The organism is Pseudomonas sp. BN606, assembly GCF_029873115.1.
Classification (GTDB): Bacteria; Pseudomonadota; Gammaproteobacteria; order Pseudomonadales; family Pseudomonadaceae; genus Metapseudomonas.
Genome location: NZ_SSOF01000085.1, coordinates 86898 through 144568, shown reverse-complemented (window position 1 = coordinate 144568; position 57671 = coordinate 86898). Strand labels below are relative to the sequence as shown.

Genomic DNA, 57671 nt, shown 5'->3' with positions numbered 1-57671 from the left:
GGGAGCGCCCATGGATTTCCGACATCTCCGTTACTTCATCGCCGTGGCCGAGGAGCAGAACATTGGCCGTGCGGCAGCTCGACTGCACATTTCCCAGCCACCGCTGACCAGACAGATCCAGCAACTCGAAGCAGAAATCGGCGTGCAGCTGTTCAATCGCACCCCTAGAGGTATGGAATTGACTCCTGCCGGGGAACTCCTATTGGAAGAGGCACGCAACATTCGCGCGCTGGTCGAGCAAGCGACCGAACGGACTCAACGTGCCGGTCAAGGCAAGCTCGGTCGTTTAGATATAGGCATTTTCGGTTCGGGAATCCTGGATACCATCCCACGGCTGCTGGAGCGCTTTCGCGAAAGCAACCCAGACGTCAAGCTGGTACTGCACAGCATGAGTAAGCATGAGCAGGTCGAAGCATTGCGCCAGAAGCGGATCAGCATTGGCTTCAGTCGGATGCTATCGCCATTGCCAGATCTTTCCTGCGAGACCGTCTCATCTGAATCACTCCTGCTCGCAATCAATGAAGGTCACCCTCTGGCTCGAGAAACCACGGTGCCTTTCCGGAGCCTCGCCGAGCATCCGTTGATCCTCTTCCCCACGGGAAGTCGCCCCAGCTTCCTGGATAAGGTACTTAGCCTCTGCCACCAAGCAGGCTTCGAACCACAGATTGCTCAGGAGGTGGGTGACACCATAACCGCGGTTGCCTTGGCTGCCCGAGGCCTAGGGGCGAGTCTTGTATCGGAGTCTACGGAGGTGCTCAAACTGCCAGGTCTGACCTACAGACCTCTGAGTGGCCTGCCGGAAAATGCCCGGTTCGACCTGGGATGCATCTATCGGCAGGAAGACGACTCTCCGACGCTTGGCGAATTCCTGCGAATCATTCGGGAGTTTCGCAAAGAACAGGCCTAAGAAAACTTCGAAGGATGTATGCACCGGAAACTTCGAAGGATGTATGCACCGAGGCCGGATGCCCTCGCCGTCAAAAATGCGAGAGGGGGCGGAGAAGAACGCTATGCAGAGGAAAAGCTTAATGGTCCATTCACTAAGACCGGGACAGACCAATCGGTCAACTGCGGTGTGTAATTGCATCACGCTAAGGAGAACGCAATGAGCAAACTGGCTGAATTTAAACGCCTGGAAGCACAGCTGGCAGAACAACTCGCTGCGCTGGACAGCCTGAGGAACGATACGGAGCTCAAGCGCGAAATTGAGTTTGAATCCAAACTCAAAGCGCTGCTGGATGAATATGGCCTTGGGCTAAAGGCCGTAATGAATATCCTTGATCCAGGTCGCACGCGCACTCCGCTGCTTGCTCAAAAAGGCCAGCGGCGCGAGCGCACCGTCAAGGTTTACAAGAATCCGCACACCAATGAAGTCGTCGAGACGAAAGGCGGCAACAACAAAGTGCTGAACGCTTGGAAGGCCGAATATGGTGCCGCAGCAGTAAAATCTTGGGTCCAGTGAGACCACCCAGCTTAAGGTCGGCAATGTCCGGCCTTCAGCCAATGCCACTGATGACGTGAGCAAGCTGCTGCCGTAGCAAGTTTTCAGGCAGTCGGGCCAGCTAAACGCCCAGTGCTTTGGCATCGATGCTCTCCCTGGATAAAGCGTTTCATACGCCGCCCCCGCTGGTGTTGATCTAGCAATTCTAGGGGAAATGCCGGCTAGACTTGGGATGCTGTCCCAACAGGGAGATCAGCTGGCCGAGTTGCTGCCGCCATTGAACAGATCATCACGAGCAACGCGCCCAAAATTGCTGAGGTCTTGATCCTCCTCACTGAACATGAAGTTCACCATGCGGTCACGTCTGAGACCTGAAAGCGTCCTAAAAAAACAGGTTTCGCACAGATGGACTTCATAGCGTTCGCCTTCATGGGCCGAGCCACAGCCCCAACTGGCGCGAAGCGTGCCAAATTGCAATCCAGCCCCTTCAAGACGCGTGCTATCGCCACAAACGTCGCACAGGACATCACTGACCGATTCGGCCTGTTCCAGAGCGGCGATCTTCATCGAGAACCTCCTACCAAGGTACATGTACGCTTTCGTTTATCTGGCACACGATACTCCTGCAGGAGCGTTGCTCGGTGGGATGACGTGCTCCCCTGACGGTGCTCCGCACCCGCAGCAGAACTCAGCAGTGGTTTTTACATAGTCTAGGGAGACGGCCCTCTTCTAGGCTCGCCACACACCTATGCTCTGTTTGCGAGAACAACCTGCCACGGGCGCCTCACCAATTCCTGACAGGCTATTTCCCCACCGCCGAAGCAATACCCAACTGGCTGATTGAATGTCGCCGCTGTCGCGTAACCCAAGGCCTGTCCCCGTTCGTTCCAGAGGCCACCGCCACCTGCCCGCAGCAACGCGTGACCCGCCACCACATCGTGGGGCGACACCGCGTACAAGGAGACTGCAGCGATCCCATCCCCCACCGCCACCCGGGCAAGCCGATAGGCAATGCTTGGCATCGGATGGTAGGTGGCGGGCGCACACAGCTCGGCATTCTCGATGGGCCGGGCACGCGCGGTGAGGCTGACGAAGACTTGGGCACCTTCCGCCAGTCCGCCTTTCGCGACATTCGGCACGATCAACGCGCCATTACGGAGCAAGTGTGGCATCCCCTCAGCCCAAGCAATACAGTCCGCCCCGCGTTCCGTCATCGGCGCATAGACGACTCCCAGCACCGGTACACACTCTCGCAGCAATCCTACGGAAATCGCCGAGCCCAGATGCCCTTGCAGGAAGTCGCGGGTGCCATCATTGGGATCCACAACCCAGCAGTAGTGATGCCCCGTCAGCTGCACACCGGTTTCCTCACCGACAAAATCGCAGGGGAGCAGCTTCGTCAGTCCCTGGCGCAACATGACCTCGACCTCGCCATCAACTTCGGCCTTGTCCCCAGCGCCTCTCGGACCACCGGGTCGAACCAGCTCAGCAGCGATCAGGCACCCCGCCTCCCGTACCAGCGCAATCACCGCATCAAGCAGAGCGCGATCGATGTCCTGGCGAGTTAATGCCCTCGGTGACAACGGGACAGATCGTTCACGCATGCCGAAACCCTCGAAGTCGGTTAGCGAAGGGGCTGGCTGGCAGTCACGCCCGGTCGTTAACGGCGGCCCTAAAACATAGGGTCAGTGATAGACCCCATACTCGATGCGCCCGAGAAAAGTCTCGAGCACTTCCAGATCCTCTGCACTCGCGAGCATGTCGATCGGACGACGCCGCTCGAGCCCCTGCGCCGGCGTCACCATCCAGCGCTCAGCCTTCTCTCGACTGCCGAAGATCTGCGTGGCGCGTACCAGCGTCTCGGCATACCGCACAGCAAAAATCTCAGTCATGGTAGACGCTCCTCACCGAGCCATGCAGAGGCCCGGTCCCAGTTAGCCAAGCCTAAGCTCCCTGCCTCCTATGCCGATGCGCTGGTGAGGCCGTGCATGGGGGCCAGGTCCGGTCACTACGAGCGGCGCAGCTCGCCAAGCGGCCTCTCCGACTCAACATAGCGCAAGGCAGCCTTGGCATAGCGCCAGCCGACGTAACTCATCAGAGCCTTGGCGCTCCACTGGTTACGACTGGCTCAGGTGGCAAAGCCACGGCGCAATGAATGACGGCTGAAGCGCTCTCCCTCCAAGCCACTGTGCACCATCGCGCGACGGAGGATGCACGAGATGCAGTCCGTGCTCTGCCAGGTTGCCCCAACGGCCCACCGCACGAAACTCCGGGCCTTGGCGCAATCCCGAAACCGCGATCCAGTCAAGATAGGCCTTCACAGAACACAAACGTTTCCATGTGGGCGTCAGGTGATCGAGTAGGGCAAATGTCAATGCACATTAACCAGAACGCATTAGATCCAATCGCCAGTTCTGCGGAGATAAGACCTCGCATCCGGGCCCTACTCGCCGGCAGAAAACATTCCGTTTTCCAACGGGCGGTCGATGATGAGTATCTCGGGGTTACGGAGAAGCCCGGTTCTGAGGAAACCCAAGCCCGCCAGGTTCTGCAGGCTACTGAGTTAGACCGCTAGCAAGTCGCTGCCCTACCCGGCTCTCCTTGAACTTCTCCTAGCGCAGCGGGCTGCAGCGGGCGCAGGTCGGACAAGTAGCCCCTGTCTGCGGCTTAGCGACCACGCCCCCCGACTTCGCATCTCACCAGCAGACATAGTGCTGTGAGACTGAAAAAACCTACTCGACTTTCTGAGTCGCAAGGCTTAATGCCATCCGCATCCATTCCGGCATAATGCACGCTCGGAGTTTCGACAGTTCTTCACTGCTCAGCGCGTTGACGACTGTCGAAGCCACCTGGGTGGACAGCCCCTCCTTCCCGACATAGTGGAGAGCGGTAAGCGCCAGTCCCACGTTCGTTCCAGCATGCTGCAAGCGGTCCCTGGAGACATGCTGAAGGCGAACGACCGCATTGCCAATTTTGAGTTCTCGAGTCGAGCCACTGGTGTAGAACGTCGGCAGCATCTGCATCTGGGTGCTGAGACCGAGCCTACGGACTGCCTCAGCACCGTGAATCTGGATCGTTTCACCGTTCGACTTCGCGATGACGCGCATCACGGTAGTTGGGCTGGGGCGGACGTTCTTGCCGACGTACTGGTTGAACTTCGGACGCATGTAGACGCCGCGAACAACGCGTTCTAGCCGGCCTGACTGCACCAGCCTGGAGAGTGCCTTGTCAACCGATGCGCGAGAGCCAAGCTGCGCGAAAACCGTGCGGGAAAAGGGTTTACCCTTCCGCATGAACTTAATTCGCGCTGAGATGGCTTTCGCAACGGACATGACAGTCACTAAGAGTCACGCTTTTGACAGGCAAGGAGACTTTTAGCCTCGACGGACAATGCACCCACCCTGAGACGGGCCGTGGCCTCGTGAACAGAGTCGGGGTCAGGTAAGCGCTATGTCCGATCGGGCACGTTAGTCCGGGATCCTGCAAGCGCACACTACACCCAGCCCACGCAGAGTCAATTCGCCAGTTATGTTGCGGCCTACTGATCCTAGGACAGGCCCTCGAGACGCATCTCCCAGGCATTCCAACTCCTTAGCTGATAGACTGCGCGCCAAATTTACCTAGAGGATTTTTTCATGGCTACTAACCGTTCCCGCCGTCTGCGCAAGAAGCTCTGTGTTGACGAGTTTCAGGAATTGGGGTTTGAGCTCAATCTGGATTTCAAGCAAGACCTTTCGGATGAAGCCATCGATGCCTTCCTGAACGCCTTCCTGGACGATGCCATGGCCGCTAACGGCCTGGACTACGTAGGCGGCGAAGAGTTCGGCTTGGTCTGCCTGGCTAAGCGTGGCTCGGTGAGTGAGGAGCAACGCGCGGCTGTTGAAGCCTGGCTGAAAGGCCGTAGCGAACTGACCAAGATTGAGGTCAGCCCATTGCAGGACGCCTGGTACCCAGAGAAGCCGATTAATCCGGCTGTTTGAAACCAGAGCATCTGCGAGCATTAGGCCATCCGAAAGGGTGGCCTTTTCGTTTGTATCAGCCCCTCGTGTTACTCAGTGAGCGGCTACGCAATATGTCTGCCTTGGGGCGCACGTCAGCCCACAGGAGACCGCGAACGTAAGTAGCGAACTGCTGAAATGAAGCCTGGGACAGACTCGATCAAAGAATGACTGGCGACCCACACGTGGGGTTTGCCTTGCGTTTGAAAAGCGCGCGTCAGGCGTTCACGAGGGAATGGCTGAGACTGGACTTCCGTGACATACCCCGGGGGCGTCAGCGGCGAAAGGCGGGCGGATAATTGCGAGGGGAGCAGCAGGGATTCTGGGCGGAAGGGGTGAGACGTTTTTGACAAAATCCTGATTATTTTTTGCTAATTAGCAAAACCTGGAATTCATCGACGCAAAGCTTCTTGCGCAGGCGGCGGGAGCGATTGGTGGCCATAAGGCAGTTCCTCGGCATAAATGACGGGCGGCACTCTAGCAGCTTCCGTCGCAACTTGCCCGCCCGCTGCGCGTATGTGATTGCACTGGCTGACGAAATGAGTAGCGAACTCGCACAGTCGGGACAGGGTTACGGCATAATGCGCCGATTTCCCGCCCCCTCATGGGAACAGTTGCCATGTCATCCATTTTTGTTACCCGCCCTCGCCAGGAGGGCAATCTTTAATGTTCAAATCCATTCGTACCCTTGCATTTGCTGCCCTGATCCTGCCCTGTGCGCTACCTGCCTCCGCCGCACAGGTGAACACCAGCCTGCCTGCCAAGGTGCAGAAAGCGCTGACCGCCAACAAGATCTCCTCCAACTCGCTGTCCCTGGTGACCCTGCCGCTTACCGGCCCGGGCGCGCAGACTCTGGTCAACGCCGATGTGTCGGTGAATCCGGCCTCCACCATGAAGCTGATTACCACCTATGCCGCCCTGGAGCTGCTCGGCCCCACCTATCAGTGGAAGACCGAATTCTTCACCGACGGAACGCTGAAGGATGGCGTGCTGAACGGCAACCTCTACCTCAAGGGTGGCGGCGATCCCAAGCTGAACATGGAAAAGCTCTGGCTGATGATGCGCGACTTGCGCGCCAACGGCGTGCGCCAGGTCACCGGCGACCTGGTGCTGGATCGCGGCTACTTCATCCACCCGCAGCTACCCGCCTTCAATGATGATGGCGGTGACGACAACAAGCCCTTCCTGGTCGGCCCCGACTCGCTGCTGGTCAACCTCAAGGCGGTGCGCCTGATCGCCCGCGCCGAGGGCGGCAAGGTCAACCTGGCCATGGAGCCTCCGATCGAGAGCATCCGCATCGAGAACAAACTGCAGGTGACCAAGGCCGCCAAGTGCCCCTCCTGGCCCGATGTGCGTTACAACCCGGTGACCCAGTTCGATGGCACCACCCTGATCGCCAGCGGCAAGCTGCCGGAAGGCTGCAGCGCGCAGACGTACATGTCCCTGCTCGACCATCCGGGCTACGCGGCAGGCGCCGTACGTGCGTTCTGGAAGGAGCTGGGCGGCAGCATCAACGGCAAGGATCGCCAAGGCGACGTTCCCAAGGACGCCAAGCTGCTGGCACGCTCCTTCTCTCCGGACCTCGTTGAGATCATTCGTGACATCAACAAGTACAGCAACAACACCATGGCCCAGCAGCTGTTCCTCAGCATCGGCGCGCGCTATCGCACCGACGCCGATGGCGACGATGCCAAGGCCGCGCAGCGGGTGGTCCGCAACTGGCTGGCGAAAAAGGGCATCACCGCCCCCCACCTGGTAATGGAGAACGGCTCCGGCCTGTCCCGCCATGAGCGGGTCAGTGCGCGCGAAATGGCCACTATCCTCCAGGCCGCCTGGCAGAGCCCCTATGCCGCCGAGTTCATCTCGTCGCTGCCGCTGGTAGCGATGGACGGCACCATGCGCAAGCGCCTGCGCCGCACGGCCCTGGAAGGTGAAGCTCATATCAAGACGGGCACGCTGAACACCGTGCGTGCAATCGCCGGCTTCAGCCGAGACAGCAACGGCCATACCTGGGCAGTGGTCGCCATCCTCAACGATGCGCGCCCGTGGGGCGCCTCGGCGATCCTCGATCAGGTGCTGGTGGACCTCTATCGCCAGCCCAAGAGCGTCGCTGGCGCCAACTGAACTCCGAATGGCCGCCCACTCGGGCGGCCAACTCGTCAGTCGGCTATCTGGATCCGATTGCGCCCTGCCTCCTTGGCCGCGTACACCGCAGCATCAACCCGCCGCAGCAAGTCATCCGCAGTCTCCCCTTCACGCCAGCCGGCGCACCCGAAACTGGCCGTTACCGGCCCCACGCCCGCTACGTTCTCCCGTGACAGCGCCTGCCACAGTGCCTGGGCCACCTGGAAGGCCTGGTCGACATTCGTATCCGGGCAGAGCACGACGAACTCCTCGCCACCCAGCCGGCAGAGCACGTCGATGCGTCGCAGACGCTCGCCAACCCGCATGCACAGGGTCTTGAGTACCCGGTCACCGGCCTCGTGCCCATGGCAATCGTTGATCTGCTTGAAGTGGTCGACATCGAGCATCACAAGCGCCAGCGGACCTTCGCGGCGTTCGGCCCTGGCGATTTCCAGGTCCAGCCGCTCCTGGAAGTAACGCCGGTTATAGACACCCGTCAGGGCGTCGGTGACCGAGAGCGCGCGCAACTCCTGCTCCACCAGCTTGAGGCCAGTGATGTCGGTGATGTAGCCGTGCCACAGGAAAACACCATCCTCGCCACGCTCGGGTACCGATTCCCCCCGCAGCCAACGCAGGCCCTTGCGCGGCAACAACACCCGGAAGTCTTCGCGCCATGGTGCGAGGGCTGCCGCTGAACGCCGGATCGAACCCTGGACCCGTTCAAGGTCATCAGGATGAATGCGCTCCAACAGCCACATCGCATCGTCCCGTACCCTTTCCGATTCGACTTCGAAGACTTCGAGGATTCCAGCGCTGGTGTAGGGAAAGCTGAAATGCTCGCCCGGCTCCATGCGGAACTGATAGAGCACACCGGGTACGCGTGCGCTGAGTTTCTCCAGCAGACGATCGCGCGCCTCCAGCGCCTGCTGTACATGCTTGCGTTCGGTCACATCGATTGCCACGCCGAGGTAGCCCACCAGCACATCGCGTTCGTCACGTACGCCGGTCAGGATCAGGCTACAAGTCAGCCGGCTGCCATCGCGGCGCTGGAATGTCCACTCGTGCTCGTCGTAGCGGTCGCCAGCAGTCACCTCTTCCACATAGGCCTGGTAGTCGGGAACCGGCTTGCCGAGTTGTCGTCCCAGCTCGCGGCAGCGCGCTTCCACTTCGCTTTCGACATGCAGCACCACCGGATGCCGGCCAATCATCTCCAGCGCGCGATAACCGAACATGCGCTCGGCGCCGACGTTGAACTGGAGGATGGAACCGCGCATGTCGGTACTGATGATGGCCACCTGCGTCGCGGCATTGAGCAGGCTGCGCAACTGCCCGTGAGCCATGGCCAGCTGGAGTTCCACCGCCTTGCTGGAACTGATGTCGGTCTGGGTGCCGATCATCCGCAGGGGCATGCCGGCGGCGTCCCGATCGACCACCTTGCCCCGATCCAGTATCCAGAGCCAGCGACCGTCCTTGTGCAGCATGCGATGTTGGCTCTGGTAGACGGTGCTGGCACCTCGCAGGTGCCGTTCCAGCTCTGCCCGCGCCTGAGGCTGGTCCTGGGGGTGGATCAGGCGAGCTCGCGCCTCCAGGCTGTCGCCTACATCCTCCTCGGCATAACCGAGCATGCTCTTCCAGCCGCGAGAGAGAAATATTCGCCCACTCTGCGGCTCCCAATCCCAGACTCCGTGCCCGGCGCCATCCAGGGCGAAGCTCCAGCGTTCTTCGCTTAGCTGCAGCTCGATCTCCCGGTCGCGTAGCTCCATCGTGCGCTGTGCCACAAGGGCCAGGGCGTTCTGCCGCTGGTTGACCATCAGCAGGAGATAGCCCGCCAGCAGCAGGGTGAACGCCAGGCCGCTGATCGCTACCAGCTTGGCGGTAGAGAGCGGCGGCCCGGCCAGGAAGGCAGCACTCGGCACCACTTCCAACAGATACCGGCGGTCGCCAAACGGCACCACGCGGCGCAGGTACAAGTCGCTCTCGGGCACCTCGGCGCTCTGGTAGATCAGCTGTTCACGGCCATCCTCACTAACGTCGCTCACCCGCATCGCCAGGTTCGCCAGGTTGTCCGGCGCGATAGCCGCTTCCATCTCCAGGTTGAGGCTGACCACCGATGCCACGAAGCCGCGCAGGCCGGAGTCCTTTGGCAGATTGCCGTCATACACCGGCGCCAGCATGACCACGCCGCTGGCTTCGCGCTCCACGACACCCATCACCCGCAACCGCTCAGTGACGGTCACGCTGTGCGTCTTACGCGCCTTGGCGATGGCGGCTCGTCGCTGTGGACTGGAATTCAGGTCCATCCCCAGCGGCACCTGGTCGATGCGCGACGTCACGCTGTAATAAACCGGGAAGTATTCGTCGCGTGTCGGGCTGGGTACGAGGCCGTCGCCCTTCAGGTCACGTATGGCGAAACCGGTCATACCTTCCGCCCGCCCCTTGGATTCGAAGCTCTCGCGCTCGCCCCCGGCAATTCGAGGTACCCAGGAGTAGGCAAGCGTGTCGCCCAACAGCGGACCGACGAAGCCCTGGAATTCGCTGAGGGTGACTTCATCGGAATTGCCGAAGAAACGCTGGACAGCATCCAACTCCTTGAGTTGACCGTCCAGACGCTCTTGAATGCGGCTGATTCGCTCGGTGGCAGCGAGGCTGAAGCGCTCTCGCAGCTGTTCCTCTTCGGCGCTGCGCACTGCCTGACTGAGCAGGAGGGTGAGCGCAGCACCGCCGAATACGGCCAGCAGGCAAACCAGCCACACCAGGGGGCGGCCGGACAGCAAAGCCGACAGGTTCAGTTTTTCCGTCGCAAGCGACTGCATGCTCACTTCTCGAATCTGGGTGTGGAAATACCGTCCCTGTGAGGATGAACATAGCTAGGTAGTGGCACTTTGCCTAGGCGCAAGCGGGGGCAGGTCGACCGCCCACGACAAACGCCGGACAGCCGGAGCTGGCTGGAAGCAACGAAGGAGAGCGTTTCGGAGGACTGCCAGGAGGGCATTGTAGTGGGAGCGGCACGGCGGTAAAGAAATTTCCCGTTGCACCCGAGCCAGGTCCAACGGGATTTACCGGGCCGTCATGCACCATGCCGGATCGGTATAGGCCCCCTTGACCCGACAGGTACTGCCGCGCCGCGAGGGCCACTCAAGGTGAAAGTCCGATCCCGGAACTCAGTCCCTGGCGACCCGAGCTGAATCAACGGGTGGTCAGGCGCCAGGCGCGGTGGATCTTTGCATTGCGGGCGAAATCCGGGTCCAGGGTTTCGGCGCTGATCTCGCTGACCGCGTAGCGGGACACAAGGCCCTCATCCAGTTGGAACTTGCGGAAGTTATTGGAGAAATACAGAACGCCACCTGGCGCCAGCCGCGCCATGGCCAGGTCCAGCAACTGGACATGGTCACGTTGAACGTCGAACACCCCTTCCATGCGCTTGGAGTTGGAGAAGGTCGGCGGGTCAATGAAGATCATGTCGTACTCCCCGCGATCTTCTGCCAGCCAGGCCATCACGTCGCCCTGCTGCAACCGGTGCTTGTCGGAGAAACCATTCAACGACAGGTTGCGCCGCGCCCAGTCGAGGTAGGTCTTCGACAAGTCCACGCTGGTGGTGCTACGCGCGCCACCCTTGGCCGCATGAACGCTTGCCGTGGCGGTGTAGCAGAAGAGGTTGAGGAAACGTTTACCGTCGGCCTCGCGCTGGATGCGCATGCGCATCGGGCGATGGTCGAGGAACAGGCCGGTGTCCAGGTAGTCGGTGAGGTTCACAAGTAGCTTCACGCCACCTTCACTCACCTCCATGAAGCGCCCTTCGCTGCCCTGGCGCTCGTACTGGCGGGTTCCACTCTGGCGCTCGCGCCGCTTGACCACCACGCGGGAGGGGTCCACGTCCAGCGCTTGGGGAATCGCCGCCAGCGCATCGAGCAGGCGCGCCTGAGCCTTCTCAGGGTCGATGGAACGAGGCGGTGCGTACTCCTGCACGTGCACCCAATCACCATAGAGGTCGACCGCCAGGGCATACTCGGGCATATCCGCGTCATACAGGCGATAACACTGGATACCCTCCTTGCGCGCCCACTTGCCCAGTTGCTTGAGGTTCTTCTGCAATCGATTGGCGAACATCTGGCCGCCTTCGGAGAGGCGCGCGGGCTCCGCGCGCACGGAGGTACGCTCGCCCTCCGCGGCCGCCCGACGATCACCGGTCACGAACTGTTCCGGCAACACCTTGAGCAGCAGGAGCTTGCACGCCAGGGCGCCGTTCCAGAACGCGTACTGCTTGTGGCTACGGATGCCCATGCGCTTGCCCAGCTCCGGCGCACCGGTAAATACCGCCGCTTCCCACCCCAGGCACGACTGGCGCAGGCGCTCACCGAGGTTCTGATAGAGATAGAGCAGGCTGGCTTCGTCGCCAAGACGCTCGCCGTAGGGCGGATTGCTGACGACCAGGCCCTTCTGGTTCTGGTCCGGGCGCGGCTCGAAGGTGGCCAGTTCGCCTTGATAAATCTTCACCCAGTTGCTGAGGCCGGCGCGTTCGATGTTGTTGCGCCCAGGCTGGATCAGGCGGGGGTCCGCCTCGTACCCACGAATCCACAGCGGCGGTTTGGCCAGGCCGGCGTCTGCGCGGTCACGCGCCTCTTCGTGAAGCTTCTTCCACAGCGCCGGGACATGGCCCAACCAGTTGGTGAACCCCCAGCGCTCGCGCTTGAGGTTGGGCGCAATATCGGCCGCCATCATCGCCGCCTCGACCAGGAAGGTGCCAACACCACACATGGGGTCGGCCAGCGCCCCACCTTCAGCAGCGATCCTTGGCCAGCCTGAGCGGATCAGAATGGCAGCCGCCAGGTTTTCCTTGAGCGGTGCGGCCCCCTGCTGCAGGCGATAGCCACGCTGGTGCAGGCTATGGCCGGCCAGGTCGACGGACAGGATCGCCTCGCCCTTCTCCAGGCGCAGGTGGATGCGCAGGTCGGGGTTCACCTTGTCCACGGAAGGGCGCACTCCATCGGCATTGCGCAGCTTGTCCACCACCGCGTCCTTGACCTTGAGCGCACCGAAATGCGTGTTGTCGATGCCCGAACCGTGGCCACTGAACTCCACCGCCAGGCTACCGCTGGGCATCAGATGATCGTGCCAGTCCACCGCCAGCACGCCGTGATAGAGATCTTCAGCGTTCTGTACCGGGAAGCGCTTGAGCACCAGCAGCACTCGGTTGGCCAAGCGCGACCAGAGGCACAGGCGGTAGGCGGTTTCCAGGTCAGCCTTGCCGCGCACTGCAGCAACCTGCTCGCGTACCTCCTGCAAGCCGAGTTGTGTAGCCTCTTCGACCAGCAGGCCTTCCAGGCTCTTCGGGCAGGTGAGAAAAAGTTCGTAGCGATCCGACATTGTGGAATCCAGGGCCTTTGCAGGCCATCAGCGGCACAGAACCTGATCTGTGCGGTAAGAAAATGTGTGACCAAAGGTCGCGGAACGGCCCTTCGTCGGAATGAAAAATTGTCTGACTCGCGCGCCAAACCAAATGGCACTACGACATCACTGCTCTGGCCAGCCCCGAAGCCACGGGGCTTAGACCGAAAAGTGGCAAAAAACGTTTCCGTCAGCTTATGGCCATTGCCACCTTCAAGTTACGTGCTTATGACAAAACGATCATTCACAGGCCAGAGGGCATTGGTTAGAACTCAGCTTAACCCGCCGCCGCAATGGCGGCGGGATGAAGGCGCGTCACGCCGGCAACGCGTCGTCGAAGGCAGAGCATTTTCTGCCGCGGTTCCGCCATTGGAACCAATGGACATAACAGTCAACAAATGAGGGCTACACCCTATGAGAAGACTTAAGCGTGATCCGATGGAACGAGCATTTTTGCGCGGCTATCAGCACGGCATCAACGGCAAATCCCGCGATCTTTGTCCTTTCACCCATCCCACCACACGGCAAGCCTGGATCAATGGTTGGCGCGAAGGCCGTGGCGATAACTGGGATGGCCTCACCGGCGCAGCCGGCATTCATCGACTGAACGAACTCCACGCCGTCGGCTGACACAGGATCACACCGACTTCACCAAGCACGCCCCATCCGGGCGGCGGGCGCAAGCCCAGGGGCTCCCAAGCGGGAGCCCTTTTTATTTGTGCTCAGTTCCTTGGCAGACCAGCGATGGCATCCACCGCCTCGCGAATCAGTGCCGGCCCCTTGTAGATGAAGCCCGAGTAAATCTGTACCAGGCTTGCACCGGCAGCGATTTTCTCCGCCGCATGACGCCCCTCGGTGATACCGCCGACAGCAATGATCGGCAGGCGACCGCCCAGTTCACCGGCCAGCACTTTCACCGTCTGGGTACTCTTGTCACGCACAGGAGCACCGGACAGGCCACCCGCCTCGTCGCCGAACGGCAGCCCTTCGACGCCTTCGCGGCCGAGGGTGGTGTTGGTGGCGATCACTGCATCCATGCCGGACTCCAACAGCGCCTTGGCCACCATTGCGGTTTCCTCGTCGCTCATGTCCGGGGCGATCTTGATGGCCAGCGGCACGTGTTTGCCGTACTGGGCAGCCAGGGCCTCCTGGCGGTTGCGCAAGGCCTCCAGCAATTGCTTCAGCGAGTCACCGAACTGCAGGCTGCGCAGGCCGGGGGTGTTCGGCGAGCTGACGTTGACCGTCACATAACTCGCGTGGTCGTAAACCTTGTCCAGGCAGATCAGGTAGTCGTCCACCGCCCGCTCTACCGGGGTGTCGAAGTTCTTGCCGATATTGATGCCCAGTACGCCGTCGTACCGGGAGGCATGCACCCGCGCCAGCAGATGGTCGACGCCCAGGTTGTTGAAGCCCATGCGGTTGATGATGGCTTCGGCCTGGGGCAGACGGAATAACCGCGGTTTGGGATTGCCCGGCTGCGGGCGCGGCGTCACGGTACCGATCTCGACGAAGCCGAAGCCAAGCTGGGCGAAGCCGTCGATGGCGTCACCGTTCTTGTCCAGGCCGGCGGCCAGGCCAACCGGGTTGGGGAACTCCAGCCCCATCACCTTCACTGGCAGGCTTGCCGGTGCCTTGGTCAGCAGTCGGTTGAGGCCGAGTCGGCCACCGGCTCCGATCAGGTCGATGGAGAGTTCGTGGGAGGTTTCCGGGGACAGGGAAAAGAGCAGCTCGCGGGCCAGTTTGTACATGGTCGGTCGGGCATCGATCGGCGATATGGGCCGGCGATTATAGCTGCGCCGCCCCCTTCAGGCGAGGCGACGCAGGCTCATGAGCTTGCCATCTGCCGAAAATTCAAGCTCGAAGGTGCCACGAACCCCGGCGTGCCCCAGATGTGGGCGCAGATGATGGGCAGGCAGGCTGACCTTCCGGCCATCGCGACTACGTAGCAACACACGGTTGGCCCGACCTTGATAGACTGCGACGAATTCGTCCGCAGTCAGGGAAATATCCAGCACCACGCTGGGCATGGAGGCGTCCTCGACAATGAAGAGCAGAATTCTGCCACACCGTCCGTTCGCCCTGATTCCCCGCCAAGCGGAATTGTCCGACACCCGGTTCGCGCGGCCGGCAAGCCTCTGCCACACTGCCAGCCGTGACCGAGGAGTATTCAGGCCATGAGTCAGATGCAGCCACCACCACTGAGCGCCCGCCTGGCTGCAATCGCCCAGCGCTTTGGCCTTGGCAAAGCGTCGCGCCGAGTGTTCGAACGCGCCAGTCAATTGCATCTGCCATTCCAGCAACTGCCGCCCCCCCAGGAAACCATCTGGTGGCAGGCAAGCCCGCCCCTGCAACGCCTGGTGGAACTGCCGCGCAGCGCGCTGTCAGGCCCCGTCCAGGAAGACAAGGCCGAAGCCCATGCCGTGCTGGTGGGCGTGATCAAGCGCAGCGAGCAGCACCTCTCCAGCTTCGACCTGCGCCAGGTCGATGGTTTCTGCGGCCACGACAACGAACCGCTCCCCACTGCCAGCTTCGAGGACTACCTGAGCGGCCTGCACAGCCGCAAGGTGCGCATCATCAGCTACAAGGACTTCATCAAGGCCATCAGCCTGCCGTTGCCACGCTTCCTCGCTGGCTCACCCATCAGCCTCTTCCGGGCCAACTGGTGCGGCAAGCGAGTGTTCTGGAACGGCGACCAGCATTCCGAAGCGTTTGCCGCCTCCATCGCCTACGCACGCCTGCGCGAGCTGGAAGCCACGCTCCCCGCCGAGATCATCGACTACCGCATTGACGACGGCGGCCTTGATCTGCTGGACGACCGTTACCATGTCCTGGCCATGCCGGTGCAGGCCTGGAGCGACCCCTCGTTCATGGGTCTGCTGCTGGATGGCGGCATCCCCTATTCCCGCCTGACCATCCTGCGTCATGCCGGAGCCCCGGAATTCATCCTGCTACCCAAGAAACACGCCGATGCTACCGCCCTCGGCGAAGGCCTTCGCCTGGCCGGCGCGGCGGATGTCGTGAAATACCTGCGGGCATTGGCCTGAGGCTCGCCCGTCCTAGCAACCTCCTCCATCACCTAGGGGCCAGGGCAGGAGGAGAAAAGTTCAGACAAGACGAAACTGAAACGGAAAGAAGAACAGCCAGACGGTTGGCAAAAACCGAACATCCCCAAGATCCGGACTATGACCGACCACGCAGGCCGGACGAAAGCGACCCGCTCAACGCGTCGGAATGAATGATCCAACCTCACCTGAAACCTGGCTGAATATTGGGCTACCCAATACCCGAATGACCAGAAATGTTCTGGATCGCGGGGCAGGAACTGTGCCGCAGAGTATTGCCTCGTGGCAGATGAAAGGGACAGGAATTCAGCCTGCCCCCTTCTACTGCTCCCTCATTCCTTGATGATTGCGCCGCCAAGGTGAGCGAGGAAGAACAGTGAGTCCTCCAGGGCCTCAGCGTCATGCTCCTCGTCCGGGCCAATCCGCATGTAGTCACCCGCCGCGAGAACTAGGTCGCCAAAGCGGATGCGACCGGACAGCACGAGGATTTCCTCCGGGCCTTCGTGGTCATGGCACGGGAAGACGGCGCCAGCCTTGAATTCAATGAAGTCCGAACCGTTGCCATTTTCACCCCAGATGGAGGCAACACGGATTCCGGGGATGCCGGACTCGACGAACTGACGGGCTGCGTTGGGGAAATGGATCATGGCGATTTACTCGCTAGATATTTGCCTGAGACTTTAATCGTGCTCGATTAAATCGCGTGAGATTGCGAAATGTTGCTCCCGCCGATTGGGAGTGTCAACAGGTGAGTTCCGCCGTTTGTCAGCCACGAAAGCACACCGGCGTGGATGCCATGGGGGGAGCGCAGAACCGGCGTTAATCGCTAGGCCTCGCGATTCTCCGGGCGAAAAAAAGCCCCGCATGAGCGGGGCTGAGAGCACAAAGAGTCTACGGAGCCACGGTCATCACGGGATGCAGATGCCGTGCTGGCCGCTTTGGGCCAGGTCCATGAGCTCGCGGTTGGCCACTGCGTACATGGCGTAGTCGGTAGCTGTGGCGGCGCGCAGTTCGATCAGCATGGCCTTCCAACGCTCCACTAGGGCGCGGTGCTGATCCAGCCACAGAGCCACACGCTCCTCGATGTCCGCCGGACCTTCGTTCATCTGCAAGACGGAGATGGTGATGGCCCGCTGCTGCCAGTCCAGGTCGTCGCGGAAAGCTTCCCGCGCCAACGCTTGCCAGTTGTTTTCCACCGGCAGGCTGGTGATCTGCTGCAGGTACCAGGACAGATCCAGCGCGCCACCCACCGCGAAGTAGGCGGTAGCCACTTCGGCGGTGTCCTTGCCGGTGACATCCGATGCCTCGATGATCGGCAGCAGCGTGTAGAGGTGGCTGGTACCAGCCACGACACGGGCCAGGTCCTCGGGTGCGCCGGCTTCCACGTAGGACTGGAAGCGTGCGAGCCACTGCTCGCGGGACGGGCCTTCGAGAAGCTCGTCCAGGCGGCCGGCCAGGGCCTCCACGCGCGGAGCAAAGTGGTTCACGTCGCGCGCTGCGTTCTGGTCTTCACGACGGCTGCGCAGGAACCAACGGGTGGCACGGCGTCCCAGACGCATCAGCTCATCCATCAGGGTCAGCTGCAGCTCGGCCGGCACCTTGTAGTCCAGCGCCTCGATCTGCTGCCACCAATGCGGCAGGCGGAACACATCGCGCACCACGACATAGGCGCCAGCCACGTTGGCCGCGCTCATGCCAGTGGACTCCTTCAGACGCTGCACGAAGGTGATGCCCATGTGGTTGACCAGGTCGTTGGCGATCTGGGTGCTGATGATTTCGCGCTTCAGACGATGGCGGCGCATGGACTCGCCGAAGGTCTCGGCCAGGCGCGCCGGAAATGCAGTCTCCATCTCCTGAGCCAGGTAGTCATCATCCGGCACCAGCGATTTCAACAGCGATTCCTTGAGGTCGATCTTGCTGTAGGAGATCAGCACCGACAGCTCGGGACGGGTCAGCCCCTGGCCATTGGCGATACGCTCGTTCAGCTCGTCGTCCGAAGGCAGGAACTCCAGGCCGCGATCCAGCTTGCCGGCGGATTCCAGGGCGGCGACCAGGCGCTTGTACTCGCCAATCTTCTCGCGGGCACGGCGTTGTGCCAGGGACAGCGCCTGGGTCTGCTTGTAGTTGTTGCCCAGTACCAGGTTGCCCACGTCGTCGGTCATCTCGGCCAGCAGCTTGTTGCGCTGTTTGCCGGTCATGTCGCCGTTGGCCACGATCTCGTTGAGCAGGATCTTGATGTTGACCTCATGGTCCGAGCAGTCCACGCCGCCGGCATTGTCGATGAAGTCGGTGTTGCTGGCGCCGCCATTGAGGCCGTACTCGACGCGACCCAGTTGGGTCATGCCGAGGTTGCCGCCCTCGCCCACCACCTTGGCGCGCAGTTCGCGGCCGTCCACGCGCAGCGCGTCGTTGGCCTTGTCGCCCACATCGGCATGGCTCTCGCTGCTGGCCTTGACGTAGGTGCCGATGCCGCCGTTCCAGAGCAGGTCGACCGGAGCTTTGAGCAGAGCATTGAGCAGTTCGGTCGGGGTCAGTTTGTCGGCCTCGATCTCGAAGCGCTGCTGCATCTGCGGACTGATGGCGATGCTCTTGGCGCTGCGCAGGAAAATGCCACCTCCCTCGGAGATCAGCTTGGTGTCGTAGTCGGCCCAGGACGAGCGCGGCAGATCGAACATGCGCTTGCGCTCGATGAAACTGGACGCCGCGTCCGGGTTCGGGTCGATGAAGATGTGCATGTGGTTGAAGGCGGCCACCAGCTGCAGCTTGTCTGACAGCAGCAGGCCGTTGCCGAATACGTCACCGGCCATGTCACCGATGCCGATCACGGTGAAGTGATCCTTCTGAACATCGATGCCGCGTTCGCGGAAGTGACGCTGCACCGACACCCAGCCACCCTTGGCAGTGATGCCCATGCCCTTGTGGTCGTAGCCAGCCGAACCGCCGGAGGCGAAGGCGTCACCCAGCCAGAAGCCATAGTCCTGGGCAATGCCGTTGGCTATGTCGGAGAAGGTCGCGGTGCCCTTGTCGGCGGCGACTACCAGATAGGGGTCGTCGGCGTCGTGGCGCACCACGTTGGCCGGTGGCACCACCTTGCCTTCCTTCAGGTTGTCAGTGACGTCCAGCAGACCGGAGATGAAGATGCGGTAGCAGGCGATGGCTTCGTTCTGGATGTCGTCACGGGTGCCGCCAACCGGCAGGCGACGCGGGATGAAGCCGCCCTTGGCGCCCATGGGCACGATCACCGCGTTCTTAACCTGCTGTGCCTTCACCAGGCCCAGCACCTCGGTACGGAAGTCTTCCTCGCGATCGGACCAGCGCAGGCCGCCACGGGCCACATCGCCGAAGCGCAGGTGCACGCCCTCGACACGCGGGCAATAGACGAAGATTTCGAACTTGGGCACCGGACGCGGGATTTCCGGAATCAGGCGCGGGCTCAGCTTGAAGCTGAAGTAGGACTTGTTCTGGCCGGCCGCGTCGGGCTGGTAGAAGTTGGTGCGCAGGGTCGCCTTGATGAGGTCCAGGTAGCGACGCAGGATGCGGTCTTCGTTGAGCACCGCAACGTTGTCCAGCTCACTGAGGATGGCGTGCTCCAGTTTCTGCTGCTTGTCCTCCAGATCGTCTGCCGCCAGCTTGCGCGCCAGGTAGAAGCGGGTCTTGAACAGACGCACCAGCTCCTTGGCGATGTTGGCGTGGTTCAGCAGGGTGCTGGCGATGTAGGACAGGTCGAAGCCCAGGCGAATCTGCTTCAGGTAGCGCGCATAGGCACGCAGCAGGGCAACGTCGCGCCACGGCATGGCGGCAGTCAGCACCAGGCGGTTGAAGGCATCGTTCTCGGCGTGGCCGCCAACGATATGGACGAAGGCGTCCTGCAGGGTGTCGTTCAGCTCCTGGAGGTCCACCTCATCACCCAGGGCGCTGGTGAAGGCGAAATCGTGAATCCAGTACTGGCGGCCGTCCTGGCGCGCAAGGCGGTAGGGGAACTCACCCAGCACGCGCAGGCCGAGGTTCTCCAGGATCGGCAGCACATCGGACAGCGCCAGCGGCGTGTCGGCGTGGTAGAGCTTGCAGTGCAGCTGCTGCTCGCCCTGGACCAGCGGCTGGTAGAAGCTCATCACCAGCGGGCGCTCGTCGGACAGGCTATGCAGGTGCTGCATGTCCACCACCGCCGAGTGCGGGGCGAAGCGCTCGCGATAGCCGGCCGGGAAGCCTTTCGGGAAGTCGGCCAGGACACGGGTGCCCTGTCCTTCACCGAAGCTTTCGTTGACCAGGCTGGCGTAATCGTCCTTCCAGGAGCGACAAGCCTGGATGACTTCCTTCTCCAGTAGCGCGATATCGACGTTCAGCTTGATCTTCGGGTCCAGGCGCAGGATGAATTGCACGCGCGCCAGCACGGATTCGGAGAAGAAGGTCCAGAACTCGCAGTCGGTGGCCTGCAGGCGATCCATCAGGATCTGCTGGATCTTCAGGCGCGTCTCGGTGGAGTACACATCGCGCGGCACATAGGCCAGCGCATAGGCGAAGCGGCCATAGGGGTCACGGCGCAGGAACAGGCGGATCTTGTTGCGTTCCTGCATCTGCACGATGGACATGGCGGTGGTGAACAGATCGGCCACCGGGGTCTGGAACAGGTCGTCACGCGGCAGTACTTCCAGGACCTGGGCCAGTTCCTTGCCCAGGTGAGCCTTGGCATCGAAGCCGGAACGGCGCTGGATTTCCGCCACTTTGCGGCGGATGTAGGGAATATGCTCGACGCTTTCGGCGTACACCGAGGAGGTGTAGAGGCCCATGAAGCGGCACTCCTTTACCACCTTGCCCTTGGCATCCAGCTCACGGATGGAGACGAAGTCCGGATAAGCCGGGCGGTGCACGCGACTCGGTTCGGCTGCCTTGGCAAAGGACAGCAGATTGGGCTCGCGCAGGTACTCCAGCGCCTCGGCCTCGATGTGCACGTCGTCCTTTTTCAGGCCCGCACGGCGCAGCCTGGAAACCCCCAGCAGGGATTTCTCGTCATAAACCAGGTGACCGCCGTTCTTGTCGTCGGCCACGGTGAATTCTTCATAGCCGAGGAAGGTGAAATGGTCGTCCAGGATCCAGTCCATGAACACCTTCACTTCCTTCAGCTCTTCGCCATCGACCTTCAGCTTGGCCTTGTCCAGCCAGGCCAGCAGCTCCTGGGCCTTGGCCTTCATCGGCTTGAAGTCCGCCACGGCCACGCGAACCTCGCCAAGCACTTCCAACAGAGCCTTTTCCAGGGTCTTCATGGCACCGTTGTTGGCACAGCGGTCGATTTCCAGGTACATCAGCGCTTCCTGGCGCACATCCTTGCCCTGGGTACCCTTGGGCAGGACTTCCTGCAGTTCGCCCTTGGCATTGCGACGCACGCTGAGCACGTTGTTCTGCAGGGTATGGATGCTATAGCCGCGACGGTTAAGCTCCATGCGCACCGAGTCCACCAGGAAGGGGATGTCGGGGTGCAGCACTTCCACGGCGGTATGGGTGGACTGCCAGCCGTGTTTCTCGTAGTCGGGGTTGAATACCCGCACTTCAGGGCTGGCGGGGTCGAAGCGCTCCAGCAGGCGCCAGGACGACAGGGTGCAGCCGGCCAGGTCGGACATGCGGCGCTGGGTCAGCTCGTCGAGCGCGATGATGCCGAAGAATTGTTCGGCGAACAGGGAAACTTGTGGCAATGCCTGTTCGCTGACGTGCTGCGCCAGGGCCGCTTGCAGTTGGTGCTGGAAGTCGGCTTTGCTGGCCGCCGTGAAGAACGCCATGGTTGTGCTCCGCTAGGCTCGTTTTGTTGGGGTTAAGCGTAGAACGCTTAAGAGGCGGAGAAAGGGCCACAGGTCGATCCGGGCAGTGCGACCCTGCTCCGGGCAAGCGCCGGGAAACAACTGCGACCCGGCGGTCACCATTGCCGCGAAAGCTTAACGAGGGAGCAATGCAGCGCGCTTACGGTGCTGCGACATATTCGTTCAATCAGCGTCCGCCTATACCAATGTACAAGTGCCCATCCAGAGGCACTGGAGCGAACCAGCGAAGAGACCAAATATCCGGCCCTGTCACGGAACCAACGCCTGAATTCAGGCTCTTCTAGGCCGCCTCCCCTGGTCTGGATTAAAGTTATGCATCAACACCGGAGGGCTTACAGCTCTCTTTTCCCCAGCTCAACGAGTCCATCGATGGAACACCGTGAAGCGCTAGTCACCCTTCGAAACTTCCTTTCCACGCAAATCCTCGGTCAGGAAAAACTCATCGATCGCCTGCTGGTCGCTTTGCTTGCCGACGGCCACCTGCTGGTGGAAGGCGCGCCCGGCCTGGCCAAGACCAAGGCCATCAAGGATCTGGCCGACGGCGTGGAAGCAGAGTTCCATCGCATCCAGTTCACCCCGGACCTGTTGCCGGCTGACATCACCGGCACCGAGATCTACCGCCCTGAGAACGGAAGTTTCGTCTTCCAGCAGGGGCCGATCTTCCACAACCTGGTGCTGGCGGACGAGATCAACCGTGCACCGGCCAAGGTGCAGTCGGCCCTACTGGAAGCCATGGCCGAACGCCAGGTATCCATCGGCCGCTCCACCTACGCCCTGCCTCCGCTGTTCCTGGTTATGGCAACCCAGAACCCGATCGAGCAGGAAGGTACCTATCCCCTCCCTGAAGCCCAGCTTGACCGTTTCCTGATGCACGTACGGATCGGCTTCCCGGACGCGTCGGTGGAACGCAAGATTCTCCAGCAGGCCCGCGGCGAGGCGCTGCATGGCGAGACGCGTGCCGAACACCAGGTCAGCCAGCAGGCGATCTTCGCCGCGCGCAAGGAAATCCTCGGGCTCTACATGGCCGACGCGGTGGAGGAATACCTGGTGCACCTGGTCATGGCCACCCGCACCCCAGCCAAATTCGACAGCGAGCTTGCCGAGTGGCTGGCCTGGGGCGCGAGCCCACGAGGCTCCATCGCACTGGACCGCTGCGCCCGCGCCCATGCCTGGATGGCAGGCCGCGACTTCGTCAGCCCGGAGGACATCCAAGCGGTGCTCTTCGACGTGTTGAGGCATCGCCTGATTCTCTCTTTCGAAGCAGAAGCTGCCGGTATCGACCAGGACCGGGTGATCCAGCGCATCCTGGATGTGGTAGCGGTGGCCTGATGCGCCTGAAAGCGGCGGCCTGGAGATTCCGGATCAGGAAGCGCCGTCCGGCGACTGCTGGCTTCGCCCCACCGGCTGCCAGCGCGGAAGGCGTGCACGTAGACCTGGCCGAACTGATCGACATGCGCCATCGGGTCCGGGAAGTGCAGCTGTTCTCCAGCCCCGCCCGGCGCAGTCCACTGATCGGCCTGCACCACTCCAAGCTGCGTGGCCGTGGCGTAGACTTCGACCAGGTGCGCATCTACCAGGCAGGCGACGACGTTCGCACCATCGACTGGCGCGTCACCGCACGCACCCAGGAACCCCACACCAAGTTGTTCCACGAAGAGCGCGAACGGCCAGTGTTCATCATGGTCGAGCAAAGCCAGCGGCTGTTCTTCGGCACCGGGCTGGTGTTCAAGTCGGTGCTCGCCGCGCAGGCCGCCAGCCTCATCGGCTGGGCCGCCCTGGCCCACAACGACCGGGTCGGAGGCCTGGTGTTCAGTGACCAGGACCACCACGAAATCAAACCTCGGCGCAGCAAGCAGAGCCTCCTGCAATTGCTGAACCGCCTGGCCCGTGCCAACCAGGCCCTCGGCAGTCCGGGCGGTGCCCAGCGCGAAGGTTTCAGCCTGGCCCTGCGCCGCGCCCGCGAGGTACTGCGCCCGGGCAGCCTGGTGGTGATTCTCTGCGACGAGCGCACCCTTTCCGATACCGCCGAGCAGCAGATCAGTCTCCTCGCTCGTCACACCGACCTGATCCTGATGCCGGTTTCCGATCCGCTGGACCATGCGCTGCCGGCTGCCGGCCTGCTGCGTTTCGCCGAACACGGTGCACAGCTGGAACTGGACACCCACGCCAGCGACCTGCGCCAGGCCTATCGCGAGATGGGTGAGGCCCGAGTGGCACGCTGGGAGCGCCTCGCCCAGCGACTCGGCGTTCTGCTGCTGCCGCTGTCCACCCAGGAAGGCATGATCGATCAACTGCGCGACTACTTGCAGCACCGAGGCGGCAAGCAATGAACCCACTGGACGGACTGGAACCCCTTATCGAGCCAACGCCCATTCCCTGGTGGCCGCCGGCACCCGGCTGGTGGTGCCTGCCGCCCTTGCTCGCGCTGCTGGCATGGGCTATCTGGCGCTGGTGGCGACTCCGGACACGCCCAGCCGCGGAAGAAGCCGAACAACCCCTGGACCCTCTGCGCCAGGCCGCCCTGGATGAACTGGCGCGCCTGCCAAAACCCTACGACGGCGCACCTGCCGGCCCCTGGCTGCAGGAACTCAACGGTCTGCTCAAACGTCTGTGCCGCATGCACTACCCCGGAGACCAGAGCCACACCCTCAGCGGTCGCGCCTGGCTGGCCTATCTCGACAACCGCTGCCCGGCCGCTGGCCTGACACGCTGGATGCTGTTGGTCGAAGGCGCCTATCGCCCGCAGTGCAAACTGGACGACAAGGCCATCGCCGGCCTCTACCAGTCCGTCGAGACCTGGATCCGCAAGCATGTTTGAGTTCGCCTGGCCCTGGATCTTTCTCCTCGCCCCGCTGCCCTGGGTGCTGCGCCTGCTACTGCCGCCGGCAGACAGCGGTGAAGCGGCGCTCAAGGTGAGCTTCCTCGCCGACCTCGAAGGCCTGGTGGGCCGGCGCGCCCGCGCCAACCTGCCGGCCTGGCGTCAACAGGCGCCCTTCGCCCTGCTCTGGCTGTTGCTGCTCTGCGCCGCCGCTCGCCCGGAGTGGGTCGGCGAGCCGCAACCATTGCCCACCAGCGGACGCGACCTGCTACTGGCGGTGGATGTGTCCGGGTCCATGGATTACGCCGACATGCAATGGGAAGAGGAAGAAGTCAGCCGACTCACCCTGGTGAAACACCTGATGGGCGAGTTCATCGACGGCCGCCGCGGCGATCGCATCGGCCTAATCCTGTTCGGCAGCCAGGCGTACCTGCAGGCGCCCCTGACGTTCGACCGACAAACCGTGCACACCTGGCTGGACGAGGCCCTGATCGGCATCGCTGGCAAGAACACTGCCGTCGGCGACGCCATTGGCCTGGCGGTTAAACGCCTGCGCCAGCGGCCAGCTGACAGCCGCGTGCTGGTGCTGATCACCGATGGCGCCAACACCGGTGGCGAGATTGACCCGCTGACGGCCGCGCGCCTGGCTGCCGAAGAGAAGGTGAAGATCTACACCATCGGCATCGGCGCCGATCCGGAGCAAAGTGATGTACTGGGAATCCTCGGCCTCAATCCAAGCATGGATCTGGACGAGCCGACCCTGACCGCGATCGCCGAACAGACTGGCGGTCAGTATTTCCGCGCACGCAATAGCAAGGAACTGGAAGAAATCGAAGTAAGCCTGGATCGCCTGGAGCCGGTGACCCAGCGAGCCAGCCAGGCTCGTCCGGCATTTTCCCTGTATAGCTGGCCCCTGGCCGGGGCCTTGCTGCTGAGCGTCTTACTGGTCTGCCGAGTACTCTGGCCCCACGCCCTGCAGCAGCGACCCCAATGGCTACGGAGGCGCCCATGATGGAGCTCTGGCCCCACTGGCTGCGCCCTATATGGCTGCTTCTGCTACCGCTGCTGGGCTGGCTGCTCTGGCAGCTCTGGCACCGCGAGCGGCGCAGCGGCCGCTGGGAACAACTGCTGCCACGTGCCTTCCAGCCCTGGCTACTGAGCGGCGGCAGCCAACGCAATAACCGCCTGCCCTGGCTTGCCCTTGGTCTGGCCTGGCTGCTGTGCCTGCTGGCCCTTCTCGGTCCCACCTGGCAACAGATGGAGCAGAGCACGCAGAAGCGCGCCGACCCACTGGTGGTAATGCTGGAACTGACGCCGTCCATGCTCGCCAGCGACATCGCGCCGAGCCGTCTGGAGCAGGCGAAACGCAAGCTGCGTGACCTGCTGGACGCGCGCCGCGACGCGCAGACGGCGATCGTCGTCTATGCCGGCAGTGCCCACAGCCTGGTTCCGCTCTCCGACGACCTGATGACCAGCCTCAACCTGATCGACTCCCTGAAGCCCTCGATCATGCCGCAGCAGGGGCACCGTGCCGACCTTGCCGTCGCCAAGGCCCTGACGCTGCTGGAACAGGGCGCACAGGGCCAGGGACGCCTTCTGCTGATTACCAGCGGACTCGACGACGAGGAGCAGGCTGGTATCCGCAAGGCCCTCGGATCCCGCGCAGAGCGCCTGGTCATTCTGGGTATCGGCACGGCAGCCGGCGCCCCCATCGCTCAGGAGGGAGGCGGCTTCCTAAAGGATGATCAGGGCGCCATCCTTCTGCCCAAGCTCGACGGTTCCCAACTGCGCCGTTTCGCCGCAAACCTGGGCGGCCGCTACGCTGAGGTCCGACTTGATGAAGGTGATCTGCGTAGCCTGGAACTGCTCGATGGCCCCAGTAGCCTGCGCGAGAGCGGCGAGATCGCCCGCCTTGCGGCCTGGGCTGATCAGGGCCACTGGTTGCTGCTGCCGCTGCTGCTCATCGCTGCCTGCGCGGGCCGCCGTGGCTGGCTGTTCTGCCTTCCATTGCTGCTGGTGCTTCCCCGCCCAAGCCTCGCCATGGATTTCGAAGACCTCTGGCTGCGTCCGGACCAACAAGGCCAACGTCTGCTGGAAGCCCAGCAACCAGCCGAGGCGGCCAGGCGCTTCAGCGATCCACGCTGGCAGGGTATTGCCCTCTATCAGGCTGGCGACTACACCGAGGCCGCAACACGATTCGCCCAGGGCGATACGGCGGCCGACCACTACAACCGCGGCAATGCCCTGGCCCAAGCCGGCGAACTTGAAGCGGCGGTAGATGCCTACGATTCGGCCTTGCAACGCCAGCCGGACCTGGCGGCAGCAACAAAGAACAAGACGCTGGTGGAAGACCTGCTGCGTCAGCGCGAGGCCGAGAGCAGAGCTGGCGACCAGGAAGCGCAGAACAGTGAAAAGCAGCAGACTGGCCAGGGCCGCGAGGCAAATGCTGCGAAACAACAGGAGGGCGAACAAAGTGCCGAGCAGAACGCCCAGCAGCAGGCTGGCGGTGAAACCCAACCAGGTGGGTCGACGCGGCCGGGCCAGGGCGGCACCGCCGAACAGGCGCTCTCCCAGAACACCACACAAAGCCAATCCGCCAGCAACGAGCCTTTGGGCGACGAACGTCGCCAGGCCCTCGAACAATGGCTTCGGCAGATTCCGGACGACCCGGCCGAGCTGCTGCGCCGCAAGTTCTGGTACGAACAGCAACAGCGCCAGGAAGAACAGTGATGACGCGCCTGCTATGCACCCTACTTCTCAGCCTGATGGCGCTGACGGCCCTGGCCGCCGGCTTCACCGCCACCGTCGATCGCACGCGGTTGAGCGAAGGTGAAACCGTCGAGCTGACCCTTGAGTCTTCCGACCCGACCCTGTTCGGCAAACCGGACCTGACGCCCCTGAACGACACCTTCGAAGTTCTCGCCACCCGTCAGATCAACCAGCTCGGCACCTTCAACGGCAAGAACGACCGCGCCACCCGTTGGATCATCACCCTGCAGCCGAAGCAGACCGGCTTCGTCACCATCCCGGCTTTGAAGCTGGGCGATGTTCACAGTGCCCCGATCACCCTGCACGTGCAAAAAGCCGAGAAAAGCGAGAAATCCGGCAGCAGCAATCTGGCCCCGGTCTTCATCGACGCCAGCCTCGACCAGGAAAGTGTCTATGTACAGGCGCAGGCCATCCTCACCCTGCGCATCTACCATTCGGTGTCCCTCTACGATGACAGCAGCCTCAGCCCGCTGCAGATGAACGACGCCCGTGTCGAGCAGCTGGGTGATCCGCGCACATATGAGAAGGAGATCAACGGCGTTCGCCATGGTGTGATCGAAGTGCGCTACGCCGTCTTTCCGCAGAAGAGCGGTGTTCTGAACATTCCCCCGCAGGTGTTCAGCGCGACCTTGGTCGATCCGGGCAGCGATACCGGCTACCAACCCTTTGGCCCGCGCCCCGGCAAGCTGACGCGGGTGAACTCGCCGCGCATACCCCTCACCGTCATGCCCAAGCCCTCCGAGTATCCTGCCGACGCACCCTGGCTGCCGGCACGCAATCTGACCCTGACCGAATCCTGGAGCCCCGATCCGACCAGCGCGCAGACCGGTGATTCGCTGACTCGCAGCCTGCTACTCAATGTAGAGGGCCTCTCCAGCGCCCAGATCCCGCCATTGCCGGCGACACAGGCCCAAGGCTTGCGCCGCTATCCCGACCAGCCGCAGATGGGCAACAAGATCGACGACCGCGGAATCATCGGTAGCCGCGAAGAGCGCGAAGCGCTGGTGCCCACCACCAGCGGCCGCCTGGACCTGCCGGCAGTGACCGTGACCTGGTGGAATACCCGCGACAACCGCCTGGAGCGCAGCGAAATTCCTGCACGCACCCTGGAGGTCGCCAGCAATCCCGAACTCGAAACAGCGCCTGCGCTATCGGTTGGGACGCAGGTCGGCAATGCGATCGGCCAGGCGCTCGTCTGGCCCTGGCAGCTCGCCTGCGCGCTGCTCGCCTGCACTACCCTTCTGGGCTTTGGCCTGTGGTGGCGCGCGCGTCGCCAACCAGCAATCCTGCCCACGATCCAGGCCGGTCCCAGCCCACGCACCCTGCTGGACGAACTGCGCCGCGCCTGCCAATCCAACGATCCCCACGCGACACGCCAGGCCCTGGACAACTGGGCCCGCCAGCAGCCGGAAACCCTCGCTGACATGGCCGCCCGCTTCGTACCGTTGTCCGATGCCATGGACGGACTCAACGGCGCGCTCTACAGCGAAGCCGGCCTGCACTGGCAGGGCGAAGACCTCTGGAAAGCCATTCGCGCCCTGCCTGCCGCCCAGCTGGAACAACTGGCCACTGGCGAACCGAGCCAACTGCCGCCGCTGTATCCGCGCTGACGCCTGGAGCCTCGCGCTTACCTTGTTGGGACGAATTCGTTCCGTAGGTTGGTACGAGCCCGCGAGGCCCAACGTGGGGACTCGACCGCGATCGTTGGGCTTCGCCGCGCTCTGCCGCAACCTACGGATTGCCTAGACCCCCTCTGCAGCCTCGAACTTCCCTTGTAGGGGCGAACTCACTCGCCACCCAGGTAGGGTGCGCCGCGTGCACCAGCGATCAGACCGGCGCGAGAGCTGAATCCGCAATCGGTGCGCATGGTGCACCCTACGACGGCAGCTCTGCGCATACCCTGTGCGAGCGCACTCATTCGCCGACTCGTTACGTTCGAAAGCCCAATAAAAAACCGCGGCCAGGGCCGCGGTTTTTTATTCAACGATCAGGCTCAGTGGGCCAGCAGCGAACCACCGACCTTGCCCGCCAGCTTCTCGGGCTTGATCAGGAAGCGCGCCAGGGCCGGCAGCAGCCACAGGGCACCGAACATGTTCCAGAGGAGCATGAAGGTAAGCATCAGACCCATGTCAGCCTGGAACTTGATGGCCGAGAAGATCCAGGTGGCGACACCGATGGCCAGGCAAAGGCCCGTGAAGAGCACGGCCTTGCCGGTGGACTTCAGGGTCTCGTAGTAGGCCTCCTGCAGCGGCAGGCCAGCACGCAGGAAGCTTTCCAGGCGGCTGTAGATATAGATGCCGTAGTCGACGCCGATACCCACGCCCAGCGCGATCACCGGCAGGGTTGCCACTTTCACGCCAATACCCAGCCAGGCCATCAACGCGTTGCCCAGCACTGAGGTGAGGATCAGCGGCAGTACGATGCACAGGGTGGCAGCGATGGAGCGGAAGGTGATCAGGCACATCACGGCAACGCAGATGTACACCAGGATCAGGATGGTCAGTTCGGCCTGGGCGATCACCTCGTTGGTGGCTGCTTCGATACCGGCGTTACCGGCGGCGAGGAGGAACTGCAGACCATCCTTGTTGTGATCCTTGGCGAACTCTTCCACGGTCTTCACGGCACGGGAGAGCGTCTCGGCCTTGTGGTCGTTGAGGAACACCAGTACCGGGGCCAGCGAGCAATCGGAGTTGTACAGGCCTTCGGCGCGGCTGATGGAGTTGTTCAGCACGTCCTGGTTGCGGGAAAGGGTTTCCCACTTCAGGTTGCCTTCGTTCATCCCTTTGATCACCTGCTTGGAGACGGTGACCATGGAGATGGCGGACTGCACGCCCGGAGTGTTCTCCATCTTCCACATCAACTCGTCCACCGGCGCCAGGGTTTCATGGGTGGAGCAGCCTTCCGGGCCGGTCTTGACCATGACTACCAGTACGTCAGAGCTGGTGGAGTAGTTGTTGATGATGAAGTTGTTGTCCTGGTTGTAGCGCGAATCCGGACGCAGCTCCGGCGCACCCTGGTCGAGGTCGCCAATCTTCAGGTTCTGGCCGTACCACAGGCCGCCGCCGAAGGCGATCAAAGCGATGACCACGGAAATCGGAGCCACCACCGGATGGGCGAAGTTGGACAGCAGGCGCCAGAACGGATGGTCGCGCACCGCGTCCTTCTTGCTGCGCTCGATGGCCTTCTTGCTGATGCCGACGTAGGAGATCGCAACCGGCAACAGGATCAGGTTAGTGAAGACGATCACCGCAACACCGATGGAAGCGCCGATGGCCAACTCGCGGATCACGCCGATGTCGATGATCAGCAGGGTGATGAAGCCCACTGCGTCAGCGAGGATGGCGATCATGCCCGGCAGGAACAGCTGGCGGAACGTGCGCCGCGCGGCGGTCAGGGCGTTGTCGGCGTCACTGGATTGCAGGGCGATACCGTTGATCTTCTGCACGCCGTGGGAAATACCGATGGCGAAGATCAGGAAGGGCACAAGCATCGAGTACGGGTCGAGACCAAAGCCCACGGTGTGCATCAGACCCAGCTGCCAGATCACCGCCACCAGCGTGGTGGAAAGTACGGCGATGGTGCTGCGGATACACCAGGTGAACCAGTAGAGCAGCACCAGGGTGATGAAGAAGGCGATGCCGAAGAACATCACCACCATGATCAGGCCGTCGATCAGGTCACCCACCTTCTTGGCGAAGCCCACTACGTGGACCTTCACATTGGGGTTCTGGGCCTGGTACTTGTCACGGATCTTTTCTTCCAGCTCATGGGAGAACTGGCGGTAGTCGAGTTTCATCAGCTTGCCCTGGTCGTTCGGGTCCGGATAGGACTCGAGCAGCGGCACATCGACGATGCTGGACTTGAAGTTGTTGGCCACCAGACGGCCAATCTGGCCGGACTTGAGCACGTTGTTGCGCAGCTCTTCCAGGCTGGCCGGCGAGCCGTCGTAGGTCTGCGGAATGACTTCGCCACCGGCGAAGCCTTCTTCGGTCACTTCGGTCCAGCGAACGCTCGGGCTCCACAGGGACTTCAGACCGGAACGGTCCACGCCGGAGATGTAGAAGACCTCGTCATGGATCTGACGCAGGGTTTCCATGTACTCCTTGGTGAAGATGTCGCCGTCGACCGCTTCCACCGAGATACGCACGGTGTTACCCAGGTTGGCCAGGTCATTGCGGTGTTCCAGCATCTTCTGGATGTACGGATGATGCAGCGGGATCATCTTCTCGAAGCTGGTGGAGGGCCGTACGTGCATGGCCTGCCAGAAGAGGAAGATGCTGACCAGCAGGCAGATGATGATCACCGCCGGCCGGTTGTTGAAGATCAGGCGCTCCAGAAAGGTCGCCTTGTCCTGGTGATGGGTACTCATCGAAATTCTCCGCCTTTCTTATAGTTGGCCCAGCTCGGCGCCGGTCGGCGACGCTACGCGTACACCGCCCTGTCCCACCAGGATCAGGTTGCCTTTCTCGTCGGCGATGACACTGGCCAGCGACATGCGATCGCTGCGGTTCACCACGGCGAAGCTGCGGCCATTGTCGGTGCTCTTCAGCACGCTGCCGCCATGACCGACCACCACCAGGCTACCGTCAGGCAGCAGTGCGCCACCGGACAGACCGAACTCCAGTTCGCCGTTGCCGGCTTTCAGCGGCACGGTTTCCCAGGTGCTGCCGAAGTCCGCAGAACGGAACAGGTGGCCACGCAGGCCGTAGGCGATCACCACGCCCGGCTCGGAAGTGCCGAGTGCACCGAACAGCGAGCCCTCGTACGGGCCTTCGAGGCGTTCCCAGGTCTCACCCCAGTCGGCGGAGCGGAACATGCTGCCCGCCTCCCCTACCACGAACAGGCCGGAGTCTTTCACCGCGGTGATGGCGTTGAGGTGGTACTGGTCTTCGTTATCCAGGCGGTCGCTGACGTCTTCCCAGTTCTTGCCGCCGTCACGGGTGGTCAGCAGGGCGCCATAGGAGCCCACTGCAAAGCCGGTGCTGGCGTCCTTGAACCAGACATCCAGCAGAGGCGCTTCGCGTTGCAGGTCTTCGAACTGAAGGGTCCAGGTTGCGCCACCGTCCACACTGGCGAGGATCTGCGCGTCGTGGCCAACGGCCCAGCCTTGCTTGTCGTCGACGAAATAGACAGCGGTAAGCATCTGGCGGGTAGGCACCTTGGCCTGGGTCCAGGACTTGCCGTTGTCGTCGGAATAGAGAATGTGGCCGCGGTCGCCAACGGCAACCAGGCGCTTGCCGGCATGGGCGACGTCGAGCAGCAGGCTGCTCACGGCTTTGGGCGATTCGATGGAGAGGACCGGCGCATCAGCGGCCAGCGCGGATGCGGTGATGGGCGCAGCGGCTACAGCAAGGACGGAGAGCACACTGAACAGCGAGAGCGCTTTGGCCAGCGGCGAATGAAAGCGGAACGTCGGCTTGTGGAGATTTTCCACTGCAAGGCCTGACGGGGTGCGCCGCATGACGGGCTCACTCATACACCTTTCCCCTTTTTGTTATAGGTGGATGCTGCCCAGGGCAGGCAGCGCACTAATCCTAGCCAGCTTTGGAAAGCCTGCACAATCGGCGGGACGTTATGTTTTGTTAAGCGCAGGTGCCGCTGTGTAACCGAGGCGCGAACTGCTCTGGCGCGGCGATCATTGACGGAACATCGAATCGACGCAGCGCTGGCAGAACCGTCCGTTTGCAATTGGTTGGCAATGCCCAGGCGGACACCTCCCGGCGACCTGCGCCTGAGGCAATGGGCAATTCTGATGCAGGCTTATCGCCTGCAAAATCGCCGACGAGAATGAAAAAGGCCGCTACAAGTAGCGGCCTTCTTCCTGGAGCTCTAAGCGATCAACGAGTACCACGGCGACGCAGGGCGGATGGCTTGAAGTAGCCATCGTCCGGAGTGGCCTGGGTGAAGTCGATGGTGGTCGGCTCTTCGTTGTCCAGGTTCTGCACGTGGTAACGACGGGCCTGCAGGTCGTGGAACACGTCGAGTGCGGACCAGGTGGTCGGCAGATCGTAGTAGTTCTTCAGGTAGGCAACCGATACGCGCCACAGCTCGCCACGGCCGTCGTACTGGTCAACCACCGCGGCTTGCCAGCTGTCCTCGTCGAGGAACAGGGTGCGCTTGGAGTAGATGTGGCGGGCGCCCGCCTTCAGGGTGCCTTCCACGACCCACACGCGGTGCAGTTCGTTGCGGGTAAGGGCCGGATTCAGGTGGCCGGGCTGCAGCAGGTCCTTGTACTTAACCTCAGGGCTGGAAACCTTGTAGTTGTTGTACGGGATGTAGATTTCCTTCTTGCCTACCAGCTTCCAGTCGTATCGGTCCGGAGCCCCGTTGAACATGTCGGTGTCGTCGGCGGTGCGCAGGCCGTCGGCAGCAGCGATCGGGGTGTCGTAGGCAAGGTTCGGTGCGCGGCGCACGCGACGCTGGCCGGCGTTGTAGCCCCAGGCCTGACGCGGCTCCTTCACCTGGTCGAGGGTTTCGTGGACCAGCGTGGCACCACCAGCCAGGCGAGCCGGGCTCTTGGTGAAGGACAGGTAGTAGAACAGGATGTTGTTCAGGTCGGCGTAAGTACCTTGCGGGTTGTAGTACTTGAACCGGGCTTCCTGCTGCGAGGTCACCAGGGAGTAGTCGCCATTACGCTGCACGGCCACTTCCGAAGCGCGGCGCACGATGTAGGAGCCGCGATAACGGGTGATGTGGTTCCACAGGGCCTCGACGCCATTCTGCGGGATCGGGAACGGGATGCCGCCATAGGCATCGGAGAAGCCATTGCCGCCGTCCAGCAGCTTGGCGGTGGTGGCGTTCTTGACGGTGTTGTCATACACCCACTGTGGCGCAGAACCGGAGCGGCGGGTCTGGTACACCGGCATCTGGAAGCTGTTCGGGTAGGCATTGAACAGGGCGATCTGACCGGGTGTCAGGTTGGCCTTGTACTGGTCCAGGTTCGCCTTGGTGATGGTGAACAGCGGTTTGTCTTCCGGGAACGGATCCGGGTGGTGCTGGCCGGACTTGTAGCCAGCCGGAGCCTGGGTAATACCACCGGTCCAGGCCGGGATGGTGCCGGCAGCGTTGCCGGCCTTCTCGGCACCGAAGGGGGTCAGGCTGGCGCCGAGCTTGGTGGCGTCCTGGGCCGAAACCGAGGCCAGGGCGCTGCTGGCGGAGAGCGCCAGGGCAACCGCGGCGCTAATCAGCGAAAGCTTTTTCAGCATGTGGGTTCTCCGTGATGAGTCTGTATCGGGCGCCCCGGGGCGCCCGTATTGTTCTTGTTGGGATTAGAACGAGTACTTGACGTTGACGCCGATGTTGTCGCGGTCACGTACCGAGTTGTTCTGGCCGCCGCCGTAGAACTCGGTGTACTGGAGTTCGGCTTCCAGGCTGTTCAGGTAGGTCGCTTTGACGCCCAGGGTGTAGGCCTTGCGACCTTCGATGAAGCTGCCGGTCTGGTAGGAGTTGCCCTCGAAGTCGTCCTTGTAGACGACGTAGGGGGAGATGTTCACGCCGGCGTAGACGTCGTTCCAGGTACCGGATACCAGCAGGGTGTAGCCGTAGGCGTTCTTATTGACCTGATCGTCACGCTCGCCGCCGGACACGTAGGAGTTGTTGCCGCGGCCGGAGTAGTAACGCTTCTGGCCGTTGAACGCGGTGTATTGCAGGTCGCTGCCGCGCAGGTGCTCGGAAGCCAGCTCCGCCACGCCGATCAGGGAGTCGAAGGACAACGACGGGCCGAAGTTGTAGATGGTGCCCAGGGAGGTGTTGAAGGCCTCTACGCGCTCGGAGTTGTGGATCGAATCACCCAGCTGCACGTCCTGGCCGCCGATGTTGACGGTACGTCCGGACGCCAGTTGCGGCGCCTGGAGCAGCAGATCACCCAGCAGGTCGTTGGTGGTGGCGATACCAATCGGCAGGTTCGGGCGGTAGGCCAACTCACCGAAGACCGAAGCGTCGCCCACGGTGGTGTTGAAGCTGAAGCCGTACATGCGGATGTCTTCGGCGTATTCACGCTGTGCTTGCACGGCGTTCGCCACATCCATGGTCGCCAGGCCGCCGGCTGCGGTAGTAGCGGCGGTAGTCAGCGCGTTGGAGTAAGCACGCGCCAGGGCCGGGTTGAGGGCCGGGTTGGCCAGCACTGCGCGCAATTGAGCGACCGAGATACCCGCCTGGGCTGCAACTGCCTGCTGAACCTGCGGAGCGATCGCGGTAGAAGCAGCGCCAGCGATCTGGGCAAGGTTCAGGCCCGCGTAATCACCCAGGTTGGCCGCGATGGTCGGCTCTTTGGCGTGATAGTTGACAAAGTAGAAGCCGAACTCGGTGGAGTTCAGTTCTTCAGCGATATAGCGGAGAGCCACGCCGAATTGACCGTCGTTCTTGGCGTTGATGTCCGGGCCGATCGAGGCCACCTTGATCACGCCATTGGCGTCCACGTTACGGCCGCCTTGAAGACCACCGATACCCGCAGCGCTCAGGCCGCTGTAGAGGGGAGCGAGCGGTTGCAGGGCACGCTGGGTGGAGTACGCGGTATTGCCGCCATCAGCGAACAGGTCGGTCTCGGAGTAGAAGGTGCCTACCGGGTCAATGGCCGACTCTTTCCAGTTCCACTGGTAGAAGGTTTCCATCGACAGGTTTTCAGTCAGGCCGACGTTGAAGCTCAGGGCCTCCACCGGCACCAGCACTTCCTTCAGTTCGGAGCCCGGCAGACGGAACTTGGCCGCGTCCACCGGGTTGGTGGTGTTCACGCCGCCGCGGTAGAAGATGCCCTCACCCCAGTTGAATACCTGCTTGCCAACACGGCCGGTGACCGGCATGTCGGCCACGTCCCAGTTGCCATAGAGGTAGGCGTCGAGAATCTGCGCGTCACGGCCGGCCTTGTGACGGGTTTCGTAAGTGAAGCTGTCGTCCTTCGGGAAGTTCTGGCTCGGCTGGACCGGGTTGTTGTTGTCCAGGTAGTCGTTGCGCTTGTCCATGATCTGGGTGTCATAGAAAGCGGTGCCACGCACGAACATGCCGTAGTTCTTGTAGGTCGCTTCCAGGTCGGAAGTGATCTTGTAGACCTCGGAGACCAGGCCGGTATCGAAGTTGCGGTTACCGTCGTTGGTGTTGATGTCGTTGTTGGTCTTGTCCTGGCCCTGTACGCGCCACAGCTGGCCGTAGGAAACAGTGGTATCCAGGGAACCGGAAATTTCGTCGTTGGCGAAGCTGAACTCCACCGCCTGGGCCTGGGCGGCTACCAGGAGCGGCAGGATACCGGCGAAGGCGAAACCTGCCTTGGCCGGTGCGAAACGCAACGTGGGCTTGCGGGACTTGAGCTCCATCGAGTCTTACTCCGTGGACTGATCACTTTGTTATTGGCAGCCCGTCATGCGGGCTTGTTTGTCCAGCCGCTTGGCGGCTTTGTTTGGCTTCGGCAGGAAATCCCCAGCGCAGAGCGCACCCCGCTTCGATTGCACCGAAACGGGGCCAAATCGTCAGCGGCGTTGCAACCATGGTGCCAATTCGCAATTGAGCGTCAGAAAAGTTCCACGAGTCTCGCGACAAATTTCAGTCAAACAAGTGACTGATCATCCACTGATCAAATTTGAATTTTCTGTCCGATCTTGTCGGACGATCTGGCTCGATTTGTCACTCAAGATCACACTTGAAGGGCATGTACGTTCATACCAAAAGCTGTCTGGTCAAGCCATTTATGGGCTTTTAAGACTGCTTGCGCATAACAGCGGCCCGATTCATTTCCTTGAGTAACAAAAAAGTGTTACCGGAGCTAACCGGTAACACTTCTTGAGGAAGAGACTTCAGAGGGATGACAGCCCGCTTTCGCAGGCTGTCAGCGGAGCGTCAGGCGAGGCTCTTGCTAACCACTTCGAAGACATCGCTGGACAGTTCGCCAGAGGCGAGGATGCGCTCCAGCTCGGCCTTCATCAGCTGCTGGCGAGCGGCGTCGTACTTGCGCCAGCGGGTGAGCGGCGCCAGCTGGCGGGAAGCGATCTGCGGGTTGAGGGCGTTCAGCGTGATCACATGGTCAGCGAGGAAACGGTAGCCGGCACCATCGGCCCGGTGGAAGTTCACCAGGTTCTGGTTGGCGAAGGCGCCGATCAGGGCACGCACCTTGTTCGGGTTCTTCAGGGTGAAGGCCGGGTGCTCCATCAACGCCTTGACCCGTTCCAGGCCACCTGGAAGACCACAGCCGGCTTGCACACTGAACCACTGGTCCATCACCAGCGGATCATCCTTGAAGTATTCGGCGAAGCGTTCGAGCGCCTCTGCCTTCTCTTTTTCGAAGCCCGAGTTGACCAGCACGGCCAGGGCCGACAGGCGCTCGGTCATGTTGTCGCAATCGCTGAACTGCTCCTGGCAGGCCTCCAGCACTTCCGCCTTGCCGCTCTGCATCAAGTAGGAAAGCGCAATGTTCTGCAGGGTGCGACGGGCGATATGCGCCGCCTCGGCCACGTAGCCGGTTTCGCGGGACAGCGCGCGATTGGCCTGGAAGCGGGCCAGCAGCGGTTGGAACAAGGCTCCGCCGATGGACTGGCGCGCGAACTCTCGAGCGGCGTGAATGGCATCCACATCAGCCACTTCGCTGATCTCGGTGAGATAGGCCTCGCTCGGGAGGGAAAGCATTTCTGCAACCATCGCCTGATCGAGCGACTCATCCTCAAGCAGGGTGCGGAAGGCAGTTATCAGGCGCGGATCCAGTACCAGCTTGTCGCCGCGCTGATGCTGGCCGATCAGCTCCTGCAGCACCTGCACCGAGAGTTGCTGGCCGGCTTCCCAACGGTTGAATCCGTCGGAGTCGTGCTGCATGAGGAACATCAACTGGTCGCGGCTGTAGGGAAAGCTGAGCTTCACCGGCGCGGAGAAGCCTCGCAGCAGCGAAGGCAGTGGGCGCTCGGGAACGTCGACGAAGGTAAAGGTCTGCTCCGCCTCGCCCAGGGCCAGCACGCGGCTGCACCCTTGGGCCGCGTCTTCTCCCTGCAGGCGCAGAGGCAGCTCGCGGCCCTGGCCGTCCAGCAGCCCCAGCTCCACGGGAATGACGAAGGGTTGCTTATCCTTCTGCCCCGGGGTGGCCGGGCAGCTCTGACGGAAGGTCAGGCTGTAGGTCTTCGTGGCGGCATCGTAGCGGTCTTCCACCTGCAGGCGCGGCGTACCGGACTGGCTATACCAGCGCTTGAACTGGGAAAGGTCGACACCGTTGGCATCTTCCATCGCCTTGACGAAATCGTCGCAGGTCACTGCCTGGCCGTCATGGCGCTCGAAGTACAAGTCGGTGCCCTTGCGGAAGCCTTCGGCCCCCAGGAGGGTATGGATCATGCGTACCACTTCCGAACCCTTCTCGTAGACGGTCAGGGTGTAGAAGTTGGAGATTTCGATGAAGGAGTCCGGGCGCACCGGGTGGGCCATCGGGCCGGCATCTTCGGCGAACTGATTGGTACGCAGGAACGCAACGTCCTCGATGCGCTTGACGGTGCGCGAGTTCATATCGGCGGAGAACTCGGCGTCACGGAACACGGTGAAGCCTTCTTTCAGCGACAGCTGAAACCAGTCGCGGCAGGTCACGCGATTGCCCGACCAGTTGTGGAAGTACTCGTGGGCCACTACGGCCTCGACACGCTGGTGGGCTGCATCGGTGGCGGTTTCCGCCTTGGCCAGCACGCAGCTGGAGTTGAAGATGTTGAGCCCCTTGTTCTCCATGGCGCCCATGTTGAAGTCGTTAACCGCAACGATCATGAAGATGTCCAGATCGTATTCGCGGCCATACACCTCTTCGTCCCAGCGCATGGACTTCTTCAGGCTGTCCATGGCGTGCTGCACCTTGTCGATGTTCTCCGGCTCGACATAGATGCGCAGGGTCACGTCGCGCTTGCTCATGGTGTTGAAGACGTCTTCCACGCACCAGAGGTCGCCCGCCACCAGAGCGAACAGATAAGCCGGTTTCTTGAACGGGTCTTCCCAGGTCGACCAGTGACGACCGCCCTCCTCCGCCCCACTGGCCACCGGGTTACCGTTGGACAGCAGCACCGGATAGCGGTGCTGCTCGGCGCTCACGGTGGTGGTGAACTTGCTCATCACGTCCGGGCGGTCGAGGTAGTAGGTGATCTTGCGGAAGCCTTCGGCCTCGCACTGGGTGCAGAACATCTTGCCGGACTTGTACAGGCCTTCCAGCGCCGTATTGGTTTCCGGGTGAATGCGCACGGTGCTATCGAGGGTGAAGCTCGTTGTCACGGGCTGAAGGGTCAGATGGCTGTCATCCACCTGGTAATCGGCGGCGCCCAGCTCGCGGTCGTCCATGGAAAGCGACAGCAGCTCCAGTTGCTGGCCGTCCAGCACCAGCGGCGGCAGACCTGAGCCGGATTCGGGGTTGCGGCGCATCACCAGCTGGGCGTGAACCAGGGTGTGATCCTCGTACAGCTCGAAGGTCAGGTTGGTCTCGTCGATCAGGTAGTCGGGCGCCTGATAGTCCTTGAGGTAGATGACTTTCGGTTGCTCGGTGCGCATGGTCGTCTCTTCGCGTGCGGGGCGGCCCCGAAACCCTGGGCCGCGCATGATGAAAGGGTCAAGGTCGGAGTATGGACTATTCCCCCTCCGACCTCATGGCGGGAGCTATGCGGCGCTTATGGCCAATTGGTAGGCCGTGTACTTGCGCAGATTGATCACGCCGGTATCGAGGATCAGGTACTGGCCCTTGATGCCCCGCAGCGTACCTTCCACCACCGGCGTCTTGTCCAGATCGAAGCTGACGACCTTGGTCGGGTAGGCATCCACGGGATAGCTGATCTCGATGGGCAGGATATCCCTGACTGGCTGGATGGCCTGCAAGCCGAAGCGGTCCTGCAAGGCGCGAATACCATCGGCAAGCTGGTCGAGCAGCTCATCGCGAATAGCCGGCAAGTCCAGCGAAGGTGCCTCGCCCTTGAGCATCGCCCGCCAGTTGGTGCGGTCGGCCACCTTGCTGCGCAGCAGGTCCTCGACGAAGCCCGACTGCTGGCGGGTGGCCACGCGAACGATCGGTAGCGCCTGGCTGGCGCCCTGGTCGATCCAGCGGGTCGGCACCTGACCGGCGCGGGTGATGCCCACTTTGATGCCCGAGGAGTTGGCCAGATAGACCACGTGGTCGGTCATGCAGAAGCGTTCGCCCCACTCGGGCTCACGGCAGGTGCCCTCGTCGAAGTGGCACTTTTCCGGGCTGACGATGCAGCTGTCGCACTGCGCCAGCTTGGTGAAACAGGGGTAGCAGTAGCCCTGACTGAAGCTCTTCTTCGTCTTGCGTCCACAGTGGGTGCAGTGGATGGCGCCGAGGAACTCCAGGCGCAACTGCCTGCCGATCAGGGGATTCACCGCGATATCGGCTTCGCCAAGGCGGAAGCCGTATTGCACCGGGGCCTCAAGGCGCACCGACATCTTGCTGAGTGCGCCGCGTCCTAGTTCCAGCATCAGTGAACCGAATTCGACTTGAACAGGATGTTGGGGATGGGATCGGACTTGGAGCTGCACTCCTGCGGACCCATGTAGCCGGTACGTTCTTCTTCCGGCAGGTGCTTCAGCTCCCAGGCGATTACCGCCTGAAGCGACAGTTCTTTCTGTTCCTGGGTCAGCTTGCGGCCGTCCGGCCACTTGCCGATCTCCACGGCCAGCTTGAGGCTTTCGTAGACATCCTGGGTGATGTTGCTGATCAGATGGGCAAACGACGACATGGGCCACTCACGGGGAAATGGGACAGGCTGCGCATTCTACCGGCGCAGGCGAGCCAGGGCACCACCCATCAGTCCAGTGGCGCAACCGACGACGAGGCCGCCCACATGGGCGCCGTTGGCGATGGCTCCGAACCCCAGGGCAGTGATCAATCCGGACAAGCACACCAGCAGCCAGATCAGCATCATCGCCATCACGCCTGGCGGCAGCCGGTAAGCCGGACACGGCGCCAGGCGCTGGAACACCCAGCAATGCCCCAGCAGGCCGTAGAGCACACCGGACAGCCCACCGAACAGCGACGGGCCGCTGACGAGATATTGGGTGTAGTCCGACACCAGGCTGAAGCCCAATGTCAGCACCAGCAGCACCGGACCGCCCTGGCGCGCTTCGATGCGGCGCCCCAGCTCCCAGAACCACATGCCGTTCATGGCCAGGTGCAGAATGCCGAAGTGGATCAGCATCGGCGTCACCAGCCGCCACCACTGCCCTGCCGCCAGGCCCTCATCCAGGGACGAAAAATAGATGTAATCGCCCTGGACCTCGAAGTCCTGGAAGCTCAGCCAGCGAATGACCGAGAAGTTGTCACCCAGGTTGGTGAGCGCTGCGACCACCAGGGTGACCAGTAGCACCAGGCTGGTAATGGGGCTGGCCATGATCTGGGCGACGAAGCCCGCGCGGGGGGCATCCTGCGGCGTTTCATGCTGAAGCTGGAAGTGCGGGTCGCCGTCGGGAAAGCGCGCATAGAGCCCACGCACCTGTTCCGCCAGTTGCTGGCCCGGCACCCAGAGCACCTGCTCGCCGGATTCCTCGCTGACGCGATAAGGCACATTAAGGCGCTGCAACAAGGCAATGAAACCGGAAAGATCCACGGTCAGGGGCAATCGCAAGACTTCAATCGCGCTCATTGGGAGCCTCGGGGCGTTCCACTTCGACCCAGACGAACTTGTCCGGATCCAACCGGCTTTCCTGGTCGAGCCGATAGGCCACCAGCTTGCCGTACATCACCGCGCTGTAATCCAGACAGGCAAGGTTGCCGCGAATCGGCGCCGGCCGACCGCGCCGCCAGTAGTGGCCGACGAACAGCAAGGGCTCCTGGGGACCATAACTGAGCAGGCGCGACTTGTGCGCCTTGGACAGTGGTTGGCTGGCCACCTGTTCGGGCAGCGCGTCAGGCTGGAACACCACGTCACCATAGGTTTGCGGGTCTTCAGCCCAGAACTTGGTGCGGAACACCGAGCGGGTGAAGCCGTCGCTGCCGGTCAGGGTCATGCCACCGGGCAGCGGCAGGTCGGTGCCACGCAACAGGCGGTCGAATACGCGGCTGGCGAAACTGGCGGGGTCGGCCGCAGCCTTGATGAAGGCTTCGTTGACCCGCCCGTTCGGATGCATTTCGCGCAGGGCGGCGATCAGCTCGCTGTCCCAGCACGCATGGACCATGCGGAAGTGACCGCCGTCCAGGAACAGCGGCAGTTCGTAGAACCAGCCGAGGAAGTCCCGCCAGTCCGCCGGATGGCCTTCGAATTGCTCCAGGGTTTCCTTGATCAGCCGGGTATGACGCGGCGTGTGCTCACGGACAAAATGCCGACCGCTACCGGGCGACGCGGGGGTGCTCCAGCCGAGCGCGTTGTACTCATGGTTGCCCATGATGCACAGGGCCTGCCTGGCCTCCACCATGGCGTGGACGATGTGCAACGCTTCGCGGATGCGTGGGCCGCGGTCGATGATATCGCCGAGAAACAATGCCATTCGCTTCGGGTGCTGCCAGACATCGCCATGCTTGCGATAGCCCAGGCGGTCAAGCAGGCGCTCCAGGGTGTGGGCGCAACCATGGACGTCACCGATCAGATCGTAGCCACGGCCGGGATCGAGGCTCATCAGTCGCCTCCACCTAGTCGGCTGCCCCAGCCCAGCTTGGTCCGGCAGACCTCGTAGTAGTTGTGGTCCAGCGGGTGGATCAGGCGCAGTTTCTGCGGCTTCTTGGCGACGGTAATGGTGTCGCCGGGCGCGCAGGTGAAGTGGTTCTGGCCGTCGCAGGACACCAGCGGGTAGATCTGCAGGTTGGGCGAGACCACGATTTTAAGCTCGCTGGTGCTGTCCACCACGATGGGCCGGCTGGACAGGGTGTGCGGGTACATGGGCACCACGACTATGGCATCGAGTTTGGGATGCATGATTGGGCCGCCCGCGGATAGCGCATAGGCGGTGGAGCCGGTGGGCGTGGCGATGATCAGGCCGTCGGCCTTCTGGCTGCAGACGAACTGGCCGTCGATGTGAAGTTCGAACTCGATCATCCGCGTCGACTTGCCGGGGTGCAGCACGACATCGTTCAGCGCGTCGCCCTGGCCAATGGCCTCGCCGTGGCGGCGTACCTCGGCCTCAAGCAGGAAGCGCGTCTCGACGCTGTAGCGGCCGTCCAGCACCTCGGCCACCTTCACCTCGAGCTCGTCAGGGCGTATGTCGGTCAGGAAGCCCAGGCTGCCACGGTTGATCCCCAGTACCGGCACGTTGTGGCGCGCGAGGGCCCGTGCGGCGCCGAGCATGCTGCCGTCTCCGCCGACGACGATCACCAGGTCGCAGACCTCACCAAGGATTTTTCGTGAAGACGTCTGCAGGCCGTGGCCCGGCAGCACTTCGGCGATGGTGTCTTCGAGGATGACGTGGAGATGGCGGTCCAGCAGGAATTTTTTCAGCCGGCGAATGGTGTCGAGCACATGGGAACTGCCCAGGCGACCGATGATGCCGATATTGCGGAATTGCTCCATGGGGCTCCAGGGCGGCATTGGCGGGTGAGGAATGGCGAAATTATGGGGGATAGCAGCGGACAGCGGCAAACCGCCTTCGGCTATGCTCGCAGCATGCACGCCTTCGAATCGCTGACCGACCTGCCCCGTCAACTGCGCCACGCCGGTGTACGCGACCTGGCGTGGGTTCTGGTTTCCCCGCCGCTGCTGGCGCAAACGCCCTGGCGCCAGCGCCATCCCCTCAGCGCGAGCGGCTGGGCCAGTCGTCCTGAATGCCTCGCTGACTGGCTCCGTGCACTGGACCGCCAGCCCGAGTCCCTCGACCAATGGCTGGCACATGCCGCCAGCCGGCGCCTCGGCCTCTACTACGAACGCCTGTGGCAATTCGCCCTGACCCAGGCGCCGGATGTGGAGCTGCTGGCCGCCAACCTGCCAATCCGCATCGCTGGCCAGACCCTGGGCGAGCTCGACCTGCTGCTGCGGGACGACGAAGGCGTGCATCACCTCGAGCTGGCGATCAAGCTCTACCTGGGGCCGCGCCACGGCGATGGCGGCAAGCCATCCGAATGGCTGGGTCCAGGCAGCCACGACCGTCTCGACCTCAAACTGGAGCACCTCAGCCAGCACCAGCTGCCCCTGTCGTCGAGCCCAGAAAGCCGCCAGGTTCTCGATCAGTTGAACGCGCAGCCGGCCAGCGCTGAGCTCTGGCTGGGTGGTTATTTCTTCTACCCCTGGCCGGGCAACTGCACCGCACCGCAAGGCGCCAATCCGGGCCATTTGCGCGGGCACTGGCTGCGCCACAGCGACCTCGAGGACTTTCTCGGCCAGGCCGAGGGACCCTGGCAGCCCCTGCCTCGGCAATCCTGGCTGTCCCCGGCGATCAGCGAAGCCGACGAATGCTGGACGACAGAACGCTTCGGACAGTGGCGCGAAGAGCTCCAGTCGGATAGCCCGGCTCGCCTGCTGGTACGCCTGGCTGCGGATGGCGACGGTCGCTGGAAAGAAGCCGATCGCGCCTTCCTGGTCAGTGATCGCTGGCCGCTCGAACCGCTGTAATCCGGCAAGGCGCAACCTGTCCTGCAAGAACGCCAGCAAAGCACAACGCCCGCAGACCTGATGGCCTGCGGGCGCTTGCCAGCTCCTGGTTACTGCACGACCACCGGGCTGGTCCGCACGGTGCCCAAGGCCGATCGCGCAGTGGCGCTGGGGCTGTTGCCAGGGGCGATGCTGGAATTGCTCACCGTCACCCGCCAGGTGCCGTTGGCCGCCGGTACCGCGGTGCCCAGCAAGGTCACGCCGCCGCTGCTGGTCACTTCTACCCGGATGCTGTTGCCAGCAGGGCGGGAGGTGGTGCCACTGATATCCCAGTCATAGCGCCGTACCGACGGTACCAGGATGCCTAGGACTCCCGAGACCAGACCGCCCAGTCCTCCGGTGGCGCGCACCGTGGCCGAGGTTATGCCCAGGGTTTCCGCTGGCACCTGTACCGGTGCGACCAACACACTGACGGTCGCGACCCCAGAGAGGTTGCCCAGGCTGTCCCGTGCGCGATAGGTGAAGCTGGTGCTGAGCGGATTCGCCAGGGCCGACGGCGGCGTGTAGGTGACGCTGGTGCCATTGCTGGTGACGCTGCCCTGCCCGGACGGCGGCTGAGTCAGGTTGGCAATGGCCAGAGGCACATTGCCCTCCGGGTCACTATCGTTGGCCAGCACGTTGATGGTCACCGGGTTCGGCGCCGTTGTGCTCGCCGAGTCATTGCCCGCCACCGGCGGTTGGTTGCCGGCCAAGTTCACGGTCACGGTCGTCGGGACGGAAAGCGCGCCCAGGCTGTCCCGAGCCTGATAACTGAAGGTGGTGGTCAGCGGGCCGGCAAGGCCAGCCGGCGGCGTATAGGTCACCACGGCTCCGTTGGCGGTCACGCTACCTGTGCCGGATGCCGGCTGGGTCAGGTTGGCAATGGCCAGCGGCACGTTGCCCTCCGGATCGCTGTCATTGGCCAGAACGTTGATACTGACCGGCGTACCCAGCGCGGTGCCCGCGGAATCGGCAACCGCTACCGGCGGCTGGTTGGCCGGACCGCCCTGAGCACCGACCACAAGGACCGGTTCGGTATCGGCACCACCGGCGGCAGACTTCACCGTCACATAGGCTGGCGGTTGCGCTACCTCTCCAGCGATCAGGCGCTGCTGGCTGCCGGCAATCCGGGTCAGGGCACCGAAACCCTCCGCGGCCAGCACCGGCACCTGCACTTCGTCGCTGGATCGCGCTTCGATGGTCAGCGTGCGATCGACCGCCGAGTAACGCGCATTGCTGATTTCCACCTGGTCCGTCAGCGGCTGGCTCAGGGTAGTCGGTGCCGTGATGCCACTGCTGTCGGTTGCCGTCACCACCACCTGCGGAGGCAGGCTCGCAGGACTGGTGTCCTGGCCGAAGAACGTACCACTGCCACTGCCGGTCATCTGGAACTGGCAAGGTGACGGCGGATCGCCAACCAGGTCGATGGATTCACGGAAGCAAAGGCTGGCGCCCGTGGTGGAATTGCCGAACACCGAAATCCAGGTGCGACCGGCACTGCGGGTGTAGCTGGCACGGGAAACCTCCAGCGACGTGCCTGCACGGCTGCTCAGGACCTTGCCCGACAAACTGAACAGGTTGGTCTGCGCCACCCGCCCACCGGGCCCTTCGATGCGCACGAAGTTGGTGCCGAAGGGACTGCCGGTAACCTGCTCGGCGAGGTTGGGGTCGCCAATGAAGGTCTCCACCAGCCCGGTCTGAGGGTCGGTTTCCCGGTACGGACCATTACGGCTGACCAGATAGGGACCGACATTGCCAGCCAGGGCACCGCGGAAATCGCCCGGAGCGCCGATGCCGATATCGCGGGTCAGGTTGATGGCCCGGCGGCCGGGTGCAGTGACATTGAAGGTATCCACGCCATAAGGGTGGATGACCCGGTAGGTGCCGGCCACCGGCACGTTCACCCGGATGCGGATACGCGCGAAGCTCTGCTGGTCGCCCTGGCGTGGCACCTCGCTGGCAAAGGCTGCCTCGATGCCGGCAACGTAGGCCTCCATCTCGATGCCATTGCCTGGATCTTCGATTTCGGCTTCCGCGAGCATCCAGAAGCTTTCATCCGGGAAGTTGCCAGGGAAAGCGATCGGTTTGGTTTCGTCGAAGATGCCGGGATTGGGCAGCAGGGTACACATGAAATTGCCCGGCGCACGCGAACTTTGAACCTTGGACAGGCACAGCTCGAGCTTCAGTTTCGCCGCGTCCGAATCCGTGCGGTCCTGGTACCAGAGGGGAAAGCCGCCGGTCGCCGCGGTATAGGGACCGGGGTCGACAGCCGCGAGCTGGGCCTGGGCGCCAGCGGCGCCAACCCCCACAACCATCGCAAGAACTACTGGCCACTTATGCATGACAGTCTCCATAGCAATCTGGGATTGGCGCTCAGGGAAGGATTCGCACGTCTTCGGTGTCGCGGCCGCCGTTGGCGGACACCACCGTGACCCGCGCGGGGGGAATGGGCGTGACGACCTGCTGCAGACGCCCGCCCACCAGCCCGCCGACGCCCTCGACCGTCAGGCCCGGCTGGCCGGTGCGATCGCTGGAAACGGCTTCAACCGTCAGGGTGTTGTTGCCCAGGCTGTACTCGGCGCGGCTGATGCTCACCACATCAACCAGTGCACTGTTCTTGCTGGTAGGCAGACTGCCCGGCACCACGGCCGAGTTGTCGGCAGTGATGCTCACGCTGCTTGCGCCCCCCGGATCACGCGGCGACTGGCCATACCAGGCGCCCAGGGCGGTGCCCTGCATGGCCGCGGCAGTGCCGCCGGCGTCGGTGAAACTGGCACTGGCGCCGGGTGGCGGTGCCTGGACGAAGACGTCCTGCTGTGCCTGCCCCGCCCCGTTCTCACCGCGCGAATAGGTGCTGCGGGAAACCTGCAGGGGCGTCGGCAGCTGGACGCTGGAGAGCTTGCCGGAAACCGAGAACAGTCGTGATTCGAGCCTCAGGCCGTTTGGCCCTTCGATGCGTACGAAGTTGGTGCCGAAGGGGCTGCCTGTAACCGCCTCGGTCAGGTTGGGATCACCGATGAAGGTTTCCAGCAGGCCGGTATCCGGATTGGCCTCCTGATAGGGTCCATTGACGCTGCGCAGGAATGGGCCGACATCGCCCTTGAGCGCCCCCTTGAAATCGCCCGGTGCGCCGATGCCGATATCACGAGTCATGTTGATGGCGCGGGTGCCGGGCGCATCCACCTGGAATACCTCAACCCCGTAAGGGTGAGTCACGGTATAAGTGCCGGCGGTGGGTACCGTCACACGGATGCGGATACGGGCGAAACTGACCTGGTCGTCGTTCGCCGGCACTTCGCCGTTGAAGGCTGCCTCGACCGCTGAGACGTACAGCAGGTCAACCCCGCTGGCGGCGTCAGCAACACTGGTCTCCCCTGTGAACCAGAAGGCTTCATCGGGGAAGTTACTCGGAAAGTTGATCGGCCGGGTGTCATCGAACACTCCGGGGCTGGGCAGCAGCGTACACATGTAGTTGCCCGGCACCCTGGAGCTTTGCGCCCTGGACAGGCAGAGGTCCAGGGCGCGTCCGTGGGTGTCCTGGTACCACGCGGCGAAGAAGCCGTTGGCGTGGATGGGAGCGTTCTGATCGACCGCGTAAAGCGCTGCCCGGACCGGCTGCAGGCCAGCGCCCAGGATCAGCGAAACTGCGACTGTTGTGGCTGTTTTGCGCATGACATTGCCCTTCTATGCTGGTGAAGTTTCAGCCGTAGAAATGCCTGGGAGCTGGTCACGAGGAGGCACCCTCGGGAAGTTGCCCAAGTGCAAACGAGTAATGGGAAAGCGGCGGCAACAGTTCGGATTGCAGTGCCCGAACCGTGTCCGAAAAGCCCCCGGATGATTCAGGCGATGGCGCCGCACCTGCGGAAGCGGCTCGCTCCAGGGGAACGGGGCATCCGCGACCTCAGCGTTGTTGAGGGGGCGGGGCGGCGCAACAGTATCAAGTCGATAGTCGGAAAGTTAAACCGAGTGTGGTGACCCGAAAGTGGGTGGGAAACTGATACCTCCAATTTCCGCCAGAGTTTCGAAGTTATGCGATAGGGCAAGGCCGGCGACAACTTTCTCGAACTACAAAGTTACTCGTCGCAACTTTTCCAGCGAAGTTTGAAGACCCAGTTTTGGGGTTGGAAACTTGTGTGCGCGACCGATCAACGGCTGCGTTCGACCCGCCCTCCCGAGCGCGCCAGGTAGCCTGCCCCGGTCTCGCTGATCAGCGCATCGCGCTGCAATGCCGGCAAGGCATCCAGGCCATCGCGCAGGGCATAGGCGCGAATACCCAGCTGGGAAAGCGTGAACACTGCACTGGCGCTGCGTTTGCCGCTGTCGCAATAGCAGAGGTAAGTGCCACCGCCATCCAGCAACCGCGCCTTCAGGCGCAACAGGTGCAGTGGCATGTTCAGCGCCTTGGGCGCATGGGCGCGCTCGTACTCTTCCTGCAGACGCACATCCAGCCATTGGCCGCCGCCGCCCAGCAGGCGGACCGCTTCGCCCAGGCTGACCTCATCCACCACCGGCGCCTTCAGGAGTTCGAGGAAGTCGGCCTGGTCCAGCCGCTGCAGGATGCTGTCTTCCAGCAGCGTGACACTGGCGTTGCGCGGGCAATCCCCCAGCAGGGCTTCCTCGCCGAAGCACGCTCCCACGTCCAGTTCAGCCAACAGTTGCCGGTCGCCGCCCTCTCCACGGATGACCTCCGCCCGGCCGGACTGCAGGAAGTAGCAACAGTCGCCCTCCTCCCCCTCACTCATCACACGGCTTCCCGCCGGCAGCTCCACTCGCCGCAGACGCTCCAGCATGCTGCGCACGTTGGCCGGTGGAACCTTGGCCAGCAACGGGCTTGCGAGCAAGGTTTCGAGCCACTCGCCTTCGCCTTCCGGACTGAGGTCCAGCAGCAGATCCAGATGGGTCGAGCTCCAGGTCAACTGGCGCGCCAGGGTGGCGCTGTCGATGCCCAGCAGCGAGCAGTCTCGCGAGGCGAGCGCTTCGTGCAGGCGTGGCAAGGTGGGGGAAATGGGATGGCAGCTGGCTTCGCTGCCCGCCTCCAGACGCGTCTCTGCACCTTCGGCATCTCGCAGGAGCAGCTCGCCGGACAACAGGTACCAGGTCAGGCGGGCCTGGTCGCCCCGTCGGAACAGCAACTGTCCCGCGAGCAGGGGTTGGGGTACCAGTTGCGGACGCAGCTCACGCCACTGCTGGTCACTCAGTGCATTGAGCGGGACCAGGCTGCGCAGCTGTTGGGGATTCAGGGGTTCGCTCATGGAGTCATCCTTGTGCTTCCACTGCCCGATCAGTGTAGCCGGCCAGTCGCAACAAATCGGAATGCAGGGCGCGGCGGCCCTGCAGACCACCAGTGTGGAGCAGCACCAGGCGGCTGCCGCGAGGAATCCGGCCAGCCTGTGCTTCATCGTGGATTGCCAGCAGAGCCTTGGCGGTATAGAGGGGCTCAAGTTCCAGGCCGCCATCCCTTTCGCTGTCCAGCAGGAAGCGGGCGAGCACCGCATCCAGCCGCGCAAATCCCCCCTGGCTGGCATCGATCAGGCGGTAGCCCCCGTCGGCGCACCCGGCCTCGGTAAGGATGGCGCTCACTTGCTCTGCCACGCCGTGGTCGGACGGTACCGCGAGGGCACCGATTACCGGGTGCTCGCCTGCCTCGCCCAGCACCAGCCCGGCGAGAGTCGTGCCGGTGCCTGCGGCCGTCCAGAGGCTGTGGTAGTCGCTCCATCCCAGGTCGGCCAGTTGCTGGCGAATCATCCCCACCAGCCCCAAGCATCCTTGGGCCCCCATCAGCCCTCCACCGCCCTCGGGCACCGGTTGGTAGCGCGGATAACGCCCCAGCCACGGGTCCCAGAATCCTGGCCGGTGGCGCGCCCGGTAGCCGCCATACCCCAGCCAGTGCAGCTGCATTCCGAATTGCTGAAGGTCGCGCACGGTTGGCGTGTCCTGGGGTTCGCCACGAAGCAGACCGACCGAGGGAAACCCGAACCGGGCACCGGCCGCCGCCAGGGCATGGAGGTGGTTGGAGTGCGCGCCCCCCAGACTGATCACACCTTCAGCACCCTCGCGCCCGGCCTTGGCCAGGTAGGGCGCCAGCTTGAACCACTTGTTGCCAGACACCAGTGGGTCTACTGCATCCAGGCGTAGCACGGCCAGTTGCAACTCGGCTGCGGTCAACCAAGGCAGGCACAGAGGCTCAAGAGTGGCGCGGGGATTCCAGTCAGGCAGGGTCAGGGGCAAGGTCGGGTCCGTCGGCGGCCATTCGGGGGCGCTAGGGTAAAGCAGGCTCGCGTACGGTTTCGCTCAACCTGCGGTCCGCAGTCGCCCACCCGCACGGTGACGGGGGCAGCAATTGGATTCGCCGGAAACGAAGCGACTGGGTGCCTCGATGCGATCGATGGGCATGCTGCAACGCTCGCCGTTTGGCAGGCTGGCTTCGCAGGTGGGCTGCTGGTAATGAGCCAACCACTGGCGGTACTGGTTCTCGGACACGAAGCACTTGGCCGCGGCGTAGGCCTGGGGATTTTCCTGGTAGCGGGCGATGTCGGTCAGCGGAATGGTCAGGTGCCCAGCGCCCGGATGGTAGACCACAAAGACCACGCCCAACTGGGCCAGACGTTCCAGCATCAGTTGCCCGGACTGTCCTTCGAGCGCATCGCACTCCTGGCGCAGGCGATTGACCTCGGCCTGCAGCTGTGCGTCCAACTGGTCGCGATAGGCCAGTTCGACATCACGAATCGCCAACTGCTCGCGGTACTCGGCCACGGCGGCGGCGACTCGCGCCTGCAGCTCGCCTTCGAATTGCGCGCGGAGGATGTCCGCTTCGGTACGGCCGTGGCGCTCCAGTGCACGCAATTGCACGTTCATTTCCTCACGGCTGGCCTGGAAGCGCTCCAGCTCGCCATCAAGCTTGGCTTGCAGGCCCGCGTTGACCTCTTCCTGCTGGCGCAGGGCGTGCTGCAGGGTGCGAATCTGATCCTGCAGGGCCGAGCTGCTCTGGTCGGCCGCATGGCGCATTCGCGCAATGGCCTCTTCGTTCTGCTGGCTGAGGGAGCTAAGGCGCAGGCGCTGCTGGCGGACCAACTGGGCAGTCTTCAGGCGATGCTCCTTCTCCATCTTCTCCGCCAGTTGCTCGGCCATCTCCTTGGTGATTTCCGGCGGGGCGTACCAGCTGTCTTCCGATGCCACCTGGAGCTTCTCGGCATCCAGGACCGTGGGCAGTTCCTCCTCCACCAGCAGGCCTAGGCTGTTGCCCTTGACGGCGTCACGCAGCAGGGCGAGGTCATTGCGGTCGGAATTGAGGCTGGGGTCCCAGAGATGCATCTGCTGCCAGGACACCGGACACTGACTGCGGCACGCCAGGCGAATAGGACCGGCGCCGAGGTCGGGACCACGCCCTGCGCGCTCGGCCAGCTGCCGCAACGGCAGGTTCCAGCCGGTATCGGCTCGGCCATCTTCATCGAAGTCGAGGTAGAAGAACACCACCGCGCGCACTTGCATGCGCGGGTTGATCATCACGTAAGCCAGTTGCATCTGGCGGTCGGCGAACTCAGGCAAACCGACCACACCGTCGAGGATGGCTTCAAACTCCGAGTGAAGCATCTGCTTGCAGATGCCACGGTCGTTGAAGAACACGACGGCTTCCACCAGTTGCGGCTTCTTCAGCATGCTCATCGCTCTACCTCTGGCTCTGCGCGGTGACTCACTGCGGGCATTGTTGGGGGTGTTCGGTTTTCGTCCGCACACACTAATCCGGACTTTAGAAAAGTCTAGGGGATATTAGGCGCCGAGCAATGTGACTGGGTTGGCAGAGCCCGGTCGCCGGGGCCTGTCGGACCGGCGGCAAGGCTAAAGTGTGACGTGGTTGGAGCTGCAGGGAAGTGCCGCCCGGCGCGAACCGGGCGGCGAGGCGGACGAAGCCCGGACAGGATCTCGCGAGCTAGCAGGTCGCAAGGCGAAAACCGCCTAGGAAGCGCAGTTTACGAATGGTAAATAAGCATTCCGAGGCGGTTTTCAACACAGCAGAGCCGACGCGCATCAAACCCTGTTCTGGCTTTTAGAGTTCGGCAGCGAGGCGCGAGCCTTGATTGATGGCACGCTTGGCGTCCAGTTCGGCAGCCACATCGGCACCGCCGATCAGGTGCACGCTCTGGCCGGCGGCGACAAGGCCATCCTGCAGTTCGCGCAGCGGGTCCTGGCCGGCGCAGACGATCACGGTATCCACCGGCAGCACCTGGGGCTCGCCCTCGGCCACGCGAATGTGCAGGCCAGCATCGTCAACCTTGAGGTACTCCACCGAGTTGAGCATCTGCACCTGCTTGTTCTTCAGGCCGGTACGGTGGATCCAGCCGGTGGTCTTGCCGAGACCATCACCCACCTTGGATTTCTTGCGTTGCAGCAGGAAGACCTGGCGCGCCGGCGCATGAGGCTGCGCCTTGATCCCGGCGATACCACCACGGGCCTCCAGGGCGCCATCGATGCCCCACTCTTTCCAGAAGGCGGCACGATCGAGGCTGGTGGACTCACCCTGATGGGTGATGTACTCGGAAACGTCGAAGCCGATACCGCCAGCGCCGATGACGGCAACCTTCTGGCCCACCGGCTTGCGCTCGAGAATGGCGTCCAGGTAGCTGATCACCTTCGAATGCTCGATACCGGGGATTTCCGGGGTGCGCGGGCTGATGCCGGTGGCGAGGATGATTTCATCGAAGCCGCCCTTGGCCAGGTCCTCGACCGAGACACGAGTATTCAGGCGCAGGTCGACCCCGGTGGTTTCAAGCTTGCGCTTGAAGTAGCGCAGGGTCTCGAAGAACTCTTCCTTGCCCGGCACCCGCTTGGCCACGTTGAACTGCCCACCGATCTCGGCGGCGGAGTCGAACAGGGTCACGCTGTGGCCACGCTCTGCGGCAACGGTGGCGGCCGAGAGGCCGGCAGGACCGGCGCCAACCACGGCGATCTTCTTGGCCTGGGCAACCGGGATGTAGTTCAGCTCGGTTTCGTGGCAGGCACGCGGGTTCACCAGGCAACTGGTCAGTTTGCCGCCGAAGGTGTGGTCCAGGCAGGCCTGGTTGCAGCCGATGCAAGTATTGATCTCGTCGGCGCGGCCTTCGGCGGCCTTGTTGACGAAATCCGGATCGGCGAGGAAGGGACGAGCCATGGACACCATGTCGGCGTCGCCTTCAGCCAGTACCTGCTCGGCCACTTCCGGTGTGTTGATGCGGTTGGTGGTGATCAGCGGGATCTTCACCTCACCCTTGAGCTTGGCGGTGACTTTGGTGAAGGCCGCGCGCGGTACCTTGGTGGCGATGGTCGGGATACGAGCCTCGTGCCAGCCGATACCGGTATTGATGATGGTCGCGCCAGCGGCTTCGATGGCCTTGGCCAGGGTGACGATCTCGTCCCAGGTGCTGCCACCTTCCACCAGGTCGAGCATGGACAGGCGGAAAATGATGATGAAGTTCGGGCCTACGGCCTCGCGAACGCGACGGACGATCTCCACCGCCAGGCGCATGCGGTTCTCGTAGCTGCCACCCCAGCGGTCGGTACGCTGGTTGGTGTGGGCGGCGAGGAACTGGTTAATGAAGTACCCCTCGGAACCCATGATCTCGACGCCGTCGTACTCGGCCTGCTGGGCCAGCATCGAGCAGGTGACGAAGTCCTGGATCTGCTTCTCGATGCCCTCTTCATCCAACTCGTTGGGCTTGAAGGGGTTGATCGGCGCCTGGATGGCCGACGGTGCTACCTGCTTGGGGTTATAGGCGTAGCGGCCGGCATGGAGGATCTGCATGCAGATCTTGCCGCCCGCTTCATGCACCGCGCGGGTAACGATCTTGTGCTTTTCGGCCTCTTCCACGGTAGTCAGCTTGGCCGCACCGGCATAGACGCCACCTTCGGCATTAGGGCCGATGCCGCCGGTGACCATCAGGCCGACACCACCACGGGCGCGCTCGGCGAAGTAGGCCGCCATGCGCTCGAAGCCATGGGGTTTTTCTTCCAGGCCGGTGTGCATCGAGCCCATCAGGGTGCGGTTGCGCAGCGTGGTGAAGCCCAGGTCGAGCGGGGCAAGCAGGTGCGGGTAACGGGTGGCGGTCATGGTTCCTCCACAACAGGCGGTTCTATTCACGGAATGCCTCGGCTTCAGGGGGCCGGGGTCGGTTATGGGGCAGAAGATAAAGAGCCGACATGGCCCGCTCAATGATCAGAACTGACAAGTTACTGATCCAAACTGACAGCCACCCTTGGCAAGCGGCAGTGCGTCCCCTACCCTGATCGGCATTCCCCTGACTCGGATTTTCCATGCGCAAGCTGCTGACGCCCTTGATCGCCGCCATCCTGGTGAGCTGCCTGACTGCCTATGCGGTATGGACCGGCGAACGGCCGCACGCCCACTATCTTTCCGATCTGCGCGCCACGCTCACCAGCAATGTGGGAACGGCCGGTGCAAGCGGCAACCTGCTGGCGATCCGTCCGGCGCTGTACCCCAGCGACTACCGCGACCCTGATCTCCTGCGCATGAAGCTCGTCGCTGCCTTTGACCAGGCCCGTGCCCTGGGCCTGCTGAACGAGAAAACCGTAGTCGCCCTGCCCGACCACATTGGTACCTGGATGCTGTTGCGGGACGAAAAGCACAGCCTCTACCAGGCTCGAACCTTCGCCGAAGGTGGCCGATTGCTCACCCTCAGCCACCCGACGCTCCTGGGACGCCTGTTCCTCCAGGGGCAGGACCTGGAAGAGGCACTGCTGCGGGCCAAGGCCGGTCGCATGGCGCGGGACTACCAGAAGATGTTCGGCCGTCTGGCTGGCCAGTACCAGGTCACCATTCTCGCCGGCTCCATCCTCCTGCCCTCCCCTTACCTCAAGGACGGCAAGCTGCGCAGCGGCCACGGCGCGCTCTACAACGTCGCATTGGCCTTCTCCCCCGACGGCCTGCTGCTTGGCGAGCCTTTCAGCCAGCCCTGGCCACAAAGCGCCAGGGGCGAATCCAGCCAGAAGCTGCAAACCGCAGGCGGCCAGGTGACCATTGCCCGCAGCTGGAGCCAGGGGTATCCGCAGAATCTGGTGACACTGAGCGACGGCCAGACCAGCGCCAGCGAGGCGCTGTTCCTGCGCGGTCGTCTATGGCGGCTGCATAACGCACCAGCGGGCAGCGAACTGACACCCGCCCAGGTCTCGCAAGCCAGCGAATCGCCGGGCAGCCACCTGCTGAATGCCTGGTTGAGCCCGCGATGAAAACGCAACGCGTCAAACTGGGCGATCTCTCCGTGAGCTCCGTACTCAGCATGGCAGCGGCGCTGGAGCAGGCCGGTCACTGCGCGACGGACCTGCTGGAACGCTTCGGCCTGGACGCCACGCGTTTCGCCGAACCCCATGGGCGACTGTCGATCCCGCGCTTCATGCGGCTCGGCCACGCCGCCATCCAGCTCAGCGGCAATCCCGCCCTGGGCCTGGCCATGGGCCGTCTCAGCCGACTCAGCCAGCTCGGGCTCGCGGGTGTCTGCGCCGAACAGGCACCCAACCTGCGCGAAGCGGCCCGTGCCCTGACCCGATTCGAACTGCTCTACGCCAGTAACTATCGCGGACAGTCGAGCTTCCACGAGGACGCCAAGGGTGCCTGGCTGCGCTTCTATTCCATCAGCCCCTACAACGCCTACAACCGCTTCGTCGTGGATTCGGTACTGGCCGGCTGGCAGAGCCACCTGAGCCAACTGGCTGGAATGGGCATCCGAGTAGAGAAGGTGGAGATCGAGTTTCCGGCACCGGAATATGCCGAGCGCTACACCGAGCATTTCGGTTGCACGGTGGAGTTCGAGGCCAGCGCCAACCAGCTTCGACTGTCTCAGGACACCCTGGCACTGCGCGGCAGCGAACACTGCCCGAGCACCTGGCGACAATTACTGGATATCTGTGAGAGGGAGCTGCAGCAGCTGACACGAACCCGCAGCCTGCGCGAGCGTATTACCCAACTGCTGGGACCACTGCTGCACGGGCGCGAGCCGGACCTCGAAGAAGTGGCGGCACGGCTGCAGATGCCGAGCTGGACGCTACGCCGCAAGTTGGCCGAAGAAGGCACCCAATTCCGCGCCATTCTCAACGAAACGCGCCGCGACCTGGCCATGGCCTATATCCGCGATACGGAACTGGCCTTTGGTGAGATCGCCTACCTGCTGGGGTTTGCCTCGGCCGAAGCCTTCCAGCGCGCCTTCAAGCGCTGGAGTGGCAGCACACCGGGCGAGTTCCGCCGCGCCCAGCGCCAGGCAGGTTGATCACATTTCGGTAGCGTCTTCAGCCGGCTCGACCGAGTCCTGCTCGCTGGCGTGAAAGTCGAGAATCTCTTCCTGGTAATCGTCCATTGGCTGTTCCTCCTGGTGGCGATATGAGTCAGGAAACAAAGTCCATGCCAATAAGGTAACGAGCGCAGGTGACCGGAAAATTACCCCTGCCTTCGTCATGGGAACCAAGGAGGGCCGAGAGGGTGGCCATGGGGAGAGATAAACGAACAGGCAAAGAAAAAGCCCCCAGGTATCGCTACCTGAGGGCTTCTCTATATGGCGCAGCGGACGGGACTCGAACCCGCGACCCCCGGCGTGACAGGCCGGTATTCTAACCGACTGAACTACCGCTGCGTGTCGGTTGGACTTGCGTCCGGTGGAACCTTTGCATCGTCTGGCAGATAGGCCCAACGGGACTTTCTGCCTCACGCCCGAGCAACTCGAACATGGGAAATATGGCGCAGCGGACGGGACTCGAACCCGCGACCCCCGGCGTGACAGGCCGGTATTCTAAC

General features: G+C 62.9%; 42 protein-coding genes, 1 tRNA gene and 1 pseudogene. 15 read left to right on the top strand and 29 right to left on the bottom strand.

Going from position 1 to position 57671, the window contains the following annotated elements; translation table 11 throughout:
* Positions 1-10 precede the first annotated feature (10 nt).
* Positions 11-907 (top strand): LysR family transcriptional regulator, encoded by an 897-nt coding sequence (locus tag E8E75_RS27800; RefSeq protein ID WP_179057928.1) that lies wholly within the window; start codon positions 11-13, stop codon positions 905-907.
* 198 nt (positions 908-1105) lie between these two features.
* A complete protein-coding gene (locus E8E75_RS27795; protein ID WP_179057927.1) occupies positions 1106-1462 on the top strand; it encodes a histone-like nucleoid-structuring protein, MvaT/MvaU family in 357 nt (118 codons plus the stop codon).
* Between the two features lie 231 nt (positions 1463-1693).
* Here E8E75_RS27795 and E8E75_RS27790 read toward each other — a convergent pair whose 3' ends face one another.
* From E8E75_RS27790 to E8E75_RS27775, 4 genes are all read right to left on the bottom strand, one after another.
* The gene (locus E8E75_RS27790; RefSeq protein ID WP_179057926.1) at positions 1694-2008 is read right to left on the bottom strand and encodes a hypothetical protein; all 315 of its coding nucleotides are present in this window, start codon (positions 2006-2008) and stop codon (positions 1694-1696) included.
* A gap of 179 nt (positions 2009-2187) precedes the next feature.
* The gene (locus E8E75_RS27785; protein ID WP_179057925.1) at positions 2188-3045 is read right to left on the bottom strand and encodes an inositol monophosphatase family protein; all 858 of its coding nucleotides are present in this window, start codon (positions 3043-3045) and stop codon (positions 2188-2190) included.
* Between the two features lie 81 nt (positions 3046-3126).
* The gene (locus tag E8E75_RS27780) at positions 3127-3333 is read right to left on the bottom strand and encodes an antitoxin Xre/MbcA/ParS toxin-binding domain-containing protein (RefSeq protein WP_179057924.1); all 207 of its coding nucleotides are present in this window, start codon (positions 3331-3333) and stop codon (positions 3127-3129) included.
* A gap of 840 nt (positions 3334-4173) precedes the next feature.
* Positions 4174-4773 (bottom strand): DUF6088 family protein, encoded by a 600-nt coding sequence (locus tag E8E75_RS27775; protein ID WP_179057923.1) that lies wholly within the window; start codon positions 4771-4773, stop codon positions 4174-4176.
* Between the two features lie 303 nt (positions 4774-5076).
* Here E8E75_RS27775 and E8E75_RS27770 point away from each other — a divergent pair, with 303 nt between their 5' ends.
* Positions 5077-5421, top strand: a complete 345-nt coding sequence (locus E8E75_RS27770) for a YggL family protein (protein WP_179057922.1) — start codon at positions 5077-5079, stop codon at positions 5419-5421.
* Between the two features lie 397 nt (positions 5422-5818).
* On the opposite strand, the pseudogene E8E75_RS27765 reads toward E8E75_RS27770, so the two are convergent.
* Positions 5819-5881 (bottom strand): annotated as a pseudogene (locus E8E75_RS27765) (hypothetical protein); the annotation flags it as partial.
* Between the two features lie 224 nt (positions 5882-6105).
* On the opposite strand from E8E75_RS27765, the gene dacB reads away from it, so the two are divergent.
* Positions 6106-7563, top strand: a complete 1458-nt coding sequence (gene dacB / locus E8E75_RS27760) for a D-alanyl-D-alanine carboxypeptidase/D-alanyl-D-alanine-endopeptidase (protein ID WP_120651708.1) — start codon at positions 6106-6108, stop codon at positions 7561-7563.
* A 35-nt stretch (positions 7564-7598) separates the two neighbouring features.
* Here dacB and E8E75_RS27755 read toward each other — a convergent pair whose 3' ends face one another.
* Together E8E75_RS27755 and rlmKL are read right to left on the bottom strand one after the other, a co-directional pair.
* On the bottom strand, positions 7599-10376 hold the full coding sequence (locus tag E8E75_RS27755) for a diguanylate cyclase (RefSeq protein ID WP_153921066.1): 2778 nt from the start codon (positions 10374-10376) through the stop codon (positions 7599-7601).
* 373 nt (positions 10377-10749) lie between these two features.
* Positions 10750-12927: a bifunctional 23S rRNA (guanine(2069)-N(7))-methyltransferase RlmK/23S rRNA (guanine(2445)-N(2))-methyltransferase RlmL gene (rlmKL, locus tag E8E75_RS27750; RefSeq protein WP_120651710.1), complete on the bottom strand. Its 2178-nt coding sequence runs from the start codon at positions 12925-12927 to the stop codon at positions 10750-10752.
* A gap of 435 nt (positions 12928-13362) precedes the next feature.
* On the opposite strand from rlmKL, the gene E8E75_RS27745 reads away from it, so the two are divergent.
* Complete coding sequence (locus E8E75_RS27745) at positions 13363-13578, top strand: ribosome modulation factor (RefSeq protein WP_120651711.1); 216 nt, start codon at positions 13363-13365, stop codon at positions 13576-13578.
* Between the two features lie 92 nt (positions 13579-13670).
* Here E8E75_RS27745 and E8E75_RS27740 read toward each other — a convergent pair whose 3' ends face one another.
* Together E8E75_RS27740 and E8E75_RS27735 are read right to left on the bottom strand one after the other, a co-directional pair.
* A complete protein-coding gene (locus tag E8E75_RS27740) occupies positions 13671-14696 on the bottom strand; it encodes a quinone-dependent dihydroorotate dehydrogenase (protein WP_120651712.1) in 1026 nt (341 codons plus the stop codon).
* Positions 14697-14753: 57 nt separating this feature from the next.
* A complete protein-coding gene (locus tag E8E75_RS27735; protein ID WP_120651713.1) occupies positions 14754-14975 on the bottom strand; it encodes a DUF2835 domain-containing protein in 222 nt (73 codons plus the stop codon).
* Positions 14976-15122: 147 nt separating this feature from the next.
* Between E8E75_RS27735 and E8E75_RS27730 the strand changes: the two genes are divergently transcribed.
* Entirely contained in the window at positions 15123-15992 is an 870-nt protein-coding gene (locus tag E8E75_RS27730) for a DUF6685 family protein (protein ID WP_120651714.1), read from the top strand.
* A 350-nt stretch (positions 15993-16342) separates the two neighbouring features.
* Here E8E75_RS27730 and E8E75_RS27725 read toward each other — a convergent pair whose 3' ends face one another.
* On the bottom strand, positions 16343-16657 hold the full coding sequence (locus E8E75_RS27725; protein ID WP_153921065.1) for a cupin domain-containing protein: 315 nt from the start codon (positions 16655-16657) through the stop codon (positions 16343-16345).
* Positions 16658-16918: 261 nt separating this feature from the next.
* The gene (locus E8E75_RS27720; protein ID WP_153921063.1) at positions 16919-21781 is read right to left on the bottom strand and encodes an NAD-glutamate dehydrogenase; all 4863 of its coding nucleotides are present in this window, start codon (positions 21779-21781) and stop codon (positions 16919-16921) included.
* 408 nt (positions 21782-22189) lie between these two features.
* Here E8E75_RS27720 and E8E75_RS27715 point away from each other — a divergent pair, with 408 nt between their 5' ends.
* From E8E75_RS27715 to E8E75_RS27690, 6 genes are all read left to right on the top strand, one after another.
* On the top strand, positions 22190-23149 hold the full coding sequence (locus tag E8E75_RS27715) for a MoxR family ATPase (protein WP_120651717.1): 960 nt from the start codon (positions 22190-22192) through the stop codon (positions 23147-23149).
* Between the two features lie 122 nt (positions 23150-23271).
* A complete protein-coding gene (locus tag E8E75_RS27710) occupies positions 23272-24150 on the top strand; it encodes a DUF58 domain-containing protein (RefSeq protein WP_153921199.1) in 879 nt (292 codons plus the stop codon).
* Positions 24147-24638: a DUF4381 domain-containing protein gene (locus E8E75_RS27705; protein WP_120651718.1), complete on the top strand. Its 492-nt coding sequence runs from the start codon at positions 24147-24149 to the stop codon at positions 24636-24638. Before E8E75_RS27710 ends, E8E75_RS27705 begins: the two co-directional genes overlap by 4 nt.
* Entirely contained in the window at positions 24631-25650 is a 1020-nt protein-coding gene (locus E8E75_RS27700; protein ID WP_120651719.1) for a VWA domain-containing protein, read from the top strand. The genes E8E75_RS27705 and E8E75_RS27700 overlap by 8 nt, the downstream gene beginning before the upstream one ends.
* Positions 25647-27368, top strand: coding sequence for a VWA domain-containing protein (locus E8E75_RS27695; RefSeq protein WP_153921061.1), 1722 nt, complete (start codon positions 25647-25649; stop codon positions 27366-27368). Before E8E75_RS27700 ends, E8E75_RS27695 begins: the two co-directional genes overlap by 4 nt.
* A complete protein-coding gene (locus E8E75_RS27690; protein ID WP_120651721.1) occupies positions 27368-29017 on the top strand; it encodes a BatD family protein in 1650 nt (549 codons plus the stop codon). Before E8E75_RS27695 ends, E8E75_RS27690 begins: the two co-directional genes overlap by 1 nt.
* A 383-nt stretch (positions 29018-29400) precedes the next feature.
* Here the strand turns inward: E8E75_RS27690 and E8E75_RS27685 are convergent, their stop codons facing one another.
* From E8E75_RS27685 to E8E75_RS27640, 10 genes are all read right to left on the bottom strand, one after another.
* Positions 29401-31776, bottom strand: coding sequence for an RND family transporter (locus tag E8E75_RS27685; RefSeq protein ID WP_120651722.1), 2376 nt, complete (start codon positions 31774-31776; stop codon positions 29401-29403).
* Between the two features lie 18 nt (positions 31777-31794).
* On the bottom strand, positions 31795-32868 hold the full coding sequence (locus E8E75_RS27680) for a YCF48-related protein (RefSeq protein ID WP_120655230.1): 1074 nt from the start codon (positions 32866-32868) through the stop codon (positions 31795-31797).
* Positions 32869-33244: 376 nt separating this feature from the next.
* Entirely contained in the window at positions 33245-34612 is a 1368-nt protein-coding gene (locus E8E75_RS27675; protein ID WP_120651723.1) for a DUF1329 domain-containing protein, read from the bottom strand.
* A 63-nt stretch (positions 34613-34675) separates the two neighbouring features.
* Entirely contained in the window at positions 34676-36712 is a 2037-nt protein-coding gene (locus E8E75_RS27670) for a DUF1302 domain-containing protein (RefSeq protein WP_120651724.1), read from the bottom strand.
* Between the two features lie 520 nt (positions 36713-37232).
* Complete coding sequence (pepN, locus tag E8E75_RS27665; protein ID WP_153921059.1) at positions 37233-39890, bottom strand: aminopeptidase N; 2658 nt, start codon at positions 39888-39890, stop codon at positions 37233-37235.
* A gap of 105 nt (positions 39891-39995) precedes the next feature.
* The gene (locus E8E75_RS27660) at positions 39996-40826 is read right to left on the bottom strand and encodes a DUF2797 domain-containing protein (RefSeq protein WP_178083602.1); all 831 of its coding nucleotides are present in this window, start codon (positions 40824-40826) and stop codon (positions 39996-39998) included.
* Positions 40826-41086: a DUF1315 family protein gene (locus tag E8E75_RS27655; RefSeq protein ID WP_120651726.1), complete on the bottom strand. Its 261-nt coding sequence runs from the start codon at positions 41084-41086 to the stop codon at positions 40826-40828. The genes E8E75_RS27660 and E8E75_RS27655 overlap by 1 nt, the downstream gene beginning before the upstream one ends.
* 36 nt (positions 41087-41122) lie before the next feature.
* Entirely contained in the window at positions 41123-41989 is an 867-nt protein-coding gene (locus E8E75_RS27650) for a rhomboid family intramembrane serine protease (protein ID WP_120651727.1), read from the bottom strand.
* Positions 41976-42959 (bottom strand): metallophosphoesterase, encoded by a 984-nt coding sequence (locus tag E8E75_RS27645; RefSeq protein ID WP_120651728.1) that lies wholly within the window; start codon positions 42957-42959, stop codon positions 41976-41978. Before E8E75_RS27645 ends, E8E75_RS27650 begins: the two co-directional genes overlap by 14 nt.
* A complete protein-coding gene (locus tag E8E75_RS27640) occupies positions 42959-43846 on the bottom strand; it encodes an NAD(+) kinase (RefSeq protein WP_044875010.1) in 888 nt (295 codons plus the stop codon). The genes E8E75_RS27645 and E8E75_RS27640 overlap by 1 nt, the downstream gene beginning before the upstream one ends.
* A 93-nt stretch (positions 43847-43939) precedes the next feature.
* Here E8E75_RS27640 and E8E75_RS27635 point away from each other — a divergent pair, with 93 nt between their 5' ends.
* Positions 43940-44881 (top strand): DUF1853 family protein, encoded by a 942-nt coding sequence (locus tag E8E75_RS27635; protein ID WP_120655232.1) that lies wholly within the window; start codon positions 43940-43942, stop codon positions 44879-44881.
* Positions 44882-44970: 89 nt separating this feature from the next.
* Here E8E75_RS27635 and E8E75_RS27630 read toward each other — a convergent pair whose 3' ends face one another.
* The 6 genes from E8E75_RS27630 to E8E75_RS27605 form a co-directional block, all read right to left on the bottom strand.
* Complete coding sequence (locus E8E75_RS27630; RefSeq protein WP_153921057.1) at positions 44971-47241, bottom strand: Ig-like domain-containing protein; 2271 nt, start codon at positions 47239-47241, stop codon at positions 44971-44973.
* Between the two features lie 31 nt (positions 47242-47272).
* Positions 47273-48571, bottom strand: a complete 1299-nt coding sequence (locus E8E75_RS27625) for a hypothetical protein (RefSeq protein WP_153921056.1) — start codon at positions 48569-48571, stop codon at positions 47273-47275.
* 473 nt (positions 48572-49044) lie between these two features.
* Entirely contained in the window at positions 49045-50151 is a 1107-nt protein-coding gene (locus E8E75_RS27620; protein WP_120651731.1) for a cyclic nucleotide-binding domain-containing protein, read from the bottom strand.
* A gap of 4 nt (positions 50152-50155) precedes the next feature.
* Entirely contained in the window at positions 50156-51121 is a 966-nt protein-coding gene (locus E8E75_RS27615) for a pyridoxal-phosphate dependent enzyme (protein ID WP_178123559.1), read from the bottom strand.
* Between the two features lie 69 nt (positions 51122-51190).
* Positions 51191-52561, bottom strand: coding sequence for a chromosome partitioning protein ParA (locus E8E75_RS27610; protein ID WP_153921052.1), 1371 nt, complete (start codon positions 52559-52561; stop codon positions 51191-51193).
* Between the two features lie 382 nt (positions 52562-52943).
* Positions 52944-54980, bottom strand: a complete 2037-nt coding sequence (locus E8E75_RS27605) for an NADPH-dependent 2,4-dienoyl-CoA reductase (RefSeq protein WP_120651734.1) — start codon at positions 54978-54980, stop codon at positions 52944-52946.
* A gap of 203 nt (positions 54981-55183) precedes the next feature.
* Here E8E75_RS27605 and E8E75_RS27600 point away from each other — a divergent pair, with 203 nt between their 5' ends.
* The gene (locus E8E75_RS27600) at positions 55184-56116 is read left to right on the top strand and encodes a hydrolase (protein ID WP_153921050.1); all 933 of its coding nucleotides are present in this window, start codon (positions 55184-55186) and stop codon (positions 56114-56116) included.
* On the top strand, positions 56113-57150 hold the full coding sequence (locus E8E75_RS27595; RefSeq protein ID WP_120651736.1) for an AraC family transcriptional regulator: 1038 nt from the start codon (positions 56113-56115) through the stop codon (positions 57148-57150). The genes E8E75_RS27600 and E8E75_RS27595 overlap by 4 nt, the downstream gene beginning before the upstream one ends.
* On the opposite strand, the gene E8E75_RS27590 is transcribed toward E8E75_RS27595, so the two are convergent.
* Positions 57151-57276 (bottom strand): hypothetical protein, encoded by a 126-nt coding sequence (locus E8E75_RS27590; protein WP_256660978.1) that lies wholly within the window; start codon positions 57274-57276, stop codon positions 57151-57153.
* A 157-nt stretch (positions 57277-57433) separates the two neighbouring features.
* Positions 57434-57510: transfer RNA gene (locus E8E75_RS27585), tRNA-Asp, on the bottom strand.
* Positions 57511-57671 lie beyond the last annotated feature (161 nt).

Coding starts and splice junctions, on each gene's coding strand:
- E8E75_RS27775 (WP_179057923.1), bottom strand. CDS start 4,773: ATGTCCGTTGCGAAAGCCATCTCAGCGCGAATTAAGTTCATGCGGAAG.
- E8E75_RS27695 (WP_153921061.1), top strand. CDS start 25,647: ATGATGGAGCTCTGGCCCCACTGGCTGCGCCCTATATGGCTGCTTCTG.
- pepN (WP_153921059.1), bottom strand. CDS start 39,890: ATGCGCACCGAGCAACCGAAAGTCATCTACCTCAAGGACTATCAGGCG.
- E8E75_RS27605 (WP_120651734.1), bottom strand. CDS start 54,980: ATGACCGCCACCCGTTACCCGCACCTGCTTGCCCCGCTCGACCTGGGC.
- E8E75_RS27800 (WP_179057928.1), top strand. CDS start 11: ATGGATTTCCGACATCTCCGTTACTTCATCGCCGTGGCCGAGGAGCAG.
- E8E75_RS27745 (WP_120651711.1), top strand. CDS start 13,363: ATGAGAAGACTTAAGCGTGATCCGATGGAACGAGCATTTTTGCGCGGC.
- E8E75_RS27720 (WP_153921063.1), bottom strand. CDS start 21,781: ATGGCGTTCTTCACGGCGGCCAGCAAAGCCGACTTCCAGCACCAACTG.
- E8E75_RS27790 (WP_179057926.1), bottom strand. CDS start 2,008: ATGAAGATCGCCGCTCTGGAACAGGCCGAATCGGTCAGTGATGTCCTG.
- E8E75_RS27740 (WP_120651712.1), bottom strand. CDS start 14,696: ATGTACAAACTGGCCCGCGAGCTGCTCTTTTCCCTGTCCCCGGAAACC.
- E8E75_RS27625 (WP_153921056.1), bottom strand. CDS start 48,571: ATGCGCAAAACAGCCACAACAGTCGCAGTTTCGCTGATCCTGGGCGCT.
- E8E75_RS27710 (WP_153921199.1), top strand. CDS start 23,272: ATGCGCCATCGGGTCCGGGAAGTGCAGCTGTTCTCCAGCCCCGCCCGG.
- dacB (WP_120651708.1), top strand. CDS start 6,106: ATGTTCAAATCCATTCGTACCCTTGCATTTGCTGCCCTGATCCTGCCC.
- E8E75_RS27610 (WP_153921052.1), bottom strand. CDS start 52,561: ATGAGCATGCTGAAGAAGCCGCAACTGGTGGAAGCCGTCGTGTTCTTC.
- E8E75_RS27600 (WP_153921050.1), top strand. CDS start 55,184: ATGCGCAAGCTGCTGACGCCCTTGATCGCCGCCATCCTGGTGAGCTGC.
- E8E75_RS27755 (WP_153921066.1), bottom strand. CDS start 10,376: ATGCAGTCGCTTGCGACGGAAAAACTGAACCTGTCGGCTTTGCTGTCC.
- E8E75_RS27595 (WP_120651736.1), top strand. CDS start 56,113: ATGAAAACGCAACGCGTCAAACTGGGCGATCTCTCCGTGAGCTCCGTA.
- E8E75_RS27685 (WP_120651722.1), bottom strand. CDS start 31,776: ATGAGTACCCATCACCAGGACAAGGCGACCTTTCTGGAGCGCCTGATC.
- E8E75_RS27725 (WP_153921065.1), bottom strand. CDS start 16,657: ATGATCCATTTCCCCAACGCAGCCCGTCAGTTCGTCGAGTCCGGCATC.
- E8E75_RS27630 (WP_153921057.1), bottom strand. CDS start 47,241: ATGCATAAGTGGCCAGTAGTTCTTGCGATGGTTGTGGGGGTTGGCGCC.
- E8E75_RS27645 (WP_120651728.1), bottom strand. CDS start 42,959: ATGAGCCTCGATCCCGGCCGTGGCTACGATCTGATCGGTGACGTCCAT.
- E8E75_RS27705 (WP_120651718.1), top strand. CDS start 24,147: ATGAACCCACTGGACGGACTGGAACCCCTTATCGAGCCAACGCCCATT.
- E8E75_RS27640 (WP_044875010.1), bottom strand. CDS start 43,846: ATGGAGCAATTCCGCAATATCGGCATCATCGGTCGCCTGGGCAGTTCC.
- E8E75_RS27770 (WP_179057922.1), top strand. CDS start 5,077: ATGGCTACTAACCGTTCCCGCCGTCTGCGCAAGAAGCTCTGTGTTGAC.
- rlmKL (WP_120651710.1), bottom strand. CDS start 12,927: ATGTCGGATCGCTACGAACTTTTTCTCACCTGCCCGAAGAGCCTGGAA.
- E8E75_RS27715 (WP_120651717.1), top strand. CDS start 22,190: ATGGAACACCGTGAAGCGCTAGTCACCCTTCGAAACTTCCTTTCCACG.
- E8E75_RS27735 (WP_120651713.1), bottom strand. CDS start 14,975: ATGCCCAGCGTGGTGCTGGATATTTCCCTGACTGCGGACGAATTCGTC.
- E8E75_RS27680 (WP_120655230.1), bottom strand. CDS start 32,868: ATGCGGCGCACCCCGTCAGGCCTTGCAGTGGAAAATCTCCACAAGCCG.
- E8E75_RS27690 (WP_120651721.1), top strand. CDS start 27,368: ATGACGCGCCTGCTATGCACCCTACTTCTCAGCCTGATGGCGCTGACG.
- E8E75_RS27780 (WP_179057924.1), bottom strand. CDS start 3,333: ATGACTGAGATTTTTGCTGTGCGGTATGCCGAGACGCTGGTACGCGCC.
- E8E75_RS27795 (WP_179057927.1), top strand. CDS start 1,106: ATGAGCAAACTGGCTGAATTTAAACGCCTGGAAGCACAGCTGGCAGAA.
- E8E75_RS27620 (WP_120651731.1), bottom strand. CDS start 50,151: ATGAGCGAACCCCTGAATCCCCAACAGCTGCGCAGCCTGGTCCCGCTC.
- E8E75_RS27675 (WP_120651723.1), bottom strand. CDS start 34,612: ATGCTGAAAAAGCTTTCGCTGATTAGCGCCGCGGTTGCCCTGGCGCTC.
- E8E75_RS27650 (WP_120651727.1), bottom strand. CDS start 41,989: ATGAGCGCGATTGAAGTCTTGCGATTGCCCCTGACCGTGGATCTTTCC.
- E8E75_RS27670 (WP_120651724.1), bottom strand. CDS start 36,712: ATGGAGCTCAAGTCCCGCAAGCCCACGTTGCGTTTCGCACCGGCCAAG.
- E8E75_RS27730 (WP_120651714.1), top strand. CDS start 15,123: ATGAGTCAGATGCAGCCACCACCACTGAGCGCCCGCCTGGCTGCAATC.
- E8E75_RS27700 (WP_120651719.1), top strand. CDS start 24,631: ATGTTTGAGTTCGCCTGGCCCTGGATCTTTCTCCTCGCCCCGCTGCCC.
- E8E75_RS27655 (WP_120651726.1), bottom strand. CDS start 41,086: ATGTCGTCGTTTGCCCATCTGATCAGCAACATCACCCAGGATGTCTAC.
- E8E75_RS27660 (WP_178083602.1), bottom strand. CDS start 40,826: ATGCTGGAACTAGGACGCGGCGCACTCAGCAAGATGTCGGTGCGCCTT.
- E8E75_RS27635 (WP_120655232.1), top strand. CDS start 43,940: ATGCACGCCTTCGAATCGCTGACCGACCTGCCCCGTCAACTGCGCCAC.
- E8E75_RS27785 (WP_179057925.1), bottom strand. CDS start 3,045: ATGCGTGAACGATCTGTCCCGTTGTCACCGAGGGCATTAACTCGCCAG.